Source organism: Helicobacter sp. 13S00482-2 (assembly GCF_002272795.1).
Lineage (GTDB): Bacteria > Campylobacterota > Campylobacteria > Campylobacterales > Helicobacteraceae > Helicobacter_J.
Window position 1 is genome coordinate 1 of sequence record NZ_MLAT01000003.1, and the last position, 57,671, is coordinate 57,671.

Here is a 57,671-nt window from a genome sequence, read left to right on the forward strand (position 1 = left end):
TGCCAATATTGTAATTATATTTCAAATAATAAACATCGCTATAGGTTGAATTTTTAGTGATGTTGAACATATTTGCAAAACTCTGAGTGACTCTACCACAAGCTTTATCTCCACTTAAAAGACATCTGGCATCTCCTGAACTATAAACTTCAGGCCTATTGAGGTTGCCATGATCTGCAGATAAAAGCCTTATATCTGAAGATGATAGAGCTGCTTGTGCTATATCTGCTGTGAATGGCAATAAAAGCGTAGAAAGCACTAATGAAAATAAAGGAAAAAATGCTTTTTTAGAGGATTTGGGATTCACAGGTCTTGAAGGACCATCAGGGGCAAATCCTTCTCTTGTCTTTTTATCAAGACTAGCTTGAGCAGAACATGCTAACAAACTATCCCATTGCTTAGCACTACTATGGTTGTGAAAATCTCCAGAAAATCGTTCATTCCTAGATCTAGCACTCTGAGATTCTCTAGTATGATAAGGGAAATCTAATGATTTCTCAAATTCAAAACCTTCAGTATCGTTAAATTCTTCAGAATGATTTGAACAGGGAGCTTTTAAGAGATCTGAACCCCCCCCCCCAAGAGAATAATTATCACTTACATCGGTATTTTTGGCACTGATGTGCAGTATGGTACGTAAAAAATTCATTGTTGTCATAGGAATCCTTCATCATTTGAGTTGTTGTTGTTGATACATTAAATCCAGTGAAATTATACTGCATTCCAAATAAATAATGTTTAAAACATTCTTAAAAAGTAAGAAAAATCCACAGAACTTGTCATAAAAAAATCCAAAAGTAATCATTCTAAATAAACTTTTCAATCTTACAAATATCGATAAAATGGGAATTTGGAGAGTTGAGAAGACAAAATGATGTATTGAGAAAAGGATAGTTGAATAAAGTGAAAGAATTCTATTCATCACCAGAAATCTCGCTGAATTTAACTCAATTTCACTCCAAATCCCCTCTGATTTGACTCAAAAGTAAATGAAATCTCTGTTTTTTTCATTTACTTTCATTTACTTAGGGATAATCTGATATTTGATAGATAAAAAAGAGAAAGAGAAAAATATTAGAGGATTAAATACGGCATTGATAACCACAATGAATCAATCATTTGTGATTTATTTCTAATAAAATTAATTTATTTTTAAAATTATTTTGAGTATAACTACAACATGCCTTCATCATAAATCAAGAGAGATCTAAAAATTTTAAATACTCAAGGAAATTTAGAAAATGAAAAAAAGACTCTATGTATTTTTAATGTTGATTTTTCCTTTTACTTGTAGCTTTAGTAGTCAGATACCCGATAAAACATCTGCGACTCCTTCTAATAAGAACACGTCTAAAGAAAGTAATATCACTGGAGGATTGTTTTTTGGTCTGAGTCTAGGAAGGGATTCCATGTTGAATGTTCTTAATACCACTGAAAACCTAACTGCGTACCATTACAACAAAGATGGTAAAGAATCTGACAAAAATCCGTCTTTTGATGGTATTAGCGTTGAAGCTAGGTTGGGTCTTATCAAAACAACTGAATTTGTGGGATTGAGAATCTATGGATACTATGGAAAAGCTTGGGATGATATGCTAACACTTGGGCTTAGATACACCCCTTTGAATGCGGCTTCTTACTATCAAACTGCAGATTTGGATGCTGAGTATTATGGCGGAATGATTGATATTTTATTTGGAGACTTTGAAACTGAAGATATGAGTATATATTTTTTTCTAGGTGGTGGGTATCAATTTACTGACTATAAACTCACGGGAAAAGTCTCTTTGGGCTATGAAGATAACAGGCAGTTAGACGATGATATTTATAAATCAAGCGTGAGTGCAAACAAAATGATTCAAAGCCCAGTGGCAAATATAGGGATGGGTGTCATGATAGCTAAGCATCACTTGTTTGAATTTAATTGCAGAGTTTTATTTACAAATCCAACTTTTTTTAATGAGTCTAAGACTCAATTAGTCGGGGTTGCGGGACTCCCTATTTATAAAAAACATATACCTGATGATACCACTATCACCATTAGAGAAAGTATTAGCTATAACTACAATCTAGCTTTGAGCTATATGTATATATTTTAAATAGATCCATTTTAAGGGGTCTATTTAAGTCCTAGTATTCAACGCTTAGGATTTAAAAACTCTCTGAAAAATTCTATCTACATTTTTTGTGTAGTAACTATAATCAAAGCATTCTTTTATAGCTTCTTCTCCAATAATGCCAACTAACTCGCTATCTTGGAGTAGATATTGCAAATACAAGCTCTCTTTAGTATCATTCAAAACATTTTTACCTTGTTTTAGATCCTCCCATACTCTCATCGCATTCCTTTGGACAATTTTATAACTATCCTCTCTGCTAATTCCTTTTTTTGGCAATTCAAGTAAAATTCTCTGAGAAAAAACTAACCCTCCAGTGAGATTTAAATTTTTCATCATATTTTCAGGATACACAACAAGATTTTCAATCAATCCCCTCAAGCGATCAAGCATGAAATCTGTCGTAACAAAACTATCGGGCAATATAAATCTCTCAACAGAGCTATGAGAAATATCACGTTCGTGCCACAAGGCGACATTCTCCATCGCAGGAATACAAAAACTTCTTATCATTCGACAAAGTCCAGTGATATTTTCACTTAGCACAGGGTTTCGTTTATGTGGCATTGCTGAACTCCCCTTTTGCCCAGGTGAAAAATATTCTTCTGCTTCATAGACTTCGGTACGTTGGTAATGTCTGATTGCCACGGCGATTTTTTCACAGGTGCTAGCTAAAAGTGCAAAATCACTTATTAATCTGGCATACCTGTCACGTTGAATGATTTGATTACTTACAGGAGCAGGTTTTAATCCTAGTTCATCGCACACCAATTCTTCTAACTCTATGGGAGTATGAGCCATATTTCCCATAGCTCCACTGATAGCCCCTACAGAGACTACATCCATTGTATGATGAAGAGCGTTTATGTGTCGCCTGATTTCATCATACCATATTGCTAAAACAAGCCCAAATGTAATAGGTTCTCCGTGTATTCCGTGACTCCGACCTACCATTAAGGTATCTTTATATTGAAATGCTCTTTTTTTAATCGCATCTGCTAATAGCTCTATATCTTCTAAAATAATCTTGAGACTTTCCCTCATTTGCAAGGCGAGGGCTGTATCAATACAATCACTCGAAGTGATACCATAATGCACAAACCGTGATTCTGTTCCCAAACTCTCTGAAACAGAAGTAGTAAAAGCGATCAGATCGTGTTTGGTTATTGCTTCAATTTCATCAATTCTTTTAATATCAAATTTAGCATTTTTGCAGATCTTTTCACAATCATCATCAGGAACAAAACCAAGTTTATTCCAAGCTTTTACAACTGCTTTTTCAACTTCTAGCCAAGTAGAATACTTTGCATTCATATCCCATAATTTTTTCATTTTCTCACGTGAATATCTCTCAACCATATGATTCCCTTAAAAAATTATTAATGATGAAGCAAAAAATTTAGTGATGATGATCTTGCCAAAGAAGCCTTGTTAAATCAGGCTTTGGCTTCTTCTAAACGTTGCAAACGCTCCCATCTAGCATTGACATCTTTTTGAAACTGCTCTATTATGTGCTCATTTCCAGGTTTAAAAAGGTGTTTGAATCTTCCTTGAGCAGCTAAATAATCTCTGACTGGAACGATATTTTTTGGTCTGTAGGTGATATTAAGATCTGTTCCATTAATGATTTCAAATAATGGAAAAACAAGACTATCTACTGCCAAGTCACTCATCTCTACAGTATGATTGGATTCAAACTTCCATTCAGTTGTACAAGCACTCATGGCATTGATAAATGTAGGACCTTCAGTATCAATAGCCTGTTTGATTTTTTTATTCATATCTTTCCATTTATTGGGTGCTACTTGTGCAACATAAGGCGATCCGTGTGCAGCCATTACAAACAAAATATCTTTCTTTTTTTCTTTTTTTCCATAACTTGTGCTACCTGCAGGTGTCGTAGAGGTACTTGCTCCTAAGGGAGTAGAGCCACTTCTTTGCCCACCAGTATTTGCATAGACTTCATTATCTAGACAAATATAAGTCATATCATGACCTCTCTCAAAGCACCCGCTAATCCATTGAAATCCAATATCATAAGTAGCACCATCTCCACCAAAAGCCACAAATTTAGGTTTTTGACCTGTGTATTTGCCTTTTTTTGCAAGAGCTTTATACATAGCCTCTACTCCTGCTATCGCAGTAGAACCATTTTCAAATCCAATATGTATCCAAGGAACATCCCAAGAAGTAAAAGGATAGACTGCAGTAGATACTTCCAAACAACCTGTTGAATTCCCTAAAACCAATGGACCATCAACGGCATTCAAAACCTCTCTGACAATCATTCCATGAGCACATCCAGGACATAAAAGATGTGCTCCTTCAAATTTTTCTGCTGATTTGCTAAATTGTTTTAGATTTTTAATTTCTTTTACCATTGCATTCTCCTTAGCAAAAGCTTAGTTTAGGACCTCGAAGTCCTATGAATTGTTGAGTTGGATGAGTAAGCTTAGAAGCTTTTGCGTTTTGATCAAGCTCACTATAAATACTCATTAAATCTACCTGTGTAAGATCTCTTTCACCCAAGCCATAAATATAATTCGAAAGCACAGGGTGCTTGGTTCCTTGCACTTGATAAAGAGAAGCGGCAACTTCGTTAAAAAGTGCCCCCATAGCACCAGCAGGTAGGCTTTTATCCATAATAGCGATTGCTTTGAGGTTTTTGAGGATTTCGCCAAGCTCTTGATATGGAAAGGGTCTGAATACCCTGATTGTTACCACACCTGCTTTGATACCATTTTCACGAGCTTTTTTTGCGGCAACCCTAGCAGATTCAGCTGTCGTTCCTAATGCAAATATAGCAACTTCTGCATCTTGCAAATCATAAGTCTCAACAATATTGTATTTTCTACCTGTGAGATCAGCAAACTCTACAAAAACTTCTTTTATCACACTAGAAGAATGCATTAAAGCATTATGAAGCTGGGCTTTATGCTCAAAATGCCAATCTTCTTCAGCTTGAGCACCATATGTTGCAGGTTTTTGAAAATCAAGGAGCGGATTTTTACTTTGATAATCACCTATAAACTTATAAGCAACTTCATCACTCAAAGGACGAACATTTTGGGCAGTATGCGAACATAAAAATCCATCTTGATTAACGATTGTAGGGATTCTAACATTCATATTCTCGGCAATTTTAAATGCCATCAAATTAAAATCATAAGCTTCTTGAGGATTGCAGGTGCATAGATTTACCCATCCAGCATCACGTCCTAGATACATATCAGAATGATCTCCGTGAATATTTAACGGAGAAGCGAGCGCACGATTCACCAAATTAAGCACAACTGGAAGTCTCATACCAGAAGCCTGATACAAAACCTCTATCATTAATGCAAATCCTTGCGAACTTGTAGCAGTAGCCACCCTACCCCCAGCAGCAGCAGCTCCTACACATCCACTCATTGCGGCGTGTTCAGATTCAACAAGCATGAATTCACCATCAATATATCCATTTCCCACAAAAGTTCCATAATTTTGTATAATAGGCGTTGATGGAGTTATAGGATAAGCGGCAACCACATCAATCTGGGCTTGTCTCATAGCGTGACAAGCCGCTAAATTCCCATCCCACACCTCGATTTCTTGCAATTCCATAGTCTTTGCCATAATATCTCCTTTAGTCTTTTCTCTTCTCTTCTTTTTTTGGCCAATTCTTTAGAGCAGTTTGATTATTTTCATGATCGCTAAACATTAGCAAAGATTTTGGGTTGGTTGGACAAACATCCACACAAATTCCACACCCTTTACAATGCACATAATCTACCCCACTAAGCTTATCATCTCTAGCAAGTATAGCCGCATCTGGGCAATAAACCCAACAATTGAAACAATTAATACATACCTCACTATTATGAACGGGTTTTTCAACTCTCCAGTGTGCCACGCTACTATTAAAAGAGCTATCTGAGGTGTATTTACGATCACTATTATGGGCTTCTAGTTCGTTTTGTGCTTTACCTTCAAATGGAAATAATACTGCTCCGATTTCAAAATCATTCCAACCTTTCATATGAACCTCCTTATCGAACTTCATTATATGCACGCTCTATAGCAAGCATATTTGCATCAATCAATTTCTGAGAAAGCTTTTTGCCCAAAACTTTTTTGAAAGCATTTTTGAAAAATTCAATTTCAAGCATACCTGAAACTTTCATCAACGCACCCAACATAGGGGCATTTGGAATAGGCTTTCCTAGAGTATCAATAGATATTTTGATACAGTCTAGAGTATGCACTTGCTTACCCTTAAGATCAGGTTTTTTTTCGATAAGTTCATCTTTACTCAAATGAGTTGTGATGATGTATTGGGTGGTAGGTTTTTCATTTGCACAAATATCGGTTATAAACGTAAGACCAGGGTCAATCACAAGAACAAAATCTGGATTCATAAATTTCTCATGATTGATAATAGGATGTGAATCAATCCTATTGTAGGCCGTCATCGCCGCTCCTCTTTTTGCAGAACCATAGAGTGCAAACGCCTGTACTTCTTTACCTGTTCCAGCTACGACATCTGCCAAGCCTTTAGCACCCGTGATCGCTCCTTGACCCGCTCTTGAATGCCATCTAATTTCTAGCATAGGTATCTCCTTTATCGTTGTTCGGTTGTTTTGTTAGAAATACAAATCATCTATAATCATAATCTAGGATATCAAATATTTAGCGTAAAAAACTAAAAAATATACGAAGTCTGTATAAACGATACGATTCTAAACTTTTGTGGTGGAATTTTACTATTTCTTAGCTTAAACATACAAAATACAGTTAATGATAATGTAAAATCATAATTTACCTAGTGTAAAAAAGTAGCAATTCAAAGTGTTCTAATAAACTCCACTGCCTCCAATGAATCCTCAAAAATATTTTCACACAGTTTGTATAAATCCTCATAGGCTCCATATCCACACTTCACACCTATAGGATGCACTCCTGCATCTATAGCAGATTTAGCATCAAGAGGAGTATCTCCGATCATAAATACATCTAAGAGCGATGCCTTAGCATCAATTTTATTTTTTGCACACAAGATGGGTTCTTTGTGTGGTTTTGGAAATTGTACATCCTCTATACCAATAACAATTTCAAAATATTTCAAAATATCAAAAAACTCCAAAAGCTCAATAGAACGTTTTGAGGTTTTTGTGCTGACAATTCCCAATCTAGCAAATTCATTAGCTATTTGAACAGAAGAAATTGCATTGGGCAATATTTTTGTTTGTTCCAAAAAAACCTTCAAATAATACTCTCTATAGGAATCCACAAATGAAGTGAGCTTATTCTGACTCGCACCAAAATGAGAAAACATATCGCTCGATGTATGGCCAATTGTTTTTTTGACTTCTTCAAGAGATGGAATTTGAAGTTGATTCTTTTGACAAGAAAAACAAAAACTATTATAAATAGCATCTGTGGAGTCAATCAAAGTGCCATCTAGATCAAATAAAATTATTTTTTTCTTTGCCATAGCGATTTTCCTCCTGTAATTTTACCCGAAAATATACCACACTTTATTTCATACCAAACCACAAGTATAACCACTAAAAAAGCCAAGATTTGAGAAATTGGGTAAGTAATCCATACTCCATCCATTCCGTATTTTTTACTCAAAATAGGCAACAATATAACAAGAAAAACTAAGGTATAGCAAATTGTGATAATAAAAGAACTCTTGGTTCTTTGAACGGATTGAAAAAATATTGCTGAAACAATATTTATTCCAAGCAAAACATACCCCAAATAATAAACCCTCATTGCCTTTATTGTATCTATAATCAAATATGGATCTGTGAGAGCAAAATCTGATTTCAAGAATAATCTCACTAAGTATTTATCAAATCCATAGAACACCAAATAAATGAAAACCGCAATTCCAAAAGAGATGCCAAGACTAAAAACAAAAATACTCTTAACCCGCTTGAGATTCCCCGCACCATAGCTAAAACTTGCAATAGGCTGAATGCCCTGTGCAATAGAAAGTAAAATCGTAAAAAATATGATCCCACTATACATAATGATGCCATAAATTGCAACCCCTCGTTCTCCTGCGATAAGCATTATCGTAGTGTTAAACATCAGCATCACAAAAGCCGCACTAAGTTCAGACACGCACTGGGGTATGCCACTTTTTGCCGAGGAAATAACTGCAGAAAAACTGAAACGATTAATAAAATATAATTTTCCTCTTTTGAATAAAAAATGCTGAAAAAGCACCAAAAAACCTATCCCATGCCCTAAAATAGTCGCCAATGCACTCCCGTAGATCCCAAATTCAAAAACAAACAAAAATAAATAATTTAAGATGATATTCATAAACGATCCGATTATCATCGCACTCATTGCCAAAATAGGCTGTTTGTCATTGATAGCAAAAACATCGCATAAGGGATGCAAAACCATCACAATAGAACCCAAAAAAATTACCTTCAAGTACTCAACAACCAATGGCTTAAGAACTTCGCTACTACCCAATAAAATAGCAATCTCATCTACAAAAAAATAAAGAAACCCGCCAATAACTAAAGAACTAAAAAACACAAAATAAAATACGGAACTAAAAATCAATCTCGCTTTATGAACTTCATTTTTACCTATAAAATATGAAGTTATAGACGCTGCACCAAGTCCAAAAAGTAATTCATACGCAATTAAAACAGGAAAAACTGGCCAACAAATACTCACAGCAGCAAGTGCATTTTGACCTAGTTTTTTGCCTACAAAAATTCCATCCACGGTAGAATACGTAGAAAGTGCAATCATTGCACACAAAGAAGGAATAAAATAATAAAAAAATAATTTCTTTATGGAATCATTTCTGAGATCAATGCTGAACATAAAATCACCTACTTCATAGATTCTTGGATTATAGTTCCATTCCTATAATTAAACGATTAATGAGAGACCAAAATAACCTTAATTAAATAACGTCTAAGTATAAAAACAAGAGAGTAAAAAACAACGATTAAGAATAAGCGGATTAGAAATAGATAGATAACAAAAACAAAAGTCTTTTGCAAGACTTTTGAATCTAAAAAATTATCTTTTTGAGAATTGTGGGCTTCTTCTAGCTTTTTTCTTCCCGTATTTCTTTCTTTCAACGACTCGCGAATCTCTTGTGAGCAAACCTTTTGGCTTTAAGATAGCTCTAAATCCCAAATCATAAGCATTTAATGCCTTAGAAATTCCGTGTCTTAGAGCTTCTGCTTGTGCGGAATAGCCTCCCCCTAGAGTAACAGCTATAATATCTACAGACTTATCTTGTTTAGTAAGAATCAAAGGTTGCATCACCTTCATTTTGATAGCTTCGTGACCACCTAACCACTCATCTAAGGTTTGATTATTGATAGTCATCTTGCCAGTTCCGCCAATGAGCCAAACCTTTGCTATTGCTGTCTTTCTCTTACCTGTTGCATAAATTTTTGCCATTTGATAATTCCTTTATTTGCTTTTTGTAGTTTGGGCTGTATGAGGATGTTCGCTACCCTTATACACTTTTAGTTTCTTTATCATTGCTCTACCTAATTTTGTCTTTGGAAGCATTCCTCTAACAGCTAGATGATAAAGCTTCTCAGGAGATTTTTCTAGCATTTCTTTGAGTGTTTTACTTTTTGTGCTACCAAAATATCCCGAATGCGTGAAATATTCTTTATCTTCAAGTTTCATCCCAGAAAATTTTACCTCGGTTGCATTGATAATGATGACAAAATCACCACAATCCACATTTGGAGTGTAGCAAGGCTTGTGCTTACCTCTTAAAATCGTAGCTACTTCTGTGATCAAACGACCGAATGTTTTATCCTTAGCATCTAAAACAACCCAATCGCGTTTTATTTCGCTAACTTTAGCAGTTTTTGTTATCTCCATAATTATCGCCTTTGATTAATCTATATGATTGAAAAACCGCCATTGTATATGTTTGTATCTTATAAATACCTTAATTTAAGAAATATTTTATCTAAAAGCCTGTTCTTGATATTCCAATATTCGCTTACTTTCAGGAGCAATGGTATATTCCTCATCGTATGCTTTTTGAATCACTGAGCGAATAATATCTCTTTGAGTTTGATAGCTTTTATCTTTGAGAATATCAAGGACAATAGAATAAAATTGTATATCTTGAACAACTGCATTAAAGGCACGATCCCTATCTTGCATATAAAGCTTCTCATCTTTTGCATATTCAGTTATCCAGATCACAATCCTATCAAAAACTTTTGAAGCTAGATTTGATGGCTTTACCATTTTATTTATGATGATTCTAGCTTGTTCAAGCTGTGCTTCAATATTAGGCCTACCCATATAAACAAGCACTGAAAGAAGCAACATTAATGTGTCAATCTTGGATCCAAGCGATCTTGTTTGCCACTTGATTAAAAACTTTTGTAAATAAGTGAATTTTATTCTCTCTCTCATTATCTCATCCATATTTTTTCTAAAAATTTATAAATATCAAGGATTTCTATCTTTAATATATAGGCAACCCTTTTATAAAAATAAGTATGTTATTATATAGAAAACTACACAAAATTTGTGAGGAGAGAACATGAAAATAGTTATTTTAGATGCAAAAACACTCGGAGAATCTGATTTAAGCGTGATAAAGACATTCGGTGAATTCACAATCTACCAAACAACCACTCCTGAAGAAACACTTAAGAATTCTCAAGATGCTGATATTATATTGACAAATAAAGTGGTTCTTGATGCTCCCATATTAGAAAAACTTCCTAAACTTAAGCTCATTTGCGTAACAGCAACTGGAACAAATATCATTGATATGCAAACAGCACAACAAAGAGGGATTATAGTTAAAAATGTTGCTGGGTATTCCACAAACAGCGTGGCACAACATACATTAACCCTAGCATTGAATCTATTATCAAAACTAGCGTATTATGACCATTATTGCAAAAGCGGGGAGTGGTGCAAAAGCGATGTTTTTATGCATATTAACGGTGGATTAACCGAACTTGATGGCAAAAAATGGGGTATCATAGGACTTGGCAACATTGGCAAAAAAGTGGCTTTACTTGCGAGTTCCTTTGGCGGGGAAATTAGCTATACATCTACTAGTGGAAAAAATACCGATACCACCTACCCTCAAAAATCTCTTGAAGTTTTACTTAAAGAAAGCGATATTATCTCTATCCATGCTCCATTGAATGAGAATACGAAAAATCTCATCTGCAAAAAAGAAATCTCTATGCTCAAAGAAGGTGCTATTCTTATTAATGTTGGGCGTGGTGGGATAGTGAATGAAACCGATATGGCCACAGCTTTAAAATCAAAAAATATATTTTTTGCCACAGATGTATTAGAAAAAGAGCCAATGGATAAAAATCATCCATTTTTAAATCCTCTCATTCAAGATAAAATAATACTCACACCTCATATCGCCTGGGCATATGGAAATGCACGAAAAACACTGATTGAAATGGTGATTGAAAATATCAGGACTTTTGTACAAGGAAATCTATGAATGCAACTTTGTTGAGCATACAAAATCTAAATAAAGGTTATGATAGAACTCAAATATTACATAACATCAATCTAGAAATTCCTTCAAATAAAATCATCGGATTATTGGGACCTAATGGTGTAGGAAAAACAACATTGATAAAAATTTTGGCAAGTTTATTAAACCAATATAATGGAAAAATACTTATTGATGGACATAAACTAGGTATTGAGAGTAAAAAAATTATCTCCTATCTTCCTGATACTAGCTATTTGAATGAGAAATGGGATGCTCAAAAGATTCTAGATTTTTTTAAAGATTTCTTTGAAGATTTTCAATATTCAAAATCACTAAAGCTTCTAAATCAATTTCACATTCCTTTAAATAAGCCTTTCAAGTCTCTATCAAAAGGAACAAAAGAGAAGCTACAACTCATAACAACTCTTTGCCGAAATGCCAAGCTTTATCTTTTCGATGAACCCATTGCTGGTGTAGATCCCTTAGCACGTCAAGAGATATTTGATCTGATATTGCAAAATCGCAACACGCAATCAAGTGTGATTATTTCAACTCATTTAGTATCTGATATTGAAAAATACGTGGATATGTGTATTTTTATCAAAGAAGGCAAAATCATTAAATTTGGAGATGTCCAAAGCATTAAACAGAACTATATGAATCTAGAAGAAGCCTTTAAGGGGAGTTTCAGATGAGAAAAATATTCAAATATGATTTTTTAGATAATTATCTTGGGATTTTCTTCATCAATACATTATTGTGCATTTCCATACTAGGAATTGGATTTTTTTCACAAGAAGAATATGCTAGGTATTTTGTTTCAGATATGATCAATATGATTTGTTTCATCATTTTAATTGTGAGTGGTTTTTTATGGATAGTATTTTTTATTTTGGGGGTTTTAGATTCTATCAATAAAAAAATGTTCTCCTCTCAGGGATATTTGACCTTTTCTTTACCTCTAAAAATTGATGAAATATTAATTCCAAAGATACTTATAAATGTTTTTTGGGTGGCTTTTAGTTCGATTCTATTGGCTTTAACTCTATATATCAGTACTTTTTGGAATCACTATGGAATACTAAATATATTTTTTAAGCAGTTTATAGCAGGTATTATCTCGCATCCTATTTGGATTTTTTTAGCATATATAAATTTTTTGGTTTGGGTGGCTTTATTTTTGGTTAAATTTTTATTTATTCTTGGAATATTAAATATTGGTAGAATTAAAAAACATCGCCTAATGTTTGGAATCATCATATTTATAGTGCTGCAAGTCATTTTGGAAATCATCAAAAATCAATTTTCTATTTTTGTTCCAAGCATTAAGGACTTTTATAATTTATTTGCGATGAATGCCTCAGGGCTTTATGATCAAGGTTATGGAATACAAATTCTCATCAATATAGCTGAATTAATTATAATGTATATTCTTGCACGTTATTTGATAAAAAACAAACTAGAGCTAGAGTAGCTCTAGAACAAATCAATGCTTTAAACGAAGGATTTGCTTACAGAATCGGCAAATATATTTTGCATTCTCATGTTGTATTTTTGTATGAATTTCAAGGGGAACTTCGTGAATTTTATTCTTGCAAGAACAAGTATAGGGGTATTTTTCCACATAAGCACTCAAATGTTTTTCAGCAAATGTTCTATCTTTGCAATACTTTCTTATAAGCATATCTTCTTTGAGAATATGCTGCAAAAGCCATTCTTTAGCGATAACTCCAATTTTTTCCTTCAAATCATTTGCAGAATGGACTTCTTTTACACACTTAGAAAAATCAATGATAATTTGACGATGATGTTTTTTATGTTCATCTAATGCAGGATAGCCAATAGAAATCATATAATTCTCTTCATCCCTAAAGTGATCACGCATGTATTCAAAAAATTCTTTTAGAACCTCTTTTATTTCATCTTTTGAGACAGAATGATTGACCATCAAATAAGCTTTTTGGGCTAAATCAAAGAGCTTTTTATGCTGTGTGTCAATCATCTCATTATCAACACTATAGCTTTCTTCCCATTTTGGAAGCAACAACTCTATCTCCTCGAATTTTTATTTCATTCAAGCATATCAAAAAAATTAAAAATAAACAATAAAATTTAAATTTAAAAGAATATAAAATTTTATTTTATTTTAGGCTAGACTTGTTATATCCCTTGATCTATCATCGCATCAGCAATTTTTCTAAATCCTGCTATATTTGAACCCAAAACAAGGTTGGTGGGATCTCCAAACTCTTTGGCAGTTTCAGAAGATTTTACAAAGATGCTCTCCATAATTGAATGCAATTTCTTATCCACACTCTCAAAATCCCACGAATACATACTTGCATTTTGTGCCATCTCCAAGCCACTCACAGCTACTCCTCCTGCATTTGCAGCTTTTCCTGGCCCATAGCATATCTTTGATTTCAAAAACAACTCAATGGCTTCAATAGTAGATGGCATATTCGCACCTTCACTCACACATTTGCAACCATTTTGTAAAAGAGTTTTTGCATCATAGAGATTGAGTTCATTTTCTGTAGCACTTGGAAATGCAGCAAAACAAGGAATGCTCCATACAGGATGTGTACCTTCTTGATAATCACTAATTTTGATGTATTTGCAATCAGATTTTATTTTTGCATATTCCTCTAAGCTTTCTCTTCTTTTTTCTTTGATCTCTTTGAGCAAATCCAAATCAATTCCATTTTTATCATGAATCGTTCCTTTAGAATCACTGACACTCACAGGTATTGCATCAAGATGATAAAGTTTTTCTACAGTATATATAGCGACATTTCCACTCCCTGAAACCGTGCAAATCTTTCCACTAAGAGATTCACCCCTTTCTTTAAGCATTTCTTGTGCAAAATACACACAGCCATAGCCAGTAGCTTCAGGTCTAGCCAAACTCCCTCCCCAAGTTAATCCCTTTCCAGTAAGCACTCCATCAAATCGATTTGTAAGTTTTTTGTATTGACCAAAAAGATAGCCAATCTCCCTAGCCCCTACCCCAATATCTCCAGCAGGAACATCAGTGCAAGCACCAATATGTCGATACAATTCATTCATAAAAGCTTGACAAAACCTCATCACCTCAGCATCGCTCTTTCCTTTTGGATCAAAATCACTCCCACCTTTTGCTCCACCCAAAGCAAGTGTAGTGAGTGAATTTTTAAAAACCTGTTCAAAACCCAAAAATTTAATGATGCCAGAATTCACGCTAGGATGAAATCTAAGTCCGCCTTTATAAGGCCCTATAGCCGAGTTAAATTCAATTCTATATCCTGTATTAGCTTGGACTTCTCCTTCATCATTCATCCAATCCACGCGAAAAGCAATCTCTCTATCGGGCATAACCATCCGCTGCAAAATTGCATTATCTTGATATTTTTTATCTTTTGCAATCACGGGTTCCAAAGACACAAGAACTTCTTGCACGGCTTGGTGAAACTCTTTTTGATCTGGATAGTTAGTTTTAATCATCTTGATTATATCTTGCGTATACATCATTCCACCTCTTATTGAAATTTTTATATAACTTAATTGTATCGCAACAAATCCAAAACAAATAAAAAAGTTTTGAAAGTCAATAATTTCTTTTCAAATCCATTCCTGCATACATTTTTGCAACTTCTTCTCCATAACCATTGAAGAGCTTTGTAGGGATTCTATCAAATGAAAAGCCTTCGCCTATGAAACGTTCATTTGCTTGAGACCACCTAGGATGAGGAACATCAGGATTAACATTGGCATAAAACCCATATTCAGAACTATCAAGCTTATTCCAGGTAGAAATTGGCATTTTTTCAACCAAAGTCATCCTAACAATAGATTTTATGTTTTTAAAACCATATTTCCATGGAACCACTAATCTCAATGGAGCACCATTTTGATTGGGGAGAACTTTACCATACATTCCTACAGCTAACATCGTGAGTAGATTTTTTGCCTCATCTAACCTAAGACCTTCTTTATATGGGAATTTTATATAAGCAGCTATAGATGGATTTTTTATTGCGGGCATATCTTCTTGCACCACCGTTTCAAATAAAACAAACTTAGCATTACTCTTGGGTCTAACAAAATCAATCAATTTTCCTAACTCAAATCCCAACCAAGGAATATTCATACTCCAAGCCTCAACACAACGAAAATGATATATCCTTTCTTTGAGACCAAATCTTTTAATCATATCCTCCAAGGAGATCTTGATGGGTTTTTCCACCTCGCCATCAATCACTAGATCCCAAGGACTAGTTTTCAAAACTTCTGCACGATGATATGGATCATCTTTTTGCATTCCAAATTCATAAAAATTATTGTAAGTTGTAGCTTTTTGATAGGGTGTTAGTGGGGTTTTGTTAAACTCTAAATCTATTTTGTAAGGATAATTGTTTTGATTAATTTGTATATTTTGAGATGCATTTGCCTCTAAAATATCAATTCCTGCAACACTGCTTAAACCCAAAATCCCCATCAATTTGAGAATATTTCTACGTTCATTGTAAATATCCTCAGGAGTGATCAAACTTTCTTTTATTTCATAAGATTTTTTTATTCTTGATAACATGATGTTTTCCTAAGCTAGATTTTATTTTTAATCATACATTGTTTTTGTACAATTATGATAAATCATTCAAAGGGTAAAAATGGATTCTTATGAGTATGGCGAACTATTAAAAGAACTCAAAAATAAATGTGAAAATATCGCCAAAATTATCAAGCCTGAAAATCTTCAAAAGCGACTTGGTGAAATAATACAAATGCAGCAAGATCAAGACTTTTGGAATGATGCAAAAAAGGCAGGAGAAATCAGTAAAGAAAAAGTTAAGATTGAACGCATATTAAAAACTTACGATGATGCGAAAAATTCGATTGATGACTCCAGTGAGCTCTTTTCTTTGGTCTCTTCTGATAATGACTCTTCAACTCTAGAGCTTTTATTCCAAGAGGCTCCTGAACTAGATTCTAGAATAAAAAAAGTAGAAATAGAAGTGATGTTGAGTGGAGAAAATGATGGTGCCAACGCAATTGTTACAATACAACCTGGTGCAGGAGGCACTGAAAGTCAGGATTGGGGAAGCATTCTGTATCGAATGTATTTAAGATGGGCTGAACGAAGAGGATTCAAAGCAGAAATTTTGGATTATCAAGATGGAGAAGAAGCAGGAATCAAGGGAGTAGCATTTCTTATCAAGGGTGAAAATGCTTATGGCTATATGAAAAGTGAAAATGGCGTACATCGCTTAGTAAGAATATCTCCTTTTGATGCAAATGCAAAAAGACATACAAGCTTTGCAAGTGTGCAAGTTAGTCCTGAGGTTGATGATAATATCGATATTGTTATTGAAGAAAAAGATCTAAGAATAGATACTTATCGGGCAAGTGGTGCAGGAGGACAGCATGTAAATAAAACAGAATCTGCTATCAGAATCACGCACCTCAGTACGGGAATTGTGGTGCAATGCCAAAATGATAGAAGTCAGCACAAAAACAAAGCTACTGCATTAAAAATGCTCAAATCTAAACTCTATGAACTTGAACTTGAAAAACAAAATGCCTCAAATACAGGAGAAGAAAAAAGTGAAATTGGCTGGGGACATCAGATCAGAAGTTATGTTTTAGCTCCCTACCAACAAGTCAAAGATGCTCGAAGCAACATCGCTTATAGCAATGTTGAAGCAATACTTGATGGAGATATTGATGAAATAATAGAAGGTGTTCTAATATCAAAAGCTTAAAATTAATCTAAAATGTACCAAAAAAAATTTATAATGTTAAGGTTAAATCTGAAGGAGAACCAATGACTCAAGAAGAACTAGATGCTTTGATAATGTCCAATGAAACCGATTTGGATGTAGAAAAAACTCCCCAAAAACAATCTGAAGAAGATGCACAAAAGCCCCAAGAAGAATTTACTGCGGGTTTTATTGATCCTAATAATTATAAAGTCGAAGCAGGTAAAAAATGGCCTCCTCCTCCTCCTACAGATGATCACAAAGTTGTTCATCAACTTGATGATGTCACCAAAGATTCAGAAGCAAAAGCAAGTGAAATATTTGATCAACTTGACAACATCAGTTCTAGTGCTGAAAAAATCATTAAATCCTCTAAAGAGATCAAAAAATACTTTGAAAAGCATCAACAGATTTTTGAAAAATTGTCTGAAAAATTCCCAAAAATAAAAAGCTTTAGCGATTCATTGGAAGAATCAAAAAAGATCTCAGCTATCTTAAAAAATATCCTAGATGATGCCAATGATTGCTCTGATGCTTGTATGCAAGCAATGGATATTATGCAGTTTCAAGATATTCACAGACAAAAAATTGAACGTGTTATTAATGTAATGAGAGCCTTAGCTCAATATATGAATTCTTTATTTGAAGGCAAGATTGACGATTCTAAACGGGTAAGCTCTGCAGTCTATATAACAGGAGATACCAAAGAAGATATGGCAAGTGAAGATGATATTGAAGCCCTAATTGCATCATTTGGGAAAAAATAATGTCTCATAATTTGTCAAAAAGAGTTCAACTGCTCTCTCCAGCTGGCAATCTTACAAAACTAAAGATTGCTATTGATTATGGTGCAGACGCTGTTTATGGGGGTGTGAGTCACTTCTCATTACGCAATCGTGCAGGAAAAGACTTCGATCTAGAAAGCTTCAAAAAGGGTATTGATTATGCACATTCTAAAAACAAGAAAGTATTTGTAACCATCAATGGTTTTCCCTTCAATTCCCAACTCAAGCTCCTTGAAAATCATATCGCCAAAATGGCAGAATTATCTCCAGATGCTTTTATCGTAGCAGCACCTGGAGTGGTTAGATTAAGTAAAAAAATTGCTCCTGAAATTCCTGTGCATCTCTCAACTCAGGCAAATGTTTTGAATGTATTGGATGCAGAAGTTTTTTATGAGATGGGCGTAAAAAGAATCGTTGCTGCAAGAGAACTTAGCTTAAAAGATGCGATTGAAATAAAAAAATATCTTCCTGATCTTGAATTAGAAATTTTTGTACACGGAAGTATGTGTTTTGCATTCTCAGGTAGATGCCTAATATCCTCTCTTCAAAATGGACGTGTTCCCAATAGAGGAAGTTGTGCGAATGACTGTAGATTCGACTATGAATATTATGTAAAAAATCCGGATAATGGCGTGATGATGAGATTAGAGGAAGAAGAAGGAATTGGAACCCACATTTTTAATTCAAAAGATCTCAATCTAGCTAGTCACATCAAAGAAATTTTAGATTCTGGAGTTATTGATGCTTTAAAAATTGAAGGAAGAACCAAATCAACATATTATGCAGGACTTACAGCCAGAACTTATAAATTAGCCATTGAGGATTATTATAAGGGTATCTATAGACCTGATTTTTATCAAAATGAACTCCACACTTTAAAAAATCGTGGATTCACAGATGGTTATTTAATAAGAAGACCTCATGAAAAACTTGATACCCAAAACCATCTAACTGCAATCAGTGAAGGAAGTTATCAGGTTAATGGTGAAGTAAATGAAGATGGAAAGTATTTTTTATGTAAATACACCACTAAGGTGGGTTATCCTTATGAAATTGTGTTTCCCACCGACAAACAAATCAAATGTGTCGAGAACGAAATTGGCAAAATTTACCAAGAGGGTGAAAAATTTTATCTTATTTTGAATAAGATTATTTTGGAAAACAACAAAGAGCTCACAGAAATTCATAGTGGTAATATAAACCCTATCTTGCTTCCTGAAATCTTGCCTCCATATACATTTTTGAGGGTAAAAACAAATTAAAGGAGTCCAAATGGATTTTATATCAGTTGTCATGGGAAGTAAAACCGACTGGGGCATTATGAGTGAATGTATTGAAGTATTCAAAAAATTTGATGTAAATTTTGAAGTGATCATTAGCTCTGCACATAGAAGCCCTAATCGCACCAAAGATTATGTTCAAAAAGCAGAAAAAAAAGGTGCAGTAGTTTTTATTGCCGCAGCAGGTATGGCAGCTCATTTGGCAGGAGCAATTGCATCTCAAACATGTAAGCCAGTCATTGGGGTGCCTCTAAGTGGTGGTGCCCTAGATGGAATAGATGCTCTTTTATCTACAGTTCAAATGCCCGCAGGAATGCCTGTAGGAACACTTGCTATTGGTAAAGCGGGGGCTATTAATGCAGCTTATATGGCAATGCAAATCTTGAGTTTAAAAAATACAGATTTAAGTGCAAAACTCATAGAAGATCGTATTAATAAGGCAAAAAAGCTTGAACTTGATTCCAAAGAAATTGAGATTTTGCTGTAGGATTTTGATTCTTTGAAATTTTTGACCATTTATTTTTATTGATTATTTTAAAAATTTATGCAAAAATTACTCAACCATATAGAGAAAGGCACAAATGGAAAATACTCCAAATCCTACTTGGCTAAGCCTAAAAGAGTTTGTCAAACTCTCTGGCATTGAAGAAAAAAGAGTTTTAGAACTCATCAATGAGGGTGCTATTATCAGCAAAACTCATAAAAATACCCTCTTTATAGATGCTTCAAGCGGTGCTCAGAGTATCGTTAAAAGTGTGGAAAATAACCTTGTGTCAGCTGATATGAGTGGAAATTCTTTAGATCCTGTGTTCGTGGAAAAAACCATCAATACTATTTTAGGACTTCATGATAAGGTCATTAGTGCAAAAGATGAAACTATTGGGGCTTTTAAAAATGAAAATATTTTTTTAAAAGATGCTCTCATATCAATGCAAGAAGTGTATGATGATGATAAAAAAACAATAGACACTATAAGAAATGAACTACAAAAAGCAAGAGAAGAAATCGAATTTATGAAAAGAAAATATCGTCTGATGTGGGGAAAAGTCTCTGGATTAACTGGAGGTAATGGGCGTGAAAATTGAAAAAGAGTGCCTTGCATGTCTGCAAAAACAGTGTGAACAAATAATGGAACTCACTTCTCAACCTCAAGAAATCAAAAAAAGAGCTAAAAAGGCTATTGAATCTTTGACCCAAGCATTACCTAATAAAAATCTTCCTCCGCCAAAAATTGCCATTGATGTTTATGAAAAAATTACCTCCATCACCTCCATAAATGATATTTATCAACCCATCAAAACTCTGTGCATTCAAAAAGCAAGAGATATAGTAGATGATTTATTATCAAAGAAATCTCCTTTAACCAAACCAGAAGATGAGCTAGAATGGGCCCTGAAGGTTTCTGCACTTGGAAATATTATTGATTATGGAAGTGCAACAAAATTTGATATTAAAAATGAACTATTTGATACTTCTAAGATGGATTTTGCCATCTTTGATTTGATGAACTTTTACAAAAAACTACAAGATTGTAGAACCTTACTATATTTTGGAGATAATGCAGGTGAAAATATATTTGATGAAGTACTTATCTCTACAATAAAATACATCTTTCCTAACATAAAAATCACCTATTTTACTAGAGGGGCTCCGATTATCAATGACATAACACTTGGTGATCTGAACTCTCATCTAGAATGTCAAAAAATATTCAAACTATGCGAGGTGAAAGATAGTGGAGTAAAAAGTCCAGGATTTATCTATGAAGATGCTAATGCCTCTACACAAAAATTATTTGATACAGCAGACATTATTCTTGCAAAGGGAATGGGAAATTTTGAATGCTTAGAAAATATTCCTGACTCTAGAATATTTTTATTATTTAAAATTAAATGCGATGTGGTTGCCAATCATCTAAAGATACCTTTAGGAAAAATGATGTTTAGACAAAATATTTAATAAAAGGAGTTTGAATGAAAAAAGTCATTTTAGGATTAACAATAATATTAATAAGTTTTAATCTAGCATATTGCACAGAAGAGAGCCAAGATACAGACACTCAAAAGAAAGCAATATCTGAAAAAAACTCTGAAGATACTCATTCTGATCTTAATCAGACCTCAGAAGAAAATCATCAAAAAAACACTTCAGATGCTAAAACATCTAAATGGGGATACAATATTTGGGGACCTATGGGCATCTTAAAGATGATTGATTTTAAAGATAACAATCAAAATTTTGCTAAAAATGGAATTCTTGAAGTTGTTATGATGGTAGGACCCACTTATGAAATCATTAAAGATTTAAAAATTGGTGCAAATATTGGCATAGGAGCACAATTTGACATCAATAAAGCTTCTTATGTAGTTCCAATAGAAACAAATCTAATCTATGACTTTAACAAGCAATACTCCATTTTTGGTGGATTAAATTATAGCTATGGTGGTCTCATCAACGATATAAGTATCTATGTAGGGACAAACTTAAAAGGGTATTCTTTGCGATTAGGATACATTCCTTATGCTTTTAGCAATACAAGTTCTCCAAAACTAACAGGTTCTGGATTCTATTTTAGCTTTGCTGGACTTTTTTTATAAGTTTGCAAACCTAAAAACCATGCCAATCTTTACAAAACTTCACTATATATTTATTTATACAACCATTTTTTATTTTTTTTAAATAAATGGTTGCTATAATCATACACATCTTAAAACAAAAAGGAGATTTTATGGCCATTTCAAGAAGAAATATATTGAAAGGTTCTGCAGGAGTTGCATCCTTAAGTGTTTTGGGTTCATCCCCATTAGGTGCAGTTGGGGTATTTAAAAAAACTGAAATGATCCCACATGCAACACACTTTGGACCTTTTGTTGCAAAAGTCGAAGACGGGGTAATTAAGGATATTATTCCCCAAAAAACAGATGTCAATCCATCTATTATGGTCAAAGGGTTAATTGATAGAGTTTATTCAGATACAAGAGTGAAATATCCTTGTGTTAGAAAAAGCTACCTAGAAGGAAAGAGAAACAATAAAGAAAAACGCGGAAAAGAAGAATTTGTGCGTGTTAGTTGGGATGTAGCACTTGATCTTGTAGCAAAAAAGCTAAAAGAAATTCCTCGTGAAAATATCTATAATGGTAGTTATGGTGGTTGGGGACACGTAGGAAGACTACATAACTCCAATATCGTGGCAGGAAGGTTTTTTAATACTACATTAGGTGGTGCAGTTGGAACAGATGGAGAATATAGCAATGGTGCAGCTGGTAGAGTAAATCCTAGCATTATGGGTGATATGGAAGTGTATTCTCTCCAAACTTCACACGAAGAAATGATTGCTAATTGTAAAGTTTATGTACTTTGGGGAGCTGATTTGTATAAATGTAACAAAATAGATTTCGTTGTGCCTAATCACGTCAATGATGTGTATTATCCCAAATACAAAAAAGCTGGAATTAAATTTATCTCTATTGATCCAATTTATACAGAGACTGCACAGATGTTTGATGCTGAATGGATTAAAATCAGACCCAATACGGATGTTGCACTAATGCTTGGTATGATGCACTATCTATATACATCTGGAAAATATGATAAAAATTTTATTGCTAAATACACAGATGGTTTTGACAAATTCATTCCTTATGTTTTAGGTAAAGCTGAAGACAAAACACCTAAAACACCAGAATGGGCAGAGAAAATAACAGAAGTTCCTGCAAGTAAAATAAAAGAACTAGCCGATCTTTTTGTTTCTACTCGAACTTTCCTAGCAGGTAATTGGGCAATGCAAAGAGCTCATCATGGCGAACAAGCAGACTGGGCACTCATAACACTAGCAAGTATGATTGGTCAAATTGGGCTTCCTGGAGGAGGATTTGGCTTTTCTATGCACTATGCAGGAGGAGGACAAGCAAACTCAGGCTATAGAACTACTCCAGGCTTATCTCAAGGAAGAAATAGAGTAGAAACCTCCATACCTGCTTCTAGAATTTCAGAAACAATTCTAAATCCTGGAAAAGAAATCAATTTTAAGGGCAAAAAAATTAAACTACCAAAGATAGATATGGTCTATGTTTGTGGTGCTTCTTTACTAGGACATCATCCAAATACAAACGAGCTTATTGAGGCTTTGAGAAAAGTTGATACAGTTGTTGTGCACGAACCTTGGTGGACACCTTTAGCAAAGATGGCCGATATTGTGTTCCCTTCTACCTGCACATTTGAGAGAGATGACATTACCTCTGGAGGCACATATTCTAGAAACGTAATTTATGCGATGAAAAAAGTTATTGAGCCCGTATATGAGTCAAAAGATGATTTTGAAATATTCAGACTCCTTGCCAATAGACTTGGGGGAGAAAAAGTTGAAAAACGCTACACAGGTGGAAAAACTTATATGGAGTGGATCAAAGGATTTTACGAAAAGAGCGATGGTCCAGTATTTAAAGACTTCGATAAATTTTGGAAAGATGGTTTTGTCGAATTTGATATTCCAGAAGAGGCTAGAAAATATGTCAGACACGCTGAATTTAGAGCAGATCCGATAGAGAATAAACTTGCAACAGAAAGCGGTAAAATCCAAATATATTCAGAAAAGTTTGCCTCTTATAAACTGCCTGATTTTAAGGGTCATCCTACCTGGTTTGAACCTGCTGAATGGCTAGGATCTAAAGAAACAAAAAAATATCCCTTTCACCTAGTATCTCCTCATCCAAGATACCGCGTTCACTCTCAACTTGATAATACTTGGATTCGAGATATATATAAAATACAAGGACGCGAACCTGTGATGATAAATGACAAAGATGCTAAAAAACTTGGTATCGAGCACGGGGAAGTGGTTGAAGTATTTAATGGCAGAGGAAGACTTCTAGCTGGTGCATTTGTAACTTCAAATATCAGATCTGGAGTTGTAGCTATTCAAGAAGGTGCTTGGTATGATCCAGAAGATAAGAAAGCAGATAAGCCAAGATGTAATGCAGGGCACGCAAATGTTCTTACATCCTCACGTCCTACTAGTGAAATGGCTCAAGCGGTCTCTTGTAATACAACGCTTGTAAATATTAGAAAACTTGGCAAGAATGAAGTGGTCACGCCTTATAAATCAACATCAGTACCTGATATAATAGGAGCATAACAATGAAAAAAATCACGATTTTATTTTTTATATTTTTTGGTGTTTTGCTATCAGCAAAAACGTTTTATGTAATGGACAATACCAATGCGTATGACAAAGATGGAAAAGCTATCATAGGGACAATCCTCAGAGGAACTCCAGGAGAGAAAATTGGAGAGGCAAATGGGAAGGTTATCATCAAAGTTAAAGGCTATCTCAAGCCAAATGATACGACAACCTTATATGGGACAAAAAATCTCGAATTACCATTTATCAAACTCAAAAATACAAAGGTGAGCTCTGATACTTTGGAGGTTGCACTTCCAAAAAATGAACTCACCGAAAATCAAAGTGATGCTTGGGCGGATGCAGAGTTTTTGTATTATGACACCTGCTCAATGTGTCACGCTGCCCACGCTCCAAAGGAACACAATATGATGGAATGGGACGGTTTATTTACAACAATGAGAGCATTTGCAATGCCAACAGACAAAGATGCTGATATTATTATCCAATATCTCAAAGCACACGCAACCGATGGTTATGCAACCGATGATGAATGATACTCATCATCTTTTATCTAACTAGATCAAAGCATTTCTGAAGACAGACCAATTTTTAACATTGTGTTGTCTTTGGAAAGCTAAAGTATTTAGCATGAAAGTCGCTATTTTAAATTATAACATTGGGAATTTGGCAAGTGTAAAAAATGCACTTCAAAATACTCGTATTAAAAATATTCATGTTGATATACAAAATAATCCCGACAAGCTTCTAAATTATGACAAAATTATTCTTCCAGGAGTAGGAGCCTTTGCTGATGCAATCGCTTGTTTTGAGAAATCAGGGTTAAAAGAACCTTTCATTGAGTTTGTTAAAAGTGGAAAATTTGTTCTAGGTATTTGTCTAGGCATGCAACTTTTATTTGAAAAAAGCTTTGAATTTGGAGAACATATAGGACTTGGAATCATCAAGGGGGAGGTCATCAAATTTGATTCACAATCTAGACTTAAAATTCCTCATATAGGCTGGAATACTTCTACCTTCAAAAATCCAAATCACCCTTTATTAAAAAATATCAACAATGATGTCTATTTGTATTTTGTCCATAGCTACCACGTAAAATGTAAAAATGAAAATGAAATTCTAGCTACTTGCGAATATGGGAAAGTTTTTCCCTCAATTGTTGCCAAAGAAAATATACTAGGTATCCAACCTCATCCTGAAAAATCACACAATAATGGACTAACAATACTAGAAAATTTTTTAAGTTTATAGATTCAGGTTGATTGGATTATGCTTCAAATATAGCTTCAAATTTTTCGACTAAAAACGTTGGATTATAGCTCATTTTTGCCCTTCTTAGACCTTCTATTCCGAGATCTTCTTCTCTGTTTGCAAAAGCAATAGAACTAAATTCATTAAGCAAAAGCTGTTGATTAATGATCTGATAGGCTCCGCGATAATTTGAATCAGCTTTTTCAATATGAATGACTGCCATTTCTGAATTGATAACTTCACCAAAACTAAAACCTACAATATCACCACTCACACTAACAAAACCGCCTTTAAATCCTAAGGATTCATAATGGTTTAAAGCATTCATAATGCCAATATTTTCATTTTTCAATCCTTCGCTCACTTCTCCTTGTGTTTGAGAAAACCATTTTTTCCATATAGAGAGAACTTTATCTTTATTGCTCTGATTGATGCTTTCATAGGTAAAATCAGGGTAATTTTGCAAGAACTGATTCAGATGATTTTTCTTTTTATGGTATTTTCTTCCAGAAAGCTCAATGAGTTCTTTAATGCTGTAGATATAATCACTCCTATCTCGGTTAGGCTTAAAAGAAAACAATCCATCAAAGGATTTCTGAAGAGCCTGCAAGGATTTTATTTCTAGGGAATGAAATTCAAGTCTTTCTTTTTTTTCTTTGCAATCTTTTATGAGTTCCTGAATACATTTTATTTTATCATCTTGGGTTCCGCCAATAGGATAAAAATAGAAAGGTTGCTGGTCTGCTCCATAACAAGTGCGGATTACCAAAGAATCTTTTATGATCGCAAAACTTATTTCTCTGGCCTGATGCCATATATAGAGATTCCCAAAACTAATATCAGATAGATAAAAAAAATCCTGTTTTAAATAAGAGTCAAATAGTGCCTTATCTTCTAAAGAGATTTTTTTGTATTCAATCATTCTTCAACCTTCCATTTTAACGTAGCTGCCAAGCCATTTAAGTTCATTTTTTCGCAATTCAAATAATTTTTTGATATGTTCATCTTCTCTGTGTCCATCAAAATCAATGTAAAAGCCAAAACTAAAATCTGATTTAGTTTTGATGGGTCTTGAATCAATTTTGGTCAAATTGATACCCATTTTTGCAAAATCTTTGAGCAATTCAAGCAATGTTCCAGATTTATCAAAATCACTTAGATTTGCAAACACAGATGTCCTGTCTTTTCCACTAGCCTGATTAGAAAAATCACTAATGATAACAAAACGAGTTTTATTATCATTAGAATCTTCAATGTTATCAAACATTATAGGTAGATGGTACAATTTCCCTGCAATTTTTGAGCAAATAGCAGCAGAATTTTTATCTTCTTTGGCAAGTTGTGCTGCTTTAGCAGTGGAATCCACAGGAACACGATCCACTTCTCCTAATTGATGAGATTCAATAAATTTATTACATTGTCCAAAAGCAATATCTTTAGAATAAATACGTTTAATATCTCTGATATGTTCACACTCGCTTACAAAACTATGATGAATAGGCAAAATAATCTCAGCAATGATTTTCAGATCTGAATTAGCTAGAAAATCTATCGTATCTCCCACCATTCCATTAGTATTATTTTCCAATGGAATCACTCCATATTTTGCACGTTTAAGCTCTACGGCCTTAAAAACAGAATTGATATTTGTCATGGCCAAATATTCGCTCATAGCCCCAAATCTCTCTTCTGCTGCCTGATGAGTATAACTTCCCAAAGGCCCCAAATAAGCAACCTTTTCAGGCAATTCTAAATTTCTTGAAATGGCAAAAATTTCTTGATAAATCGCTTCAATAGCCTTATAATTAAGATATTGAGAACCTCGCGATGTCAAACGTTCAATAATCTGTCTTTCTCGCTCAGGTTTATAAATACTAGATTTTGATTTTATTTTATCCTTACCAATTTGTGAAACGATATCCATTCGCTCATTCAAAAGCTCAAATATTGCATCATCAATAATATCAATTTTTATCCTTTTTTCATTCAAATCCATCTGATTCCCCCTTTAAGATTTTGAGTTCATCAGCAATCATGTCTTCAAATTTTTCACGTCTTTTTAAAATTCTATCACTTCCATGTTCTATTCCAATTTCTGCGGGTCTTCTTCTTGTATTATAATTACTTGCCATAGAATATCCATATGCTCCAGCATTCTCAAAGACAATCAAATCACCTGAAGACAAAGGAGGAAGTAAAATGTTTTTTGCTAAATAATCTCCACTCTCGCAAATAGGCCCTACCACATCTGCTAAACTTTCTTTTGTTTTATCAAGTTTATTTTGAGAATAGACCTTGAATTTATGAATTGCTCCATACAGACTTGGTCGAATCAAATCATTCATCGCTGCATCTATGATAACAAAGCGTTTTTTATCTGTATATTTTTCATACAAAACCTTCGTGACCAAAAAACCACTTTCGCCAACTATGTATCTACCTGGCTCACAAATTATTGTAAGATCTAGTCCTTTTAAAGCATTCAATATAGCTTGTGCATAATCATAAAGCTTGATAGTCTTTTCATCATCATAAACAATTCCGATTCCACCACCAATATCAAAAAATTTCAAATCTATTTTCAATGCTAAAAGTGATCGTGTAAAATCTGCAATCTTTTGTGCGGCACTAGATATTGGTTCTAAATCGCTAAGCTGGGAGCCAAGATGAAAATGTATCCCCACAGGATTTAAAAAAGATGAATTCTTTGCATATAAATAAAGTTCTGAAGCACTTTGCATATCAACACCAAATTTATTTTCATGCAAACCTGTGGAAATGTAAGGATGGGTTTTTGCATCAATATTTGGATTAACCCTAATAGAAATCCTCGCAATCTTTTTTGTCTGCTTTGCAATACTCTCAATACGTTTTAATTCCTGCTTGGATTCTGCATTGATAAATAATATATCAAGCTCTAAAGCTTCTGTAATCTCTTCATCGCTTTTTCCAACTCCACTAAATATAATTTTATATTTTTTTATTCCAGCCAAAATGGCACGTTTAACTTCCCCAATAGAAACACAATCAGCACCACTATCAAGCTTAGCAAGAGTATTTATCAAGCTTAGATTGGAATTAGCCTTCAAAGCATAACAAATCAAATTTTTTCTAGCGTTAAAAGCTTGTTTAAAATTTAAAAACTGATTTTTTACTTTATCTAAATCATATACATATAAGGGTGTTTTGTATTTGTATGCAAGTGTTAAAAAATCCATTTTTTTATTCCCTTACCAAAAATTAAAAATAAAAAGGCTACAATCTTAACTAAATAAATCAGTATATTAATAAATGAGGAAAAATGAATCCAAATGCTTTTTTTATTGTCATCTCTTTTATAGTGGTATTGAGTGTGTTTTTCATCACACTTCTGAGTGTTTTGAAAAAAAAACAAAACCTAAATCCAAAAAAGAATCAAAAAAAAATCATTGACTTTGAAACCGTTATGTTACTATTAGAATCAAAGTATAGCACCATAAAAGATATTGAAAAAGCCTCAAGATATTTTTTTGATAATTATAACAAATGGAAACTCAATAAATCTCAAAAACAAAACTTCCTTTTTGTTCTTTGTCTGCATCAAAATACTACCTCAAAGATGATATTACAAGTTCAAGAAAAACTTTCAAAGCTCAATCCTGATATGAAAAAGGATTTTGAGAGAATTGTGAAGAAAGCCATTGATCTGAGATAATTTTCAATTATTAAACACATCTCAGTAAAAAGTATTTCATAGTCATTTTTAACCAAAAGGACTATGAAAACTATTCAGGATTTTGCTGATCCAACTTTAAGTGCCTCTAATGCATATTTTTCGCCCAAATCAAAAGCCTTTTTGTTCAATTCAACAACTTTTGCAGGAACTTTGCTGATCATTGTATTAAAAACTAAATCCCTATCAACACATTTAGTAAAAGTAACCGTAACTGCAAGAGCTACAACTGACTGTGTGACTACATTCCCTACTTCTTCTTTTGCGATAGTAATGATAGGGATTTTATAAATTTGATATTTCTGAAAATCTTCTGCTGTAGGATAAACCAAATTAGGTTCAACAACTACAAGTGCATTACTCTTTAAGCCACTCTTAAATTGATTATAACTCACTTGAGCAGTTGAAAGCATAAAATCTATCTCACCCTCATTTGCATAAGGATAAAGAATTTCTTTAGAATCAAGCAAAATATCAACCTTAGTAGGTCCTCCCCTAACTTGACTCGTATAAGTCGAAGCTTGAATGCCATAACCACCTGCTACAATTCTAGATTCTGCAAGTATCTCGCCAGCAAGTAAAACCCCTTGTCCTCCTACTCCTGTAAATCTTAATTGAGCTTCCATGCTTAGTGGCCTCCTTTTTCTTGTGCTTTTTTGATGACTTCTTTATAAGCTTGCGTATATTCCATCTTGGTTGTATCGTGTTTTAAAATTCCAGTTGGAAACTTTCCATCTTTTTGTTCTTCTTCAAGTTCATCATATTTTCGCTTTGAAATAGTTCGTGATTCTATCCAATTGAGAACTTGAACGGCTTCACCCATTTTATTTTTTCTACCCAAGTTAATATGGCAATTGCTATGAATATCAAAGAAGCTAAAACCTTCGTGTTTAAAACCTTCTATAAAAGCTTTTTCTATTTTCTTGGGATCTAGGACGCTCTCTCTTGCCACAAAAGTTGCTCCTGCTGCATCTGCTAATTTGCAAGGATCGAAGTTGTTATCAATATTACCATATTGAGCTGTCACAGTCCACATACCCTTTGGTGTGGTGGGTGATGTTTGAGAATTTGTCAAACCATATATGAAGTTATTTACTAGCACAAAATTAATATCAATATTTCTTCTACAAGCGTGAATGGTATGATTTCCACCAATAGCCAAAGCATCTCCATCTCCAGAAACAACAATCACGTGTTTATCTGGATTTGCCATTTTAATGCCTGTAGCATACGCTACAGCTCTTCCGTGTGTGGTATGGACTGTGTTGCAATTCACATAAGAACTCATTCTTCCACTACAACCAATCCCGCTCACCAAACACACATCATCCATATTCCAACCAATCGCATCAATAGCCCTAATGATTGATTTTAAAATAACGCCATCTCCACATCCCCAACACCAAAGTGTTGGCATCTTTTCTACTCTTAAGTATTCATCGTAATTAAATGCCATCTTAAAGCTCCTTTATTTTAGAGATGATTTGAGCGGGTGAAATACTTCGTCCATTTGCCTGTCCCATAAAATAGACTTTTCGTTGCAAAATTCTTTCAATTTCTTCAACATATTGACCCTTATTCAATTCAATCACTAAAATTTTCTCAAATCTCTCTCCCAAAGCCTTTATCTGCTTCTGGGGGCTTGGCCAAATAGTAATAGGCCTAAACAGACCAACTTTTTTACCATTTTGTTTTTTCAGCTCCACCATCGCTTCTTTTACCGCCAACGAAACTGATCCATAAGCAATAACGGCAATCTCAGCATCTTCTAAATCTAACTCTTCATTATTGGTAATCATATCCATTCTAGATTCAATCTTTCCAAACAATCTATCAATAAGGGCTTGACCCATTTTTGCATCCTCAGTTGGAAATCCAATAGGTCCGTGATGAAGTCCAGTTATATGATAGCGATAGCCCTTGAAAAAAGGATTTAAGATCGCGGGTTCATTTTCGCCAACCCCATAAGGTTGATAATCTTTTGCATCGCCATTAAATGTTTTTCTATTCACAATAGTTTTTTGGATATCTTCCAAATCAGGAATCATTGTTTTTCCATACATGTGACCTATAGTTTCATCCATCATTAAAAAAACTGGTGTCATCAACTCTTCAGCCAAATTAAAAGCTCTGAAAGCCTCCGTATAAGATTCTGCTAGATTTCCTGGTGCCAAAGCAACTGCTTTAAAATCGCCATGTGTTGGATGCTTTAAAAACGAAATATCACCTTGTGCTACACGTGTAGGCATACCTGTAGAAGGGCCTGATCGCATAACATCAGCGATAACCAAAGGAATTTCTGCCATAAATCCCAATCCGATTTGCTCCACCTTTAGAGAAATACCAGGTCCTGAGCTTCCTGTCATCGACTTAACGCCACTCATACTCGCACCCAAAGAAACTGAAATTCCACTTATCTCATCTTCCATTTGAATGAAATGCCCACCATATTTAGGGAGCAAAACACTCATCTGATGCATAATATCTGAAGAAGGCGTTATAGGATAACCACCATAAAATCTACAACCTACATCTATTGCGGCCATTGCCACCAATTCATTTCCACCAGAAATAACTTCTCGCATATCTTCCCTTTATTTTTTAATCAAGCAACATAAAGCCATTTGCTTTAACTTTTCCAGCCCTTTCTTGAGCCTCTTGTGATACTTTTGCAAATTTAAATTCTTTTCTATCTGCGACATATATGGCAAAATCAGGACAGTGCAACTCGCAATCAAAACACCCAATACAGCTCTCTGGATGTCTTACTTTCACAATCTTGCCAAGCACTTTATTTGCATCCATCTTCATACCAAGCACTCCAGCTGGGCATAAAGACACGCAAATATCACAACCTTTACAACGATCCTCATTCACCCATACAGGGGAATCTTTGGGGGTGATGATATTGGACATTTTTTCTCCTTTGATTCTTTAGTTTATGTAAATCGCCTAGTTATCAACTCTATCATCTTTTTAAATCAAAAAGATATTAACATAAAATTTTGAATAAATCTTTCCTTAATCTTCCAAAATGCAAAATTATAATAGCCCATAAATCATCACTCCAAAATAGAACCTTTATTTTAGATAATTTAACGCAAAAATAATTAAGATGAGAGCTTAAGGTTTAATATCAAAACTTCAAACGTTAGTTTCTTATAAATAAACTTAAGAATCACTTTAAGTAAGTAAAAGCCGGTTTTACTTAATATTTCTAAGATGTTCCTTGTATGTCCTACTGAAGATATGCTTACCTGTTTTTGTTTTTACAAAATATAGATATTTCACATTTGCTGGATTGATAACTGCCAATATTGCATCCATACTAGCACTCCCCACGGGATAAGGTGGGACTCCTTGATGCTTATAAGTGTTGTAAGGAGTATTATCAGTCTTAATGCGATTAGGAGTGATCTTAATGTGAGAATATTGGCCATAATTAAGAGAACCATCCATCTGCAATGGCATTCCAATTTTGATTCTATTGTAAATAACAGAGGCAATAATCGGCATTTCTTCCTTATTTGCAGCTTCTTTTTGAACGATTGAAGCCATCGTTACATATCGAAACCATTGTTTTTCATCAAACTCTCCAAGCACTCTAGTTGCCAACTCTTTATGTCTGCTCATTGATTGAGTCAATAAGTATTGCATTAAATAATTTGCACTAATACCCAAGGGGAGCTTATAGGTATCGGGTAATATAACTCCATCAGGAAGTGGAGAATATTTATGATAAGCATCCCAAAGAGATTTTTCGCTCAGTCCAAATATCTTACTAGCGTCTTGAATGAAGAAATACATCGTTTCTCCAGGTATGAGAGTAATGTCTTGAAGTGCGGCCTTAGATTTGGTGAGTTTATGTAGAAAATCACCCTTTGTAAGTTCGGTATATCCAATATCTATCCAGCCACTTTGTGGTTTCCCCATTACTCTTAAGATATATCGATCTAGCTGATTGATATCGAAGTTATTTTTTGATAAGTATGCTATAATGCCCCCGATTGAACCCTGAGGCATATAGATCACACTACTTGACCTTATAGGCATACTTAAATAAAAAAAGACTGACATAACCATGAGTAAAATCGTATCAAAAAAAATATTGAGCCTAATTATATTCTTTGTCATCGTTCTTATACTACTTTTTACGGGTTATAGGATTTTATCCGATGGATTTCATATCAAAAATCTGAAAATCGGCAAAATAAACATCAGTGGATTGTATCTAAAACTAGACAATAAGCTTATACTAGATATTAACAGACTTGACGTGTCTGCTTATCTAAAGACTTCTTCAAAAAAATCATTTGATGTAGAATCTATCACAAATAATATTAAATACGGTATTTGGGGTATTTCATATTTTCAAAAACTCTCCATCCAAAATATCGTTTTAGATTCAACTAATCAGGCTTCTATGATGTATGATGGCCAACAATACACGCTTGAGTTCCCTAATATCCAAGCAAATTTCGCAATTGAGGATAATAACAAAGATATTAAATTAAAAATTCTCAACCTAACACTTAAAAAAATTGGTGCTCAAGCTGATGGGGATATTGTGTATTCCACGCAAAACAGAAAACTTGGGTTTAATCTCATCGTAAGCTCTATAAGCCAAAAAGAAGATAAGCTCTATCTTCAAGGAATTACAAATTTAAAAATCCTAAAACTAAAGCTAAAGACTTCTGAAATTAAAGATATTAATTTTCTAAAACCCTATTTGGAAGAAAATGAAGAACTTCAAGAATGGCTTTTTAAAAAAATAAAATTTTCTGCTCTTGAGATCAATTCTGCACAAATAAGAGCCATTCTCACAAAAGATAATTTTTTACCAAGCATTATTCAAACTGCAGATATCAAGGCAACTATTAAAAATCCTAAAATTTCACTTGATGAAAATATTTCGTCGATTGACGCAAAAACAGCTACAATATCTCTAGAAAAAGAAAAACTCTCAATCAATCTCCAAGAACCCACCTATGATGGAGTGAATCTCCAGGGCTCAAATGTAGAACTATCTCATATGCTAGAATCCCCAAAGCTACAGATAAATATAACTTCTAAAGATGCTCATTATAGCGATTCTATCAAAAACTTACTCAAGGTCTATGATATTGAACTTCCTATGGACTCAGTGAGTTCATCAATAGATGTTAATTTGCTGATATCTTTACAATTCTTACAAGATTCTTCACCTATAGTAATGGCAAAAGGTCAGATAAATACTCAAGATGGCAATTTTTCCCTCTATAAAATACCATTATGGACAAAAAGTGCAAGAGTTTCTTTAGATATAGCCCCTGAATATAAATATGTTTATATCGACACCATAAACACCCGTTACCAAAATATGGCCGATTTAGACGCAAATATCACCTTAAATTTATTGGACAAAACACTCCAGGCAAATACAAAAATACACAAAATCCATATCAGTACAGACAACGATATCAACACGAAACCTTATCAACAAAGCATCACAGAGAATCAAGAAGGAAAATCTAATGCTGAAAATTCATCAGATGAATCAAATAGAACTTCTGATAGCATCAACTCTGCATATCAAACTCAAGAATCCTCAAAAATTGATACAAAAAAAGTTCTTCAAGAAAAATTCATTTTCCCAACCCAAAAACTCTCCTCGCAAGAACTTAGACGCAAGATTATAGAAGCTATCAAAGCAGATAATCAAAAAAAATTCACTGAAGATGTGATTTATGCAACCTCAGATACATTGCCTACACTTGATGTGAATCTTGATTTTTCAAATCCAGAATCCTTGCAATTATCTATTCCAGATATAGGAATTTCTGGGAATATAGAAGCGAATCTTTATTCTTTAAGGGCAAATGATATATCAAAACTTTATCCATATTCTCCACTCTTAAAGTATATAGGCGTAAAAAATGGGAATGCCACCATAACAACAAGTGATTTTCAAAATATTGATTTTAATATTCAGTTAGCAGATCTAGACATCCCCCTATATAAAAAAGATGGGAAAAAAATATCAGATATCTCTTTATCAGGAAAAATTAACGAGGATAGTATCATTGCAAATTCTCCAAATAATGAAATGGCATTGAATATCAAAGGTTCTCAAATAAAGATAAAACTAAAGGATATGGATTTCAATCTTAACGAATTTATGAACAGTAAAATCCCTGCTGTTGAAGAAATTTTTAAAGATGAAAATTCAAAAAAATCTGACCTGAGTTACCCGCAAATTGAGCAGGAGACTTTTTTTATTCGTGAAAAAAGAAAATATGAGCGAACACATAATATTGAACCTAGTATCATCAATCTAGAATCAGATAACTCTACCATCACATTCAAAGATTATCAAATCCCCTTAGATAGCATAAACTTAAGATCTCAAGATGGTCGTTTAGCAGTAGATGCAACACGTAACAACGGAGTGATGAACCTGGATTTTGTGCATAATAATATTTTTGTTCGTGCCAATAACTTTAGTGGGGATTTTATCAATGATGCATTCAAGATAAACTTCATTAAAGGCGGTTTATTTTCATTTTTTGGAGCTTATAAAAATGAAACCTTTAATGGTGAATTGAACATTCAAAATACATTGTTTAAGAACTTTGCAGTATTGCAAAATATCATTAATCTTATTGATACCATTCCATCTTTGGTAGTTTTCAAAAATCCCAATTTGGGAACAAAAGGCTATGAGATCCAAAAAGGACATATTATATTTGCTATCAATAAAAAATATATTGGTTTTGAACGTATTGATCTAGTGGGAACTTCAATGGATGTAAATGGAAATGGTATTATTGAATCAGATACAGATGAAATCAATATGAATCTAAAGATTTCTACCATTAAGAATTTTAGCAATATCTTAAATAAAATCCCTATCGTAGGCTATCTCATACTCGGCAATGAAGGAAAAATATCTACGAATGTGATCGTTAATGGTACATTAAAAGATCCAAAGACCCAAGTGAGTCTTGCCGAAGATGTTATTAAGGCTCCATTTAATATTTTAAGAAGGGCTTTTACGCCTATTGACATCATTATCAATGAAGTTAAAAAAGAAATGAACGAAAATGAATAATAAAAATTCAATAAAAAAGAATGAATTTAATATTAAGTATTATAATTATGTGGATCTATAAAACCTCATGTAGGAGAGAAAATGACATTAAATGAGTGTAAAATGGGTCGTCAATACAAAATAACAAATATAAATTTTTGTGATGAAGCCCTCAAAAGTCGTTTTATAGCTTTTGGAGTTACAAGGGGGACGATCATTAAAGTTATGCATTGCACGGCAACAAAATCCACACTTTGTGTATGTATTGATCAGTCTCAAATTGCCTTACGTGAGTATGAAGCTAAACAAATTGAAGTGGAAAATATTTCTTAAAATGACCAAAGTTCAAAAAACTAAAGAAATCAAAAAACGCTTTTTAGAGCACTATGGAAATGCAAAAACAGAACTCAAATATAAAAATATTTATGAGTTATTAGTTTGCGTGATGCTCTCCGCACAATGCACAGACAAGAGAGTGAATATCGTAACCCCTGCACTATTTTCAAAATACCCCACTCCTGATCTTTTAGCAAAAGCAGATATTTTAGAAGTTAAACAGCTTATTAAATCCATCTCTTATTTCAATACAAAAGCAAATAATCTGATCAGAATGGCAAACCAAGTAATGGAAAATTTCGGAGGGAAAATCCCTCACACTCAAGAAGAACTCAAAAGTCTATCTGGAGTGGGGCAAAAAACTGCCAATGTAGTCTTGATAGAATATTTTGAAGCCAACTATATGGCAGTAGATACACATGTGTTTAGAACATCTCATAGACTAGGACTAACTAAAGCCAAGACAGCCTTACAAACAGAAACCGATCTTAGCAAAGCCTTTAAAACAGATCTTAGCATTCTGCATCAGGCTTTTGTGCTGTTTGGAAGATATACTTGCAAAGCGGTCAAACCTGATTGCGAAAATTGTTTTGTGCAAGAGTTTTGCCTCTCAAAAAGCAACTTTAAACCTGTGTAATTTTTGAGAAATTTTGAGAAAATAGGAAAAGATTATCAAATTTAAATTAGGGTATAATTTAACTAGGACTCTCAAGATATAAATAAAAATTAGATACAGATTAATATGGCTTGAATCTAGCTTTAAGGGCGAAAAATGAATGAACAAAATCCTATTTTAGACCAACAAAAAATCCATTCTCAAAAGGATATTGAATTAGCAACTTACCTCGAAGATCTCATGAGTAATTATGAAGGATTACTAGATATGGAAATTACTTTTAATGCCGAGCTTGGTTCAACAAAAATTCCACTATCAGAAATACTCAAATTTGAAAAAGGATCAATTATTGATTTAGGGAAACCTGCTGGAGAAAGTGTGGATACCTTTGTCAATGGTAGAGTGGTTGGAAAAGGTGAGGTTATGGTTTATGAGAAAAACCTTGCTATCAGGCTGAATGAAATACTTGATTCTAATGCTATTATTTACTACCTAACAAAAGATTCTTGATCGTAAATGAAAAAAATATTGATTATACTCACTATCTTCTGTAGTTATTTGTTCTCAGAAGCTACCATCAAAAAAATAGAGATTTTTGACCGCAACAACAGCATTGATGTGATATTTTTCTCCGATATGATTTTCACTTCTCCTCCTCAAGAATTTAATATCCAAAATGAAAAAATAATATTACTTAAAAATACAAAAACTGAACAAAAAATACAAAAAAAATTTCCCTCTTCTATTTTAGACTCTCTTGAGGTCTTCTCAAAGAATAAAGATCTTTACATCATTCCAAAATCAAAACTCTCCTTTAAGATCACCGCAAGTAAATCCAAAGATAGTTACACATTAAGGCTTCGTTTTACACCCAAGAAATCTATTGATAACATTCAATCCATAATCAAATCACCCTTATCGGTTAAACCCGCATCAATTAACCGTGGCATCTCTTCTGATACTCCTAATTTAGGAGTACAAGATTATCAATATTGGCTAGTTTTGGCTATTATGGTAGCATTAATTTTAGTAATGTTATTTGTGAGAAGAAAATTAAGCTTAAATAAAGACAAAAAAACAATCTTTGAAATGAAGAATTCAAAACTTCAGATTCTTGCAACAAAAAATATTGATACAAATAACAAACTCTTACTCATTGGTGGAGAAAAATACGAGTACTTAATACTATTAGGCAATAAACAAAATATACTTATTGATAAAATACACGTTGAATCTCCTGAATTTATAAAAGAAATAAAGCATACAGGAAAAACAAAAATGAATCAAAAAAGAATCATTGATGATAAAATTTGGACTTCTCTAAAATAAGAATAAGGTTAAATTAAGGCAAAAATGCAAGACAAAAACTCTGAAAAACGTTTTATTATTGCATTGTTGCTATCCCTGTTCCTTCATCTGCTCATGTTGTTGCTTTTGTATGCAATTAGCAAATTCACTCATAGCCCAGCTCAATTAAAAAAAATAGATGCAAGCAATCTGCTAGTTTTAAAAAGAGGGCATTCTCAAGATCCCTCAAAAACTAAACCTGGTGCACCCCCAATAACAAAGTCAAGCAAAAACAACCCTACCCCAATACCATCAAGAAATACTCCCACACGTATCCCATCGCAAAAAACTTCTCCGACTCCAAACAAAAGTGATAATCCAGAAAAAGCACAAAAAACCCCTATAAAACAAGAACAAAAAAATAAAATCACCCAGCAGAAAAAACAGACAAACTCAAACAATAAAGCACTTAATAAATATCAAAAAAGCTATATTGATCCCAAAAATCTTTCCCTGCTTTCCAACCAACAAATGATGGCATTACAAATGCCTCAAAACAGCTCAAATTTAAGTTCAAAAAACGACCAAGGGCAAGATCGCTATACTAGAGAAGAAATAGATAAGCTCTATGGAGATGAATTTGGAGATTTAGGAAGTGCAGAAAAAGATTTTATCAAAAATAATTTAAGGGATATTGGCAGGATCACGCAAAAATACCTACAATATCCAAGAGAAGCAGGATATTTGGGTCAAGATGGAACTAATGCTATTGAATTTTATCTCTATCCTAACGGTGATATCAGCGACCTAAAAATCATCAAAAATTCAGGATCAATTATTCTAGATAAAAATACCATCAAAACTGTACAAATAGCCTATAAAGACTATCCAAGACCGACAACAAAAACACTTATTAGAATCAATGTGAGATATTTTCTATACAGATAATGCCGATAAAATTATTAATTTTTTCTAATTTTACACTCTTAAAATCCGTATTTACTGCTATTTTAGATCTATTAGATAAAATAACCCTATGAGCCGTCTTTGTGAATACAATTTAATACATTTGAAATTTAGATATTATTATTTAAAAATAATTTTTATCAAATATCATATTTTTAAAAATTAATATTATTGTCTTAATATTTTTTTGTATTTTTAAATCAAAAATATTTTTATAACTTTTATCTTTTTTGAAGCATTTATTTTAAACAAACTTCATTTGATATTAAAAAATTTTCCAAGAATAGGAGTAAAATTAATTCTAACATAGTAAAATTAAAGCCTAACAAAAAATCAAGGACGCCCTATGAAAGAAATTGTCTTGAAAGATCCGCTTGATATGCATTTACACTTGCGAGAGGGTGAAATGCTCAAAAATATCATCGAATACACAACCTCTCAATTTGCAGGAGCGGTAGTTATGCCCAATTTAAACATACCTATCACTACAACTGAACTTGCACTTCAATATCGTGAAGAAATTGCTTCAGGTTCAAAATACAAACGTTTCAAACCATTTTTGACGCTCTATATCACCGAATCTATGAACGAAGAGGAGCTTAAACATGCTAGAAGCAAAGGAGTTAAAATCCTCAAACTTTATCCAAAAGGTGCTACGACAAATAGTCAAGATGGTCTGAATGAAATTTTTACACCTCATATGCTAAAAATTTGTCAGATAGCTCAAGATATGGGATTTATACTCTCTATTCACGGGGAAACAAATGGTTTTTCACTAGATAGAGAGTATGAATTTGGAAAAATATTCGCCAAACTAGCACAAGATTTTCCTAAACTCAAAATCATCATTGAACATATGAGTGATCATAGGAGTATTGAGTTATTAGAAACATATCCTAATATATATGCAACACTCACACTACATCACATCACAATGACCTTAGATGACATGTTGGGCGGAGGGCTCAAGGCTCACCGCTTTTGTAAGCCAATTTTAAAGACACCAAAAGATAGAGATATGCTTTTAGATCTAGCAATCAATGCACACCCAAAGGTTAGTTTTGGATCTGATAGCGCCCCTCATCTGGAAAAAAATAAGCTCAAAGATAATGCTTCAGCAGGAATATTTTCTGCTCCTATGATTCTATGTGCTTTGGCCACCTTATTTGAAAAACACAACAAACTTGAAAATCTTCAAGCTTTTATTAGCGATAATGCTAAAAAAATATATAATATAAACGATTTAGATCCCAAAGAAGTGAGACTACAAAAGAAGCATTGTTGGGTTCCTTCTCAAATAAAACTCATACAAAACAATATCATCCCCTTTAATGCGGGTTCTTTATTGGAATGGACACAGATTATATGAAAAAAATCTATTTTATTCTTATTGTGATTTTGCTTGGTGGATGGTTTTCATACCTCTCCTATCAAAATCTAGAAGATAAAATGGATTTTCAAATAGCTATAAAACCAATTCCCTATACGAACCCTTATTTTTCAAAAATAGATATTCCTATGCCCGAAGGAATTCCTTCTGCTCATTCTGCAACACTCACAAGTCTTCAAAATGGCGATTTACTTGTGGCATTTTTTGCAGGAAGCAGAGAAGGAGCAAAGGATGTGAAAATTTATGGTAGTGTTTATGATGCCAAAAAACGTTTTTGGAGCAAACCTTTTGTGATTCTTTCAAGAGAAGCTCTAAGCAAAAAATCCAAACAATACATCAAAAAGCTTGGCAATCCTGTCCTATACAGAGACAAGGATAGAGTTTATCTTTTTGTTGTTGGAGTGAGTATTGGTGGATGGGCAACGAGTAAAATCTATGAATTTTATATTGATGGTTTCTCGCCTCAGAAAACTTTTAACTACAAACAAGTGCTCCATTTGAGCCCTTTTATGAATATCAGCAATCTTGTGAGATCCGCACCTATTCCACTTAATGGTGGTGGATTTATATTGCCCATCTATCACGAACTTGTTGATAAATATGCACTGATGATTAAATTTGACTCTTCTGGAAATGTTATTTCTATAACTAAACCAAATAATCTCCATAAACAACTTCAACCAAGCCTAGCTCCACTATCACACACAAAATGTCTGGCTATTTTCAGAAATAAAGGTGCTTATGAAAACACAATGTTTTCTCAATTATGCGAGAATGCTGGAGAAAAATGGTTCCCTCCTGAAAAAACAAATATAAAAAACTATGACAATTCGGCCAATCTTACTAGATTCAACAAAGATATCTATCTTATTCATAATACTTTCAACAAATCCCCTAATCTTGATCGTGGTACTTTAACTTTATCAGTGATGATTTCCCCAAAGGAATTCAAAAAAATTATGGATTTAGATCATACAAACTCTGCTGAAGTAAGCTACCCTACAACAATCACAGATGGTGATAATATAGATATAGTCTATACCTTCAATAGAAAAAATATTAGGCATATCCGCCTAAATAGATCCTATTTAAGGACAAAACAATGAACCATTATGTCTTTTCATTAGCATATATGGCATTATTAGGATATTTTGGACACAAAGCAAAAGTTTCAAAAAGAATAAACCTTACCCTAATAATATTAGGTGGCATTGTAGTAAATATCCCTATTAAAAACCTGTCAATCAATATTTTAAGCTATAGCTATGTAGGAGAAATGAGTGTTTTTCTATTCACTTTTTGCATTGTAATGATATTTGAAAATTTTAAAACCCACCAAAGTAATCTTTTGAGTTTTAAGGGATTTGTATTTATTTTTATTTTTGGATTTATTTTATATCTGAGTGCATTTAATATCATTCCTGTAAATCTATACTACCAATCACCTATTTTTATCATTATCACTTGCTGTTTGATTGCAATTCTTGGATATTTCATTGATAAAATATTGGGAATTATCTATTTGCTATCACTTTTTGCATATTCTTTGAATGTAATGGATTCAAAGAATCTTTTTGATTATTTTATTGATGTGCCAACCTGGTTTTTATCTATCATTTACATTTTCACCTACGTAACACGAAAATTTTTAAAAAAATAAAGTTTTTAATATTCTTTTATTGTTTTTTTATAAAAAAATCTTTATTATAATGTTTATTTTCCATAAAAGGCATTTCGATGAGGATTTTTCAAACCATACTAAGAGCGATTAATTTTAGTATTTTTCTTGCTTTTTTATTTGTGTGCATTCGCATATGTTTTATACTTTATGTTGGCATCCATGGAGGTGCAATGGGAGATGATGTAGGGATTAATGACATCATAAATACCCTCATCAATGGTTCTAAATATGACAACAAAACAGTAGCAGCTAGCGGAGTGGTATTTTTAGTTATTGGACTTCTGTCGTGCTTTTTTTCGTCTCAAAAGTGCATCTTGAATATTTATGCGGGAATCATCTTTTTTATATGTATTTTTTTAGGTATCTCGAATATGGCTTTTTATAATATCTACAAGGATACATTTAATGAAAATTTACTAGGGCTTATTGATGATGATCAAATAGCAATCATCAAAACTGCCTTTGAAGGTCACTATCATATCCTGCCAAAAATAGTTATTTGGATAGTTTCAAGCATGATTACTATATTTATTTATAAAAAATTCTGCAACCTAATTGAATATCTTTTTGTTCGAAGATCTGAGAAATATTCTAAAATTTATATATTCATTTCAACATTGATTGCATTTGGAATATTTGGGATATTGACACTTATTTTTATCACTTCACATTTAGGCACCAGAGATATTCCTTTAGATGCCTATACTAAGTTTTCAAAAAATCGCTTCCTTAGAAAAATCACTACAGGGTCATTTCGTGATTTGTATATCGTTTTTAATCATAAAACAAATTTCAATAATTTATTTCCCAATAGATCTCCTATTGACACAACTAAGAGTTTTTTTAATCTCCCTCCAGATTCAAAACCACCTTTTGATCTCTCCAATTTACTCGAACATACAAGCACAAATATAGAAAAAGCTCCTTCAATCAAACATATTTTTTACATCGTTTCTGAAAGCTTGAGTGAATGGAGTTTTGATGATGAATTTGATGATTTGGGCTTAACATCGGGTTTAAAATCTCTTATCGATGGAAAACATGGTTTTAAAATAGAACATTTTTTAGAAAATGCCGATGGAACAATAAGAAGTCTAGATGTTCAACTTACAGGTCTTTTTCAATTTGATGTAGCCTTGAATTCAAAAGCGAGTATTATGCCATTATTCCCAACTGCGATTGCAGGGATGATGAAAAAACTCGGCTATGAAAATAGATTTTATTATGGAGGTTCGGCAAATTGGCAAAGACTCGATAGATACACAGAATCAGAAGGATTTGATAAAATTTTTGGCAATACTGATTTTCTAGAATATGCCAAAGATAAGCCTTACCCAAAACCTCTTGAAAATACCTGGGGCGTGTATGATCCAATCTTATTTGACTTTTTAATTGCAAATACCGCAAATTCAGAAAAACCTACATTCAATATGGTGATGACAACTTCCAACCATTCGCCCTATGATGTGGATCTAAAATACTATAATGTTCCAATGGATAAAATAAATAATTTTCTAAAGACTCACATTCCAAAAAAAGATATCTCTAATGATTCTGATAATGATAGATTATTGGGTCATATTTGGTGGTATGACAAACAAGTCACCCGCTTTATCAAAGAGGCTTCTAAACGCTTTCCGGACTCTCTTTTTGTTATCACAGGCGATCATTATGGCAGACAATATATTAGGGCAAAGCTAACCAAGCGTATTTATAAGTCAATTCCATTGATTATCTACTCTCCAACCCTAACCCCTAAACAACTCTACAACATAGGTTCTCATATTGATATTGCTCCAACCATTGTAGAGCTCGTATCACAAAAAGGTTTTAAATACAGCAGTTTTGGCAAACCTCTCTTTAGCAATAATCACGCAAATAAATATCACAAAAATGCATATGCATTAGGGTATTATGTCGTCGGAACAGATCGTTTTATCTATGTTCCTAAGACACCACTAGAATACTTTAAAAATGCACTCCCAAAATCTGATGACAAAGAAGAAGCAAAAAAACTTTACGAAAAGCTTGAAGAGGCAAAATTTTTGAGTTGGTGGATATTCACAAGGGGTAATATTGTCAAATAAAAAACTTTTTGAAGAATTCGATTATGTCATTGATGTGAGAACACCAAAAGAATATTCTAACTCTCACATCCCTAACTCTGTCAATTTACCAGTATTTACAAATCAAGAACACGAGAACATAGGAACTATCTACAAGCAAGAATCTCCCCTAAAAGCTACCATTATGGGAGCAAGTATAGCTTGTAAAAATATCTCTGCTATATTAGATTCAATCCCCAAAAATAAAGAACTTCAATCCATTCTAAATCACAAAAATAAATTACTTATTTATTGTGCAAGAGGAGGAAAGCGTAGCGAAGCAATGAAAACAATTTTAGGGCATATAGGGTTTCGAGTTACAAAATTAGAGAATGGTTATAAGGGCTATCGAAATGAAGTGGTGAATTATTTTTCTACTCCCCTAAGACATCATTTCATAAGTCTTTGTGGTCCCACTGGATGCGGAAAAAGCGAAATCATAGAAATTCTAAAAACTTCTAGTATTGATTTAGAAAAATTAGCAAAGCATTATGGATCAAGTTTTGGCACAATGGCAACTCAGCATATGGGAAATCAACCTTCACAAAAAATGTTTGAGAACACTCTTTATGAGGAGTTGTGCAACAAGGAAAAAGAATCTATCTTGTTCATAGAATCAGAATCAAGAAAACTAGGAAATCTAATCATTCCAAGTACTCTGTTTGAGACTTATCACAAGGGTACAAATGTTTTGATACAAGCCCCTATGGAACAACGAATCAAACGAATTGTAAATTTATATCAAGATATATCTGAAACAGAGTTTTTTTCTGCAATGAAAAAAATAAAGCCTTATATCCCTAAGAGTATTTTTATCAGTCTTGAAAAATTATGGGAAAATCAAGAATTTGAAGAAATTGCTAGAATCTTAATAGAGAAATACTACGATAAAGTTTATAAAATAGCCAAACATTCTCATAGAATTTTAAATACAAACCTAGCTGAGACTGTCAAAGAACTACTAGAGATAAAAAATCTTATAAAAGCTGAAGTCCCCTATAATGGTAATGTTCAAGTGAAATCCCATTTTGCAAACTGCTCAAAAAATTAGATAACAAAATTCCTCCATCTTTTGGAACAATATGACAAGGATGAGAACTTTTGAGCAATCCAAAACAATAAATTTTATCCTGATATTTTTGTATTTTTTTCCACAAACTCGTTGCATAAGCATTATGAAGCTCAAGTTTTCCTGCTCTACGAAAAACATTATCTCCCCACGCACAGAAGATTTTTTGACTTTTGGCAACACAATACTGGATATATTGGAGATTTTTTTCAGACATCTCCCCATTATATTGAAGCAAATCCGTAGTTTTATGACTGATATATGGGTAAAGATTAAGCATGTATATGCCCCCATAATTTCCATCTTCAAACATCATCGCAAACTCTTTACAAACAAGTAAAGTGCTATCCCAATGGTGGGTATCAGAGGTTTCTGGATTTAGGGTAATGAAACACAATTTTGGTTTTTTTTGATCCCAAGTTCGCTCTAACATAAAACGATAGGATCTATCTTTAGAAAATATAGAAAAACATTCATAATCTTCGCCTATTCTATCAGATACAAAAAGCATTACCTAGCCCCCAAAATGAAGCAAAGCTGAACCCCAAGTAACCCCACCACCAAAGGCATCTAATAATATCAAATCCCCATTTTTAAGTTTTCCACTCTCATAAATATCATTCATTGCCATTGGAATACTAGCTGCGGATGTATTGCCATATTTCTGAACAGTTATAACGACTTGTTCTGAAGTAAAATTTAACTGCTCCCCAACCGCAGATATAATACGTAAATTTGCTTGATGAGGAATAAAAAAATCCACCTGAGTAGATGATATATTGTTTCTTTGTAAGATTTCTTCTACATCACTGATAAGTGTTTTTACCCCTAACTTAAAAGTTTCATTTCCTTTCATTTGCAAGTATTGAGAAATACAATTTTCTTGCATAAACTCACTTTGCCTAGTGGCTCTTGGGGTAAATAAAAAATCATGATAAGAACCATCTGCAGAAATATGCACATCTAAAATAGAGTTATTCTTATCTGTAGTAGAAGTAATCACTGCAGCTCCTGCACCATCTCCAAAAAGTACACAAGTGCCTCTATCGGTAAAATCAAGAACACTACTAACTTTCTCAGCACCAATAATGAGAATATTTTTATAAGCATCTGATTCAATAAATGCTTTTGCCAAAGAAAGCAAATAAATAAACCCTGAACAAGCAGTAGAAATATCAAATGCTGGTTTATTCCTTATGCCTAATTTTGCACTGATGAGACAAGCCGTAGAGGGCATATTTAAATAATCTGGACTCAAGGTAGCCACTATCACCAAATCAATATCACTAGCCTGAAATCCAGAACGTTCTAACGCAACTTTAGCGGCCTCAACCCCCAAATCACTAGTATTTTGCTCCTTAGAGGCAAAATAACGTGTTTGAATTCCTGTACGTTTGCGTATCCACTCATCGCTCGTATCTAGACTCTTTTCAAACTCAGAGTTCTTCACACATCTTGTTGGAATATAAGAAGCGATGGACTTCAAACAAGCATATTTTTTCATAAATTACCGTTCCTTAAAAGCAAAAGCCTGGGCTATTTTCTGGCAAACGTTTGTTTCTACGGCTTTTGTAGCCTGATAAATAGCACATTCAATTGCTCTAGCATTACTTTTTCCATGGCTAATAATAACGGTTTTATTTACTCCTAAAAGAGGTGCACCACCATATTCTGCATAATCTAATTTCTTCTTAAGTTTGCTAAAAGCATCCCTAAGAAGATAACCACCCAAAAGCCCGATCAGAGAAGATTTAATGTGTTGTTTAAGAATATAGCTCACCGAAGTGGCTACACCTTCGCTTGCTTTTAAAACAATATTTCCAGTAAAACCATCGCACACAACAACATCTATGCTTCCATCATATATATCATTTCCTTCAATATTCCCTTTGAAAAAATCATAAGATTTTAAAATCTTAAAAGTTTCCTTTGTGAGTTCATTTCCCTTAGAATCCTCTTCTCCATTTGTCAAAAGCCCCACACGAGGATTGGGATAACCAAGCAGATTCTTAGCATATTCATACCCCATAATAGCAAAATCAACTAGATACTCAGGTTTGCAATCTGTGTTCGCACCTGCATCTAAGATAATACTTGGATTTTGTGTAATAGAGGGCATTAACGTGCAAATTGCAGGGCGTGAGACACCTTCAATTCTGCCGATTCTCAAAGTAGCAAGACTCATTGTAGCTCCACTATGACCTGCTGAAACAATAGCATGAGCTTGATCATTCCTGACAATCTCTGTACCTATGTATATGGAAGAATCTTTTCTTTTAGCTGCAACAGATGCACTCTCTTCCATCTTAATATAATCAGAACAATGCACTATCTCAACTTTATGGGCAATATCTTCAGAAACAAGAGGTTTTATCAAGCTCTCATCGCCTACTAATATTGCTTGAAAATCTTTAGTTTTTAAAGCTCTCTTAACCCCATCTATGATCGGTAAAACACCGTTATCACCACCCATAACATCAACAACTATCTTCAACATCAAGCCCTTCCAAATATAAATTTAAATTACCAACACTAATGGACTTTAAATCTTGTATTACTTATAAGAGCCTGTAAACTTATTGATATGATGAGGCATCTTCCAGCTTCCATCTTTATCGCGAACAGGTCGTGCTAACGTTACTTTATAGTGCGTACGTCTTTTCGCGGCTCTAGTCTTACTTACTCTTCTGTCGGGAACTGCCATTTTATACTCCTTGTTATTCTTTTATATGATAATCCATCTTGATAGATTCTATCTCACTTTGCAAAATATAGTCTAGATCAATAAAGCCATCAAAAAACTCGATAATGTCAAAATCATCAAGCTTTGAACTTTGGCTTTGTATATCCCAAAGACCATCTGAAATATACAAAACCAAAGGTTGTTCAAAATTTTTAGTAAAAAAATCTCCACTAAGATCGCAGATAACTTCAATAGAACCCTTTAAAACAGCATCTATCTGAAATATTTTTGAAGCTTTTTTATAAATCTGTCCTCTTAACTCAATCCCATCAGAGACAATACAAAAGCTCTTAGGGAGTTGTGTTATCTTTCTCATTTCAATTTTCATTGAAGTCAGTAAATTTCCCTTTTTGAGAAGAAGAATTCAATTTCTATTTTTGCATTTTCCTTACTATCGCTTCCATGAATTGCATTAGCATCAATGCTCTCTGCAAAGTCTGCACGAATAGTTCCAGCCTTGGCTTCTTTAGGATTAGTAGCCCCCATCAAGTCACGATTTTTTATCACGGCATTTTCACCCTCTAATACCATAACCACAACAGGACCACTGATCATAAACTTAACCAACTCACCAAAAAAAGGCCTCTCTTTATGAACTGCATAGAAAGCCTTTGCATCGCATTCTGATAGCTGAAGTTTTTTTACAGCTGCAATCTTCAAACCATTGCTTTCGAACCTATCAATAATTTTTCCAATCACACCTTTTTGAACCGCATCGGGCTTAATGATGGAAAGTGTCTGTTCTATCATTTGTTAATATCTCCTTTTACTACCTTAAATAATCCAAACCCTAATTGTATCCAAAATAATTATTGAAAATGCTTAAGCCTTTATTTCAAGTGCAATTTTTTAAGTGACAAACTGACTGTGAGCATCTTTATGGAAAACAAGATTCAAACAAAAGACTCTGCACAACAGGCACTAAAAGAGGTTGTAAGCTAATCTAATGCAATAATGATAATATTTTTCCTGTTTTTCCCACTCAAACTCTATCCAAATTTGAGCTCTCACTTTTACATTTTAGAAAAAATGTCAATTATGGCCTCAAAAATACTACCCCCTTTACATCCCTAAAAATTAATCCATCTGCGTTTTTTCTGGACGCATATCTTAAGTACAATTATTTATTTGTTTCTAAAGCCAGAAGAGATAAATTCAAAAACATTGTAATATTATCCCCTTAGCCTAAAATTTTACATTCCTAAAAATTCTTTGATTTCGCTTATTTTATCAGTTCTTTCCCAACTAAAATCTGATAAGTCTCTGCCAAAATGTCCATAAGCAGAAGTTTTTCTGTAAATAGGTCTTAGTAAGTCCAAACTATCTATAATCCCCTTGGGTGTGAGTCTAAAAACTTTTCTCACACAAGCTTCTATTTTTATATCATCATATTTGGATGTACCGTGTGTATTCACGTATATAGATACGGGTTCAACCACACCAATTGCATAAGCCAATTGCACAGTAGCTTTTTCACAAACTCCACTAGCAACCAAGTTTTTTGCAACATATCTAGCTGCATAAGCAGCACTCCTATCAACCTTGCTAGGATCTTTCCCACTAAATGCACCGCCACCGTGAGGACAGCTTCCGCCATAAGTATCTACAATAATTTTACGTCCAGTAAGACCTGCATCTCCTTGAGGCCCTCCGATAACAAATTTACCAGTTGGATTAACGTGGTATTTAATATCGTCATTGAGATATTTCTTGGGTAATATTTTATGAACGATTTCTTCTATCACAGATTCCCTTAAGTGTTTTTGATCAACCTCAGGAGAGTGTTGAGTTGAGATAACAATGGTATCAATAGATACAGGTTTTCCATCTACATATTTTACGGTTACTTGAGATTTACCATCAGGTCTCAAAAATGGAAGAGTGCCATCTTTTCTCTTTTTGGCAAGTCCTTCAGTAAGTTGGTGGGCAAGCCAAATAGGTAAAGGCATCAACGACTCTGTTTCTTTACAAGCATATCCAAACATCAGTCCTTGATCTCCAGCTCCTATCTCTCCATCAGATCTATCTACTCCTTGATTGATATCAGGACTTTGCTCTCCAATTCCATTCAAAACAGCTGCACTTCTATAATCAAATCCATACAAAGCATCTGTATAACCAATATCCTTGATAACTTCTCTTGCGATTTCCTGCATAGGAGCATAAACAGACGTTTTTAATTCTCCAGCTATAACACAAAAACCATTAGAAACAAGTGTTTCACAAGCAACTCTAGCATTTTTATCTCTACCTATTATATAGTCTAAGACAGCATCGCTTATTTGATCCGCCATTTTGTCAGGATGACCTTCAGTTACTGATTCTGATGTAAATAGAAACTCATTTTTCATAAACTCACCTTGTATTTTTAAATTCTCCTCTGGATTGTAGCACATTTTTGACAAATATTTTTTAGAAAAAATACCTTCATTTTGTGTTCTTAAAAAGGCATTACATATCAATTAACTTTTGGTCGTTATTATTAGTAATTGATAATTATTATTTCATATTATCAAAACAAAACTCGAATGAAAACTAAGGAGAAAAGATGTTAGTGACAAAAAAAGCACCTGATTTTAAAGCCCAGGCAGTATTAGCAAATAATGAAATCGTAGATTTTGAATTATCAAAAAATCTTGGTAAAAATGGTGCCGTTGTATTCTTTTGGCCAAAGGATTTTACATTTGTATGTCCTTCTGAAATCATTGCTTTTGATCATCGTGTGAAAGATTTTCAAGAGAAAGGTTTTAATGTTATTGGCGTATCCACAGATACTGAAGTAGTTCATCTTGCTTGGAAAAATACACCTATTGAAAAAGGTGGTATTGGCAATGTGACCTTCCCAATGATTGCTGATATAACTAAGCAAATTTCAAGAGATTATGATGTTTTATTTGATGGAGCAGTAGCACTTAGAGGATCATTCTTGATTGATAAACATCAAGTTGTTCGCCACGCTGTTATTAATGATTTACCATTAGGTAGAAATATTGATGAGATGCTAAGAATGGCAGATTCTTTATTGTTTTTTGAGGAGAATGGAGAAGTTTGTCCAGCTGGATGGAGAAAAGGCGAAAAAGGGATGAAAGCAACTCACGATGGAGTAGCTCAATATCTTTCTGAAAACGCAAATAAGCTTTAATTTTGAGCTGAGGAGCTATCCTCGGCTTTTTAAAATTCAAAATACCTCTTGTCTTCTATTTATTAGACATTAAATCTAGTTTCATTTTCATAGCCAATATCTACCATTCTAGCTAGATTTAACAATTTACAGCTATTTTCTATGAGGGCAATGGTCTTAGCTAAAGAATATAAATCTCTATGATAAGCATAGATTCCATAGCCTTTTATAAATATAAAATTTTTTTTTGTCTGTTTAAAATATCTCAAAATATTAATATCTGCACGCTCATACCAACTATCATAATCTTTTGGATCAAAAATATCTATTTGCTTACCCAATAGCTTATAACCAAAATAATCCTTTGGAATCAAAACATCATGGGATAAAGAATATGCTACGCTATAAGGAGGCATTGCATAGACAACAAAACGAGCTTCTGTGATATTTTGATAAATATTAGAATGAATAAAGGCATCTATACTAGCCTCTTGCCAACGATAATCTTCTTTATCATAAAGCATAATCAATGAATTGCTATCAATTCTATCAAAAATAGCATCTTTTTTATTTATCAAAAATCTATTTTGAGATATTCTAGAAGATATGGAGCCATGAAAAACCCCAAAAAAACTCTTTCTAAACATCGCCAAAGAGACACTGCTAATTTCCTCAATCAAAGATTCTTCTATGTTTTTTGTATGTATATTCATAGGGTGATTCTAGCATTAAATCCTTATAATCACAATTAAAAATATCCCTGTTATGATTCTCAAGATATTTATATAAAGAATATTTAGTCATTTAATTTATATAAGTTTATTTATATAGACTAAACTTTTGATTATTTTAGCAATAATTTTATATGAATGCTAATTTCATTAACTTTTTTTGCTATAATACGAGAAAATATATTTTGGCATTAAAATCACAGGTGAGGTTTTAGAAATATGAATCATAAAAAAGATTTGCTTTTAGATGGAATTATCAAGCGATATATTCAATCAAACGAACCCATAGGATCGGAATCTTTGAAAGTATCTATGAGTATAAAAATTTCTTCTGCGACAATTCGGAATTATTTTAAGACTCTCTCAGATGAGGGGATCTTGACCCAAACCCATATCAGTAGTGGCAGAATTCCTACCAATAAAGCCCTAAAAGATTATTGGAGATCTCATATTCCATATAAAGAAAATGATATTGATATAGATATTCAAAAAATACAACAAGCTTGCCAAGAAATGGGTGTTTTTTGCCTTATTAGAGAAAAAAAATCACAAACCCTAAGAGAAATCATCAATCATGAAAATAGATTTTTGATATTGGTTTTTGAGGATAATGAAATATGTGTTCCTTTCAATCATTCCATAGAGAGATTTTTAAGAGAACTCTTAGGATTAGAGTTTGAAGATATCAAAAAAATCTGCTCTCAAGTATGTGCAAAGGCACTATTAGAAAAGCTCAATCTAGCCTCTGATGTGATTTTACATACATTTGGTATTGAGTTTTTGAGTTTTATTCTTAAAATCAGAGGTTTTGATAGATTGTTCTTTGAAGTGATTAATGGGTATATTTTTGATAGACTCTCTAGAGGAGTTTATTTTGAAAATACTATCCCTGAAGGTAGTATTGCAATCGTCCAAAACATCAATTTAAATCAAAAACAAGCACAAATGTTTTGTATGGGAGAGCTGAGTAAAAACTACACAAGCTTTTATGAAAAAATAGTTGCGTAAATCAACATTAAAAGGAGTAAGAATGGAAAAAGATTTAGATAACCAAGAAGAAATTACAGAGCAAAATCAATCTGAAGAAGAACTTTCAGAACAAGAAAATAACCCAAAACAGGAGGATTATGAAAAAAAATATCAAGAACTTCAAGAAAATTACATTCGCGTTCACGCTGATTTTGAAAATACCAAAAAGCGTCTTGAAAAAGACAAATATCAGGCTTTAGAATATGCGTATGAAAAAATAGCACGGGATCTATTGCCCATCATAGATACTCTTGAAAAAGCACTTGAAAGTGCAAAAGAGACGTCAGGGGCTGAAGGAATATTTCAGGGATTAGAACTCACTCTTGATAATCTGCATAAAGTTTTGCTAAAACATGGTATCGAAAAGATCTCTTGTGATGAAAATTTTGATCCCAATTTTCACGACGCTATTATGCAGGTTCCTGCTGAAGATAAGCAAGATGGCGAAATTGTTCAAGTTTTACAAAAGGGCTACAAATATAAAGAGAGAGTTTTAAGACCAGCAATGGTAAGTATCGCAAAAAATTAAATTCAACACAAAGGATAGAAAATGGCAAAAGTAATTGGTATTGATTTAGGAACAACAAACTCTGCAATGGCAGTTTATGAAGGGAATGAGGCGAGAATTATCGCCAATAAAGAAGGTAAAAATACAACTCCTTCAATCGTGGCTTTTACAGACAAAGGTGAAATTTTGGTGGGCGAACCCGCAAAAAGACAAGCTATCACCAATCCTCAAAAAACCATTTATTCAATAAAAAGAATTATGGGTTTGATGTTCAATGAAGACAAAGCAAAAGAAGCTGAGAAAAGACTTCCTTATAAAATTGTGGACAGAAATGGAGCTTGTGCAATAGAGATAGCTGATAAAGTCTATACTCCTCAGGAGATTTCTGCAAAAATTTTAATGAAACTCAAAGAAGATGCAGAGGCTTATTTGGGCGAAGAAGTGAGTGAAGCTGTTATCACTGTTCCAGCATATTTTAATGATGCACAAAGAAAGGCTACTAAAGAAGCGGGGACTATTGCAGGGTTAAATGTTTTAAGAATCATCAATGAACCCACATCAGCTGCTCTAGCATACGGACTTGATAAAAAAGAATCTGAAAAAATAATGGTTTATGATCTAGGTGGTGGGACATTTGATGTTACCGTGCTAGAAACGGGCGATAATGTTGTGGAGGTTTTAGCAACTGGTGGAGATGCATTTTTAGGTGGTGATGACTTTGATAATAGAATCATTGACTGGGCAGCTAAAGAATTTAAAGATGAGAGTGGCATTGATATTAAATCTGATGTTATGGCTCTCCAAAGACTAAAAGATGCAGCTGAAAATGCAAAAAAAGAATTGAGTTCAGCTCAAGAAACTGAGATAAATCTTCCTTTTATCACTGCAGATGCAAGTGGTCCAAAACACCTAGTAAAAAAACTTACTAGAGCAAAATTTGAAACTCTCATAGACGATCTCATAGAGGAAACTATCAAAAAAATTGATTTTGTTGTCAAAGATGCTGGACTTGGCAAAAATGATATTTCTGAAGTTGTAATGGTAGGGGGATCCACACGAATTCCAAAAGCCCAACAAAGAGTAAAAGATTTTATTGGTAAAGAACTCAACAAATCTGTAAATCCCGACGAAGTGGTTGCTATTGGAGCTGCGATTCAAGGTGGTGTTTTAAAAGGGGATGTAAAAGATGTTTTGTTGCTTGATGTTACGCCATTAAGCTTAGGTATTGAAACATTGGGTGGAGTTATGACTAAAGTCATAGATAGGGGCACGACTATTCCTGCAAAAAAAGCTCAAGTTTTTTCCACAGCTGAAGACAATCAACCTGCTGTCTCTATTCACGTATTGCAAGGAGAAAGAGAACTTGCTAGAGATAACAAATCGCTAGGAAAATTTGACCTTACAGGAATTCCAGCTGCTCCTAGAGGGGTACCTCAAATTGAAGTCACCTTTGATATAGATGCAAATGGAATTTTAACAGTATCGGCAAAAGATAAAGCAAGTGGAAAATCTCAAGAAATCAAAATCTCTGGATCAAGTGGTTTATCTGATAGTGAAATAGAAAAAATGGTCAAAGATGCCGAACTTCACAAAGAAGAAGATTCTAAAAGAAAAGAAACTATTGAATCAAGAAATCAAGCTGATAGCCTAGTTTATCAAACTGAAAAAAGCTTGACAGAGTTAAAAGACAAACTAGAAGCAACTGAGGTAGAAAAAATTCAAAAGGCAGTTGATGAACTTAAAGAGACTTTGAAAAATGAAAATGCTTCAAAAGAAGAGATTGATGCAAAACTCAAAGCCTTGACTGAAGCTAGTCACAAACTCGCTGAAGCAATGTATGCCAAAGAAGGAGAGAAACCAAATGCTCAAGCAAATAAAAAAGATGATGATGTCATTGATGCAGAAGTAGAATAGATTCTTGCCTTTGCCCCCTTCTTGGGGCTCTAAAGTATCTCTTTATTAAAATTCCTGTAAAATTCTTCAAAACTCTAAAGGAACTGGATACAAATGATGCAAAATCCTCAAAAACAAGTTATCCCTATAATGTTTTGTTTTGATACTCGTTATGTTATACCTGCTAGTGTGGCTTTTTATTCGCTCTTAACTAATACGAAGTATTCTTCTAAGGGGGGGGGGCTATAGAGTATAGACTCTATGTTCTACATGATGACATCACACAAAACCAAAAAGATACTCTACAGAAAACCATCAAAACCTTTTCGAACTCCTCTTTAGAATTCATCGACACAAAGGGACTCTTTAGTAATATTTGGGAAAATATCCCTTCAAAACATCATTTCAGTAAAGAAATTTTTTATAAACTAATACCAGCAAGGCTTTTCCCACAATATGACAAAATAATCATCACAGATGTAGATGTAGTATTTTTAGGTGATGTGAGTGAAAGTTTTTTAGATTTTGATACTAATAGCTCATCGTATTTGGCTGGAATCAAACCAAACGATCCTGATGGTATTTTTCCCCTCACTAATTGGAAAGAAGGATATAAAAATTTTTCAGAAGATGAATTTAAGGCAATTCAATATGGCATAGGTGCTGGATATTTTATCGCCAATCTAAAAGCAATAAGAAAAGATGGTATTGAAGAAAAATGGATCAATTATGCTTCCTTGAATTCTCATAAACTCATTCTTCCTGAACAAGATGTGCTAAATATTATCTGCTACCCTTATATTGATACATTATCTCTCAAACATATGGTAGCTCATTATGCTTGGAAAAGATTTGGAGAAAATTGGGAAAAGCTAACTCCTGTTATCTATTCTAAAAAAGAGCTTGATGAAGCAAATTCATATCCTATTCAAATTCATTATGAGGGCAATAAAAAGCCTTGGGTTTATGTAGATGAACCTAAATCTGAGTTATGGTTTTACTATCTTGCTCAGACTCCCTTTTTAAAAGAGTACCTAGCAGAGCTTCCAAAAACGATAATTGCAACGCATCAAAAGACTCTATTCTCTTATAGAATAAAAACTTATATAAAAAAGAATCCATCATTCTTTATTAATCCTAGATTCTATTTAAAAATTTTTGATAGATTAAAATATAAACTACTGAAAATATTAAATATTTCACAACAATAAGGCGTTATAACTGCAATAAAATGTCAAATAGCATCTAATGGTTTTTTGGTAAATAAAGTACTTTTTCTAGTGAAACTATTCTTGTGATCATAAACAAAAAAACCAACTTTTTTTGCTATTTCCTTCACAGATAAACTTGTGCAATACGTTGTTATGATGCAATCTTGTGCAGCTATTTCATACAATCTAGTGAAATATTCTATATCCCACAACTCTGGATTCTTTTTTGGACTAAAAGGATCTTGATAAATCACATCAATACTATTTGATTCAAGGAGGAAAAGATATTCCTTAGCATCGCCTAAGAACAATTCAACACTCACTTGAGGAATGGAATTTAACTTATGAGTTCTCTTGAGTTCATCTACTATTTTAGAGATATTGATATTTTGAATTTCTAAAGGATATTGCA

General features: G+C 33.4%; 62 protein-coding genes and 1 pseudogene (1 of these 63 running past the window's edge). 32 read left to right on the forward strand and 31 right to left on the reverse strand.

Translation table 11 applies throughout. From position 1 onward, the window contains the following. Positions 1 to 658 (reverse strand): hypothetical protein (locus BKH42_RS02165; RefSeq protein ID WP_143428549.1); only part of this gene is annotated, 658 nt, incomplete at its 3' end. Positions 659 to 1,241: 583 nt separating this feature from the next. Between BKH42_RS02165 and BKH42_RS02170 the strand changes: the two genes are divergently transcribed. Beyond that, on the forward strand, positions 1,242 to 2,099 hold the full coding sequence (locus tag BKH42_RS02170) for a hypothetical protein (RefSeq protein ID WP_095294420.1): 858 nt from the start codon (positions 1,242 to 1,244) through the stop codon (positions 2,097 to 2,099). Positions 2,100 to 2,144: 45 nt separating this feature from the next. On the opposite strand, the gene purB is transcribed toward BKH42_RS02170, so the two are convergent. The 10 genes from purB to BKH42_RS02220 form a co-directional block, all read right to left on the reverse strand. Further along, positions 2,145 to 3,476: an adenylosuccinate lyase gene (gene purB / locus BKH42_RS02175; RefSeq protein ID WP_095294422.1), complete on the reverse strand. Its 1,332-nt coding sequence runs from the start codon at positions 3,474 to 3,476 to the stop codon at positions 2,145 to 2,147. A gap of 77 nt (positions 3,477 to 3,553) precedes the next feature. After that, positions 3,554 to 4,498 (reverse strand): thiamine pyrophosphate-dependent enzyme, encoded by a 945-nt coding sequence (locus BKH42_RS02180; protein WP_095294423.1) that lies wholly within the window; start codon positions 4,496 to 4,498, stop codon positions 3,554 to 3,556. A gap of 10 nt (positions 4,499 to 4,508) precedes the next feature. Then, a complete protein-coding gene (locus BKH42_RS02185; RefSeq protein WP_095294424.1) occupies positions 4,509 to 5,732 on the reverse strand; it encodes a 2-oxoacid:ferredoxin oxidoreductase subunit alpha in 1,224 nt (407 codons plus the stop codon). A gap of 10 nt (positions 5,733 to 5,742) precedes the next feature. Next, the gene (locus BKH42_RS02190) at positions 5,743 to 6,135 is read right to left on the reverse strand and encodes a 4Fe-4S dicluster-binding protein (protein WP_095294426.1); all 393 of its coding nucleotides are present in this window, start codon (positions 6,133 to 6,135) and stop codon (positions 5,743 to 5,745) included. A gap of 10 nt (positions 6,136 to 6,145) precedes the next feature. After that, positions 6,146 to 6,706, reverse strand: coding sequence for a pyruvate flavodoxin oxidoreductase subunit gamma (locus BKH42_RS02195; protein WP_095294428.1), 561 nt, complete (start codon positions 6,704 to 6,706; stop codon positions 6,146 to 6,148). A gap of 233 nt (positions 6,707 to 6,939) precedes the next feature. Further along, positions 6,940 to 7,590, reverse strand: a complete 651-nt coding sequence (locus tag BKH42_RS02200; RefSeq protein WP_095294430.1) for an HAD family hydrolase — start codon at positions 7,588 to 7,590, stop codon at positions 6,940 to 6,942. Next, a complete protein-coding gene (locus BKH42_RS02205) occupies positions 7,572 to 8,957 on the reverse strand; it encodes an MATE family efflux transporter (protein ID WP_095294432.1) in 1,386 nt (461 codons plus the stop codon). Before BKH42_RS02205 ends, BKH42_RS02200 begins: the two co-directional genes overlap by 19 nt. 201 nt (positions 8,958 to 9,158) lie before the next feature. Then, positions 9,159 to 9,548, reverse strand: coding sequence for a 30S ribosomal protein S9 (gene rpsI, locus BKH42_RS02210; protein WP_095294434.1), 390 nt, complete (start codon positions 9,546 to 9,548; stop codon positions 9,159 to 9,161). Positions 9,549 to 9,560: 12 nt separating this feature from the next. Further along, positions 9,561 to 9,986: a 50S ribosomal protein L13 gene (rplM, locus tag BKH42_RS02215; protein WP_180673905.1), complete on the reverse strand. Its 426-nt coding sequence runs from the start codon at positions 9,984 to 9,986 to the stop codon at positions 9,561 to 9,563. A gap of 87 nt (positions 9,987 to 10,073) precedes the next feature. Next, positions 10,074 to 10,535: a hypothetical protein gene (locus tag BKH42_RS02220; RefSeq protein ID WP_095294436.1), complete on the reverse strand. Its 462-nt coding sequence runs from the start codon at positions 10,533 to 10,535 to the stop codon at positions 10,074 to 10,076. Positions 10,536 to 10,665: 130 nt separating this feature from the next. On the opposite strand from BKH42_RS02220, the gene BKH42_RS02225 reads away from it, so the two are divergent. From BKH42_RS02225 to BKH42_RS02235, 3 genes are read left to right on the forward strand one after another with little or no spacing between them, the layout of a single operon-like run. Then, positions 10,666 to 11,601, forward strand: coding sequence for a D-2-hydroxyacid dehydrogenase (locus tag BKH42_RS02225; RefSeq protein WP_095294438.1), 936 nt, complete (start codon positions 10,666 to 10,668; stop codon positions 11,599 to 11,601). Next, entirely contained in the window at positions 11,598 to 12,293 is a 696-nt protein-coding gene (locus BKH42_RS02230; RefSeq protein ID WP_095294440.1) for an ABC transporter ATP-binding protein, read from the forward strand. The genes BKH42_RS02225 and BKH42_RS02230 overlap by 4 nt, the downstream gene beginning before the upstream one ends. Further along, complete coding sequence (locus BKH42_RS02235; protein ID WP_095294442.1) at positions 12,290 to 13,072, forward strand: hypothetical protein; 783 nt, start codon at positions 12,290 to 12,292, stop codon at positions 13,070 to 13,072. The genes BKH42_RS02230 and BKH42_RS02235 overlap by 4 nt, the downstream gene beginning before the upstream one ends. 12 nt (positions 13,073 to 13,084) lie before the next feature. Here BKH42_RS02235 and BKH42_RS02240 read toward each other — a convergent pair whose 3' ends face one another. The 3 genes from BKH42_RS02240 to msrP form a co-directional block, all read right to left on the reverse strand. Next, a complete protein-coding gene (locus BKH42_RS02240) occupies positions 13,085 to 13,642 on the reverse strand; it encodes a hemerythrin family protein (RefSeq protein WP_095294663.1) in 558 nt (185 codons plus the stop codon). Positions 13,643 to 13,758: 116 nt separating this feature from the next. Beyond that, entirely contained in the window at positions 13,759 to 15,105 is a 1,347-nt protein-coding gene (gdhA, locus tag BKH42_RS02245) for an NADP-specific glutamate dehydrogenase (RefSeq protein ID WP_180673907.1), read from the reverse strand. Between the two features lie 79 nt (positions 15,106 to 15,184). Beyond that, positions 15,185 to 16,168 carry a protein-methionine-sulfoxide reductase catalytic subunit MsrP gene (gene msrP, locus BKH42_RS02250; protein ID WP_095294447.1) on the reverse strand — a complete coding sequence of 328 codons (984 nt, stop codon included), beginning with the start codon at positions 16,166 to 16,168 and terminating at the stop codon, positions 15,185 to 15,187. Between the two features lie 79 nt (positions 16,169 to 16,247). On the opposite strand from msrP, the gene prfB reads away from it, so the two are divergent. The 10 genes from prfB (at position 16,248) to hisH (ending at position 25,792) form a co-directional block, all read left to right on the forward strand. Beyond that, positions 16,248 to 17,339 carry a peptide chain release factor 2 gene (gene prfB / locus BKH42_RS02255; RefSeq protein ID WP_095294450.1) on the forward strand — a complete coding sequence of 364 codons (1,092 nt, stop codon included), beginning with the start codon at positions 16,248 to 16,250 and terminating at the stop codon, positions 17,337 to 17,339. Positions 17,340 to 17,401: 62 nt separating this feature from the next. Further along, positions 17,402 to 18,103: a chemotaxis protein gene (locus tag BKH42_RS02260; protein WP_095294453.1), complete on the forward strand. Its 702-nt coding sequence runs from the start codon at positions 17,402 to 17,404 to the stop codon at positions 18,101 to 18,103. Beyond that, positions 18,103 to 19,383 carry a peptidase U32 family protein gene (locus BKH42_RS02265; protein WP_095294456.1) on the forward strand — a complete coding sequence of 427 codons (1,281 nt, stop codon included), beginning with the start codon at positions 18,103 to 18,105 and terminating at the stop codon, positions 19,381 to 19,383. The genes BKH42_RS02260 and BKH42_RS02265 overlap by 1 nt, the downstream gene beginning before the upstream one ends. A 10-nt stretch (positions 19,384 to 19,393) precedes the next feature. Then, entirely contained in the window at positions 19,394 to 19,888 is a 495-nt protein-coding gene (gene purE, locus BKH42_RS02270; RefSeq protein WP_095294458.1) for a 5-(carboxyamino)imidazole ribonucleotide mutase, read from the forward strand. Between the two features lie 94 nt (positions 19,889 to 19,982). Next, positions 19,983 to 20,486: a DUF3972 domain-containing protein gene (locus BKH42_RS02275; protein WP_095294459.1), complete on the forward strand. Its 504-nt coding sequence runs from the start codon at positions 19,983 to 19,985 to the stop codon at positions 20,484 to 20,486. Beyond that, positions 20,476 to 21,360, forward strand: coding sequence for an ARMT1-like domain-containing protein (locus BKH42_RS02280; protein ID WP_180673909.1), 885 nt, complete (start codon positions 20,476 to 20,478; stop codon positions 21,358 to 21,360). Before BKH42_RS02275 ends, BKH42_RS02280 begins: the two co-directional genes overlap by 11 nt. A 14-nt stretch (positions 21,361 to 21,374) precedes the next feature. After that, positions 21,375 to 21,998, forward strand: coding sequence for a hypothetical protein (locus BKH42_RS02285; protein WP_095294463.1), 624 nt, complete (start codon positions 21,375 to 21,377; stop codon positions 21,996 to 21,998). Between the two features lie 131 nt (positions 21,999 to 22,129). After that, a complete protein-coding gene (locus BKH42_RS02290) occupies positions 22,130 to 24,535 on the forward strand; it encodes a molybdopterin guanine dinucleotide-containing S/N-oxide reductase (protein ID WP_095294465.1) in 2,406 nt (801 codons plus the stop codon). 2 nt (positions 24,536 to 24,537) lie between these two features. Then, complete coding sequence (locus tag BKH42_RS02295) at positions 24,538 to 25,077, forward strand: hypothetical protein (RefSeq protein WP_095294467.1); 540 nt, start codon at positions 24,538 to 24,540, stop codon at positions 25,075 to 25,077. 94 nt (positions 25,078 to 25,171) lie between these two features. After that, positions 25,172 to 25,792 (forward strand): imidazole glycerol phosphate synthase subunit HisH, encoded by a 621-nt coding sequence (gene hisH, locus BKH42_RS02300; protein ID WP_095294469.1) that lies wholly within the window; start codon positions 25,172 to 25,174, stop codon positions 25,790 to 25,792. A gap of 16 nt (positions 25,793 to 25,808) precedes the next feature. Here the strand turns inward: hisH and BKH42_RS02305 are convergent, their stop codons facing one another. From BKH42_RS02305 to lysA, 3 genes are read right to left on the reverse strand one after another with little or no spacing between them, the layout of a single operon-like run. Continuing rightward, positions 25,809 to 26,714, reverse strand: a complete 906-nt coding sequence (locus BKH42_RS02305; RefSeq protein ID WP_095294471.1) for a phosphatidylglycerol lysyltransferase domain-containing protein — start codon at positions 26,712 to 26,714, stop codon at positions 25,809 to 25,811. 3 nt (positions 26,715 to 26,717) lie between these two features. Then, positions 26,718 to 27,788: a prephenate dehydratase gene (gene pheA, locus BKH42_RS02310; protein WP_095294472.1), complete on the reverse strand. Its 1,071-nt coding sequence runs from the start codon at positions 27,786 to 27,788 to the stop codon at positions 26,718 to 26,720. After that, complete coding sequence (gene lysA / locus BKH42_RS02315) at positions 27,775 to 29,010, reverse strand: diaminopimelate decarboxylase (RefSeq protein WP_095294474.1); 1,236 nt, start codon at positions 29,008 to 29,010, stop codon at positions 27,775 to 27,777. The genes pheA and lysA overlap by 14 nt, the downstream gene beginning before the upstream one ends. Positions 29,011 to 29,093: 83 nt before the next feature. Here lysA and BKH42_RS02320 point away from each other — a divergent pair, with 83 nt between their 5' ends. Next, the gene (locus tag BKH42_RS02320; RefSeq protein ID WP_095294476.1) at positions 29,094 to 29,486 is read left to right on the forward strand and encodes a hypothetical protein; all 393 of its coding nucleotides are present in this window, start codon (positions 29,094 to 29,096) and stop codon (positions 29,484 to 29,486) included. A 74-nt stretch (positions 29,487 to 29,560) separates the two neighbouring features. On the opposite strand, the gene BKH42_RS02325 is transcribed toward BKH42_RS02320, so the two are convergent. The 5 genes from BKH42_RS02325 to mltG form a co-directional block, all read right to left on the reverse strand. Continuing rightward, entirely contained in the window at positions 29,561 to 30,130 is a 570-nt protein-coding gene (locus BKH42_RS02325) for a 2-oxoacid:acceptor oxidoreductase family protein (protein WP_095294478.1), read from the reverse strand. Positions 30,131 to 30,132: 2 nt separating this feature from the next. Then, a complete protein-coding gene (locus BKH42_RS02330; RefSeq protein ID WP_095294479.1) occupies positions 30,133 to 30,960 on the reverse strand; it encodes a 2-oxoglutarate ferredoxin oxidoreductase subunit beta in 828 nt (275 codons plus the stop codon). Position 30,961: 1 nt separating this feature from the next. Continuing rightward, positions 30,962 to 32,089: a 2-oxoglutarate synthase subunit alpha gene (locus BKH42_RS02335; protein ID WP_095294481.1), complete on the reverse strand. Its 1,128-nt coding sequence runs from the start codon at positions 32,087 to 32,089 to the stop codon at positions 30,962 to 30,964. A 16-nt stretch (positions 32,090 to 32,105) separates the two neighbouring features. Then, positions 32,106 to 32,420 (reverse strand): 4Fe-4S dicluster domain-containing protein, encoded by a 315-nt coding sequence (locus tag BKH42_RS02340; protein WP_095294482.1) that lies wholly within the window; start codon positions 32,418 to 32,420, stop codon positions 32,106 to 32,108. 288 nt (positions 32,421 to 32,708) lie between these two features. Then, the gene (gene mltG, locus BKH42_RS02345; protein WP_343286866.1) at positions 32,709 to 33,527 is read right to left on the reverse strand and encodes an endolytic transglycosylase MltG; all 819 of its coding nucleotides are present in this window, start codon (positions 33,525 to 33,527) and stop codon (positions 32,709 to 32,711) included. Positions 33,528 to 33,585: 58 nt separating this feature from the next. Here mltG and BKH42_RS02350 point away from each other — a divergent pair, with 58 nt between their 5' ends. The 11 genes from BKH42_RS02350 to mnmH all read left to right on the forward strand — a co-directional run bounded on the left by BKH42_RS02350 (position 33,586) and on the right by mnmH (position 46,005). After that, entirely contained in the window at positions 33,586 to 36,594 is a 3,009-nt protein-coding gene (locus BKH42_RS02350; protein ID WP_095294485.1) for an AsmA-like C-terminal domain-containing protein, read from the forward strand. Positions 36,595 to 36,675: 81 nt separating this feature from the next. Next, on the forward strand, positions 36,676 to 36,906 hold the full coding sequence (locus BKH42_RS02355) for a FeoA family protein (protein WP_095294487.1): 231 nt from the start codon (positions 36,676 to 36,678) through the stop codon (positions 36,904 to 36,906). A 1-nt stretch (position 36,907) separates the two neighbouring features. Next, complete coding sequence (gene nth / locus BKH42_RS02360; protein ID WP_095294488.1) at positions 36,908 to 37,546, forward strand: endonuclease III; 639 nt, start codon at positions 36,908 to 36,910, stop codon at positions 37,544 to 37,546. A gap of 135 nt (positions 37,547 to 37,681) precedes the next feature. Beyond that, a complete protein-coding gene (gene fliN / locus BKH42_RS02365; RefSeq protein WP_095294490.1) occupies positions 37,682 to 38,035 on the forward strand; it encodes a flagellar motor switch protein FliN in 354 nt (117 codons plus the stop codon). A 6-nt stretch (positions 38,036 to 38,041) separates the two neighbouring features. Next, the gene (locus tag BKH42_RS02370; protein WP_095294492.1) at positions 38,042 to 38,854 is read left to right on the forward strand and encodes a hypothetical protein; all 813 of its coding nucleotides are present in this window, start codon (positions 38,042 to 38,044) and stop codon (positions 38,852 to 38,854) included. 24 nt (positions 38,855 to 38,878) lie between these two features. Continuing rightward, positions 38,879 to 39,760: a TonB family protein gene (locus tag BKH42_RS02375; RefSeq protein ID WP_095294494.1), complete on the forward strand. Its 882-nt coding sequence runs from the start codon at positions 38,879 to 38,881 to the stop codon at positions 39,758 to 39,760. 364 nt (positions 39,761 to 40,124) lie between these two features. Next, the gene (gene pyrC, locus BKH42_RS02380) at positions 40,125 to 41,147 is read left to right on the forward strand and encodes a dihydroorotase (protein ID WP_095294496.1); all 1,023 of its coding nucleotides are present in this window, start codon (positions 40,125 to 40,127) and stop codon (positions 41,145 to 41,147) included. After that, entirely contained in the window at positions 41,144 to 42,274 is a 1,131-nt protein-coding gene (locus BKH42_RS02385; RefSeq protein WP_180673912.1) for a sialidase family protein, read from the forward strand. Before pyrC ends, BKH42_RS02385 begins: the two co-directional genes overlap by 4 nt. Further along, positions 42,271 to 42,828, forward strand: a complete 558-nt coding sequence (locus BKH42_RS02390) for a hypothetical protein (RefSeq protein ID WP_095294500.1) — start codon at positions 42,271 to 42,273, stop codon at positions 42,826 to 42,828. Before BKH42_RS02385 ends, BKH42_RS02390 begins: the two co-directional genes overlap by 4 nt. Before the next feature lie 77 nt (positions 42,829 to 42,905). Further along, complete coding sequence (locus BKH42_RS02395; protein ID WP_095294501.1) at positions 42,906 to 44,936, forward strand: alkaline phosphatase family protein; 2,031 nt, start codon at positions 42,906 to 42,908, stop codon at positions 44,934 to 44,936. Beyond that, positions 44,926 to 46,005, forward strand: a complete 1,080-nt coding sequence (gene mnmH, locus BKH42_RS02400; protein WP_095294503.1) for a tRNA 2-selenouridine(34) synthase MnmH — start codon at positions 44,926 to 44,928, stop codon at positions 46,003 to 46,005. Before BKH42_RS02395 ends, mnmH begins: the two co-directional genes overlap by 11 nt. Here mnmH and BKH42_RS02405 read toward each other — a convergent pair. The 7 genes from BKH42_RS02405 to metK all read right to left on the reverse strand — a co-directional run bounded on the left by BKH42_RS02405 (position 45,932) and on the right by metK (position 51,117). Beyond that, a complete protein-coding gene (locus BKH42_RS02405; RefSeq protein ID WP_095294505.1) occupies positions 45,932 to 46,534 on the reverse strand; it encodes a DUF1643 domain-containing protein in 603 nt (200 codons plus the stop codon). The two genes, mnmH and BKH42_RS02405, sit on opposite strands and share 74 nt — an antisense overlap. 3 nt (positions 46,535 to 46,537) lie before the next feature. After that, positions 46,538 to 47,527: a beta-ketoacyl-ACP synthase III gene (locus BKH42_RS02410; protein ID WP_095294507.1), complete on the reverse strand. Its 990-nt coding sequence runs from the start codon at positions 47,525 to 47,527 to the stop codon at positions 46,538 to 46,540. A gap of 3 nt (positions 47,528 to 47,530) precedes the next feature. Next, positions 47,531 to 48,517, reverse strand: coding sequence for a phosphate acyltransferase PlsX (plsX, locus tag BKH42_RS02415; protein ID WP_180673914.1), 987 nt, complete (start codon positions 48,515 to 48,517; stop codon positions 47,531 to 47,533). A 60-nt stretch (positions 48,518 to 48,577) separates the two neighbouring features. After that, positions 48,578 to 48,727, reverse strand: coding sequence for a 50S ribosomal protein L32 (gene rpmF, locus BKH42_RS02420; RefSeq protein ID WP_095273487.1), 150 nt, complete (start codon positions 48,725 to 48,727; stop codon positions 48,578 to 48,580). Positions 48,728 to 48,740: 13 nt separating this feature from the next. After that, the gene (locus BKH42_RS02425) at positions 48,741 to 49,094 is read right to left on the reverse strand and encodes a hypothetical protein (RefSeq protein WP_095294510.1); all 354 of its coding nucleotides are present in this window, start codon (positions 49,092 to 49,094) and stop codon (positions 48,741 to 48,743) included. 5 nt (positions 49,095 to 49,099) lie between these two features. Further along, positions 49,100 to 49,513, reverse strand: a complete 414-nt coding sequence (gene ndk / locus BKH42_RS02430; protein ID WP_095294665.1) for a nucleoside-diphosphate kinase — start codon at positions 49,511 to 49,513, stop codon at positions 49,100 to 49,102. A 446-nt stretch (positions 49,514 to 49,959) separates the two neighbouring features. Beyond that, entirely contained in the window at positions 49,960 to 51,117 is a 1,158-nt protein-coding gene (gene metK / locus BKH42_RS02435; RefSeq protein ID WP_095294512.1) for a methionine adenosyltransferase, read from the reverse strand. Between the two features lie 197 nt (positions 51,118 to 51,314). Between metK and BKH42_RS02440 the strand changes: the two genes are divergently transcribed. Then, complete coding sequence (locus tag BKH42_RS02440; RefSeq protein ID WP_095294514.1) at positions 51,315 to 51,908, forward strand: peroxiredoxin; 594 nt, start codon at positions 51,315 to 51,317, stop codon at positions 51,906 to 51,908. A 62-nt stretch (positions 51,909 to 51,970) separates the two neighbouring features. Here BKH42_RS02440 and BKH42_RS02445 read toward each other — a convergent pair whose 3' ends face one another. After that, positions 51,971 to 52,600, reverse strand: coding sequence for a class II aldolase and adducin N-terminal domain-containing protein (locus BKH42_RS02445; protein WP_095294516.1), 630 nt, complete (start codon positions 52,598 to 52,600; stop codon positions 51,971 to 51,973). Between the two features lie 237 nt (positions 52,601 to 52,837). Here BKH42_RS02445 and BKH42_RS02450 point away from each other — a divergent pair, with 237 nt between their 5' ends. From BKH42_RS02450 to BKH42_RS02465, 5 genes and pseudogenes are all read left to right on the forward strand, one after another. Beyond that, positions 52,838 to 53,626 (forward strand): HrcA family transcriptional regulator, encoded by a 789-nt coding sequence (locus BKH42_RS02450; RefSeq protein WP_095294517.1) that lies wholly within the window; start codon positions 52,838 to 52,840, stop codon positions 53,624 to 53,626. Positions 53,627 to 53,648: 22 nt separating this feature from the next. Next, positions 53,649 to 54,161: pseudogene (gene grpE, locus BKH42_RS02455) on the forward strand (nucleotide exchange factor GrpE); the annotation flags it as partial. 36 nt (positions 54,162 to 54,197) lie between these two features. After that, positions 54,198 to 56,069, forward strand: coding sequence for a molecular chaperone DnaK (dnaK, locus tag BKH42_RS02460; RefSeq protein ID WP_095294520.1), 1,872 nt, complete (start codon positions 54,198 to 54,200; stop codon positions 56,067 to 56,069). A gap of 96 nt (positions 56,070 to 56,165) precedes the next feature. Next, positions 56,166 to 56,297: a hypothetical protein gene (locus BKH42_RS09850; protein ID WP_257874232.1), complete on the forward strand. Its 132-nt coding sequence runs from the start codon at positions 56,166 to 56,168 to the stop codon at positions 56,295 to 56,297. 29 nt (positions 56,298 to 56,326) lie between these two features. Beyond that, a complete protein-coding gene (locus BKH42_RS02465) occupies positions 56,327 to 57,259 on the forward strand; it encodes a glycosyltransferase (RefSeq protein ID WP_257874236.1) in 933 nt (310 codons plus the stop codon). A gap of 23 nt (positions 57,260 to 57,282) precedes the next feature. Here BKH42_RS02465 and BKH42_RS02470 read toward each other — a convergent pair whose 3' ends face one another. Continuing rightward, on the reverse strand, positions 57,283 to 57,671 hold the 3' portion of the coding sequence (locus BKH42_RS02470; protein ID WP_095294525.1) for an MnmC family methyltransferase. The gene runs 298 nt beyond the window's last position; 389 of the gene's 687 nt are visible here — the last part of the coding sequence; its start codon lies off the right edge, out of view; its stop codon occupies positions 57,283 to 57,285.

Coding starts and splice junctions, on each gene's coding strand:
- BKH42_RS02335 (WP_095294481.1), bottom strand. CDS start 32,089: ATGCGAGAAGTTATTTCTGGTGGAAATGAATTGGTGGCAATGGCCGCA.
- metK (WP_095294512.1), bottom strand. CDS start 51,117: ATGAAAAATGAGTTTCTATTTACATCAGAATCAGTAACTGAAGGTCAT.
- BKH42_RS02355 (WP_095294487.1), top strand. CDS start 36,676: ATGACATTAAATGAGTGTAAAATGGGTCGTCAATACAAAATAACAAAT.
- BKH42_RS02370 (WP_095294492.1), top strand. CDS start 38,042: ATGAAAAAAATATTGATTATACTCACTATCTTCTGTAGTTATTTGTTC.
- BKH42_RS02295 (WP_095294467.1), top strand. CDS start 24,538: ATGAAAAAAATCACGATTTTATTTTTTATATTTTTTGGTGTTTTGCTA.
- BKH42_RS02330 (WP_095294479.1), bottom strand. CDS start 30,960: ATGGCATTTAATTACGATGAATACTTAAGAGTAGAAAAGATGCCAACA.
- dnaK (WP_095294520.1), top strand. CDS start 54,198: ATGGCAAAAGTAATTGGTATTGATTTAGGAACAACAAACTCTGCAATG.
- BKH42_RS02445 (WP_095294516.1), bottom strand. CDS start 52,600: ATGAATATACATACAAAAAACATAGAAGAATCTTTGATTGAGGAAATT.
- rpsI (WP_095294434.1), bottom strand. CDS start 9,548: ATGGCAAAAATTTATGCAACAGGTAAGAGAAAGACAGCAATAGCAAAG.
- BKH42_RS02305 (WP_095294471.1), bottom strand. CDS start 26,714: ATGATTGAATACAAAAAAATCTCTTTAGAAGATAAGGCACTATTTGAC.
- BKH42_RS02180 (WP_095294423.1), bottom strand. CDS start 4,498: ATGGTAAAAGAAATTAAAAATCTAAAACAATTTAGCAAATCAGCAGAA.
- BKH42_RS02350 (WP_095294485.1), top strand. CDS start 33,586: ATGAGTAAAATCGTATCAAAAAAAATATTGAGCCTAATTATATTCTTT.
- BKH42_RS02225 (WP_095294438.1), top strand. CDS start 10,666: ATGAAAATAGTTATTTTAGATGCAAAAACACTCGGAGAATCTGATTTA.
- BKH42_RS02265 (WP_095294456.1), top strand. CDS start 18,103: ATGTCTCATAATTTGTCAAAAAGAGTTCAACTGCTCTCTCCAGCTGGC.
- hisH (WP_095294469.1), top strand. CDS start 25,172: ATGAAAGTCGCTATTTTAAATTATAACATTGGGAATTTGGCAAGTGTA.
- BKH42_RS02195 (WP_095294428.1), bottom strand. CDS start 6,706: ATGCTAGAAATTAGATGGCATTCAAGAGCGGGTCAAGGAGCGATCACG.
- BKH42_RS02220 (WP_095294436.1), bottom strand. CDS start 10,535: ATGAGAGAGAGAATAAAATTCACTTATTTACAAAAGTTTTTAATCAAG.
- BKH42_RS02200 (WP_095294430.1), bottom strand. CDS start 7,590: ATGGCAAAGAAAAAAATAATTTTATTTGATCTAGATGGCACTTTGATT.
- BKH42_RS02425 (WP_095294510.1), bottom strand. CDS start 49,094: ATGAAAATTGAAATGAGAAAGATAACACAACTCCCTAAGAGCTTTTGT.
- BKH42_RS02205 (WP_095294432.1), bottom strand. CDS start 8,957: ATGTTCAGCATTGATCTCAGAAATGATTCCATAAAGAAATTATTTTTT.
- BKH42_RS02285 (WP_095294463.1), top strand. CDS start 21,375: ATGAAAAAAGTCATTTTAGGATTAACAATAATATTAATAAGTTTTAAT.
- BKH42_RS02325 (WP_095294478.1), bottom strand. CDS start 30,130: ATGGAAGCTCAATTAAGATTTACAGGAGTAGGAGGACAAGGGGTTTTA.
- BKH42_RS02410 (WP_095294507.1), bottom strand. CDS start 47,527: ATGAAAAAATATGCTTGTTTGAAGTCCATCGCTTCTTATATTCCAACA.
- gdhA (WP_180673907.1), bottom strand. CDS start 15,105: ATGTATACGCAAGATATAATCAAGATGATTAAAACTAACTATCCAGAT.
- BKH42_RS02230 (WP_095294440.1), top strand. CDS start 11,598: ATGAATGCAACTTTGTTGAGCATACAAAATCTAAATAAAGGTTATGAT.
- prfB (WP_095294450.1), top strand. CDS start 16,248: ATGGATTCTTATGAGTATGGCGAACTATTAAAAGAACTCAAAAATAAA.
- BKH42_RS02395 (WP_095294501.1), top strand. CDS start 42,906: ATGAGGATTTTTCAAACCATACTAAGAGCGATTAATTTTAGTATTTTT.
- rplM (WP_180673905.1), bottom strand. CDS start 9,986: ATGGAGATAACAAAAACTGCTAAAGTTAGCGAAATAAAACGCGATTGG.
- BKH42_RS02385 (WP_180673912.1), top strand. CDS start 41,144: ATGAAAAAAATCTATTTTATTCTTATTGTGATTTTGCTTGGTGGATGG.
- msrP (WP_095294447.1), bottom strand. CDS start 16,168: ATGTTATCAAGAATAAAAAAATCTTATGAAATAAAAGAAAGTTTGATC.
- BKH42_RS02275 (WP_095294459.1), top strand. CDS start 19,983: ATGGAAAATACTCCAAATCCTACTTGGCTAAGCCTAAAAGAGTTTGTC.
- rpmF (WP_095273487.1), bottom strand. CDS start 48,727: ATGGCAGTTCCCGACAGAAGAGTAAGTAAGACTAGAGCCGCGAAAAGA.
- mltG (WP_343286866.1), bottom strand. CDS start 33,527: ATGCCTCAGGGTTCAATCGGGGGCATTATAGCATACTTATCAAAAAAT.
- BKH42_RS02440 (WP_095294514.1), top strand. CDS start 51,315: ATGTTAGTGACAAAAAAAGCACCTGATTTTAAAGCCCAGGCAGTATTA.
- pheA (WP_095294472.1), bottom strand. CDS start 27,788: ATGGATTTGAATGAAAAAAGGATAAAAATTGATATTATTGATGATGCA.
- BKH42_RS02190 (WP_095294426.1), bottom strand. CDS start 6,135: ATGAAAGGTTGGAATGATTTTGAAATCGGAGCAGTATTATTTCCATTT.
- BKH42_RS02450 (WP_095294517.1), top strand. CDS start 52,838: ATGAATCATAAAAAAGATTTGCTTTTAGATGGAATTATCAAGCGATAT.
- lysA (WP_095294474.1), bottom strand. CDS start 29,010: ATGGATTTTTTAACACTTGCATACAAATACAAAACACCCTTATATGTA.
- BKH42_RS02185 (WP_095294424.1), bottom strand. CDS start 5,732: ATGGCAAAGACTATGGAATTGCAAGAAATCGAGGTGTGGGATGGGAAT.
- BKH42_RS02340 (WP_095294482.1), bottom strand. CDS start 32,420: ATGTCCAATATCATCACCCCCAAAGATTCCCCTGTATGGGTGAATGAG.
- nth (WP_095294488.1), top strand. CDS start 36,908: ATGACCAAAGTTCAAAAAACTAAAGAAATCAAAAAACGCTTTTTAGAG.
- purB (WP_095294422.1), bottom strand. CDS start 3,476: ATGGTTGAGAGATATTCACGTGAGAAAATGAAAAAATTATGGGATATG.
- purE (WP_095294458.1), top strand. CDS start 19,394: ATGGATTTTATATCAGTTGTCATGGGAAGTAAAACCGACTGGGGCATT.
- fliN (WP_095294490.1), top strand. CDS start 37,682: ATGAATGAACAAAATCCTATTTTAGACCAACAAAAAATCCATTCTCAA.
- BKH42_RS09850 (WP_257874232.1), top strand. CDS start 56,166: ATGCAAAATCCTCAAAAACAAGTTATCCCTATAATGTTTTGTTTTGAT.
- BKH42_RS02390 (WP_095294500.1), top strand. CDS start 42,271: ATGAACCATTATGTCTTTTCATTAGCATATATGGCATTATTAGGATAT.
- BKH42_RS02170 (WP_095294420.1), top strand. CDS start 1,242: ATGAAAAAAAGACTCTATGTATTTTTAATGTTGATTTTTCCTTTTACT.
- BKH42_RS02235 (WP_095294442.1), top strand. CDS start 12,290: ATGAGAAAAATATTCAAATATGATTTTTTAGATAATTATCTTGGGATT.
- BKH42_RS02375 (WP_095294494.1), top strand. CDS start 38,879: ATGCAAGACAAAAACTCTGAAAAACGTTTTATTATTGCATTGTTGCTA.
- BKH42_RS02320 (WP_095294476.1), top strand. CDS start 29,094: ATGAATCCAAATGCTTTTTTTATTGTCATCTCTTTTATAGTGGTATTG.
- BKH42_RS02260 (WP_095294453.1), top strand. CDS start 17,402: ATGACTCAAGAAGAACTAGATGCTTTGATAATGTCCAATGAAACCGAT.
- pyrC (WP_095294496.1), top strand. CDS start 40,125: ATGAAAGAAATTGTCTTGAAAGATCCGCTTGATATGCATTTACACTTG.
- BKH42_RS02405 (WP_095294505.1), bottom strand. CDS start 46,534: ATGCTTTTTGTATCTGATAGAATAGGCGAAGATTATGAATGTTTTTCT.
- BKH42_RS02290 (WP_095294465.1), top strand. CDS start 22,130: ATGGCCATTTCAAGAAGAAATATATTGAAAGGTTCTGCAGGAGTTGCA.